The sequence below is a fragment of the Meridianimarinicoccus sp. MJW13 genome, from assembly GCF_014901205.1.
GTDB lineage: Bacteria > Pseudomonadota > Alphaproteobacteria > Rhodobacterales > Rhodobacteraceae > Meridianimarinicoccus.
Genome location: NZ_JACNMU010000001.1, coordinates 506,962 through 561,627, shown reverse-complemented (window position 1 = coordinate 561,627; position 54,666 = coordinate 506,962). Strand labels below are relative to the sequence as shown.

Below are 54,666 nucleotides of genomic sequence, written 5' to 3'. Positions count from 1 at the left end.
GCGGGCATGTACCACGAGGCGTCCAGAATCCGCAGGTCCGGGTCGCGCAGGTGGGATGCCAACCAGTCGGTCGAAACGAGGGTCTTGGGATCAGAATTCGGCATGAAAGGCTCTCGGTTACCGGTGTAAACTTATTGCTAGACGGCCCTTGTGCGGGGCGCAAGCCCGTGCCCGCGCCGTTGCGTCAACTGGCCCGTCGCGGCGGGCGGGTCAGGTGTCGTGGCGCAACAGGCGCTGTTTCTGGCGTTGCCAGTCGCGTTTGGCCTCGGTGGCCCGTTTGTCGTGTGTTTTCTTGCCCTTGGCGATGCCGATCTTCAGCTTCACGAAGCCCTTGTGATTGAAGTACAGCACCAGCGGCACAAGGGTCATGCCCTCGCGCTGGGTGGCTGACCACAGCCGCGACATCTCGCGCTTGTTGACCAGCAGCTTGCGGCGGCGGCGTTCTTCATGGCCCCAGGTCTTGGCCTGCGCGTAGGGCGCGATATAGCCGTTGACCAGCCACAGTTCGCCGTTTTCGACGGCGGCATAGCTGTCGGCGATATTGGCGCCGCCCTGGCGCAGGGATTTCACCTCGGAGCCCTGCAGCACGATCCCGCATTCGAGGTCATCCTCGATGGCGTAATCATAACGGGCCCGCCGGTTCTCGGCGATCACCTTGTAGTTGGGGTTGGTTTTATCTTTGGCCATGGTCGTGGGGATATAGGCGCTTTGACGGCGCGCGCCAAGCGCCGATCAGCCCAGCTTGTCCTGAAGCGCGGGCGGCACGTCGATGGTGGGCAGCCAGGGGCGCAGATCGACCAGCGGGGTCCCGTCGAAACAATCGATGGCGTCAATGTCCAGCCGCCCGGTGGCGGGATCGATGCCGGTCAGCACCACGGTCGACAGCGCCAGCGTGTTGGGCCGGTTCGGCGAGCGGATGGCGAAGGTGCCGCGCGGACTGTCCACATGGCCGGGGTTTTGCAGGATCAGGTCGCGCCGGGCCCGGTCCATCCAGTAGATCAGGATCAGCGCGCGGCCCGGTTCCAGACCGGTCAGACCGTCCAGATAGGCCGGGTCCATCTCGATATGGGCCGGCTCGCCGCTGTCGCGCGCCATCCGGATGTTCTTGGGGCAATTGCCGCGCGACCACGGTGTGCGGATGCGCCCGATGAAGGTCAGGCCGGCTTCGACCCGGTCGCCCGGATCGAAGTCGAGGGTCTTTTCGCCGGGGCGGACCGGGTTTGCCATGCTCAGACCAGCCCGGCGTGGGCCAGGGCGGCATCAATGGCGTCGCGGACCGGCTGGGTGACCGGCAGCAGCGGCAGGCGCACCTCTTCCCCGCACAGGCCCAGTTTCGACAGGGCGTATTTCGCCCCCGACAGGCCGGGTTCAAGAAAGATCGCCTGATGCAGGGGCATCAGCCGATCCTGGATCGCCAGCGCGGCGGCGTAATCGCCGTTCAGCGTGGCCTCCTGGAACTGGGCGCACATGGCCGGGGCCACGTTGGCAGTGACCGAGATGCAGCCAACGCCGCCATGGGCATTGAAGCCTAGCGCCGTGGCATCTTCGCCCGACAGTTGCAGAAAGCCGGTGCCGCAGGTGGCGCGCTGCTGGCTGACGCGGGCCAGATCGCCGGTGGCATCCTTGACACCGACGATGCGCGGCAGTTTCGCCAGTTCGCCCATGGTGGCAGGTGACATGTCCACCACCGACCGGCCGGGAATATTGTAGATGACGATCGGCAGGGTGCTGGCATCATTCAGTGCGGTGAAATGCGCGATCAGCCCGGCCTGTGTCGGCTTGTTGTAGTAGGGCGTCACCACCAAAGCCGCCGCCGCGCCCGCCTTTTCGGCGTGCTGGACAAGGCTGATCGCCTCGGCGGTGGAGTTCGAGCCCGCGCCTGCCACAACCGGCACCCGCCCGGCGGCGGCTTCGATCACGGTTTCGACGATCAGGCGATGCTCTTCGTGGCTGACCGTGGGGCTTTCCCCGGTGGTGCCCACCGGCACCAGCCCGTGCGAGCCCTGCTCGATCTGCCAGTTCACCAGTTTCTTGAGCGTCTCCAGATCCACCGCACCGTCCTTGAACGGGGTTACCAGGGCTGGAAGGGACCCTTTGATCATGACACGCTCCTATGATTCAGGCCGGGGGCGATGTGTCCCCGGCGGATTGCGCGCGGACCCTAGCGGGGGTTTGGGCAATTGCCAAGATTTTGAGTTGCGCCCCGGTCGCCTGTGGCTACCGTGCCGCGGACAGGGATCGAAAGGATGTGTGATGGTCGATGGCGCCGTGCGAAACGGGATCTTGTCGGGAATGCTGGTGCTGATGCTGGGCATCGTGCCGGCGCAGGCGGATCTGACCGCGGCCATGGCCGAGGTGCGCGCCAGCGACTGGGCCGGCGCGCGGGCCGCGGTGCGCAATGACAGCCCCGCCGTGCAGGCGGTGGTCGAATGGTATCGGCTGCGCGGTCGCGACGGTGACTTCCGAGACTACCTTGCCTTCCGCGAGACCTATGGCGACTGGCCGGGCCTGCCGCTGTTGCTGCGGCGGGGCGAGACCACGATCCCCGCAAATGCCGACCCCGAAGCGGTGCTGCGCTATTTCGGCGATCAACTGCCGCAGACCGGCGTCGGTTCGCAGCGGCTGTCGGCGGCCCTGGATGCGCTGGGACGCGGCGATGTGGCCGGGGCCGAAGCGATTCGGGCGTGGCGGGTGCTGCGCCTGACGGCGGGTGAGGAAAGCACGATGCTGGCCCGCTATGGCCAGGTGCTGGCCGATCACCACGTCGCCCGTATGGACATGCTGTTGTGGAACGGCTGGCTGACCGAAGCCGCGCGGATGCGCCCGCGCGTGCCCGAGGGCTGGCGCCGTCTGCACGATGCCCGCGCCGGGTTGCGGCGGGACGCCGACGGGGTCAACAGCCTGATCGACCGGGTGCCGCTGGAATTGCAGGACGATCCGGGGCTGGCCTACGAGCGCGCCGAATGGCGGTTCCGCAACGGTCACGAAGAGCGGGCGCTGGAACTGGTGCTGCAACGGTCGGGCAGCGTCGAAAGCCTGGGCAAGCCCGAGAAATGGGCCAAGCGGCGGCGGGCTCTGGGGCGCCAGTTGATGCGCAACGGGCAGGCCCGCGAGGCCTATCTGCTGGTCTCGCAACATCACCTGACCGAAGGCTCGGACTTTGCTGATCTGGAATGGTTGTCGGGATTTCTGGCGTTGCGCAAACTGGACACTCCGGGCGCCGCGCTGGACCATTTCCAGCGTTTCCGGCTGGCGGTGCAAAGCCCGATCAGCCTGGGCCGCGCCGGATACTGGGAAGGCCGGGCTTTCGAGGCCATGGGAGACAAGGCCTCGGCGCAGGCGGCGTATGAGTTCGGCGGCGAGTTCCAGGGCACCTTCTATGGCCAGTTGGCCGCCGAAAAGGCCGGGCTGGCCATGGATCCGGGGCTTCTGGGGCAGACCAAGTACCCGGTGCGGCGAAACTCTCCGCTGCGTCAGAATTCGGTCTACCTTGCCGGGGTGGCGCTGGATCAGGCGGGCGAACTGGCGGTGTCGGGCCGGTTCTTTGCGCATCTGGCCGAAAGCCTGAACCGCGGCCAGATCGGCGAGCTGTTGTCGCTGACCGAGGAATTGGGCGAGCCCTATTACCAGTTGCGCATCGCCAAGCGGGCGGCGGCAGAGGGGCACACACTGAACCGGGCCTATTTCCCGATGTTTACGATCTCGGTCGCCGGGCGACCGGGGGTGGAGCCGGAACTGGCGCTGGCCATTGCCCGGCGTGAAAGCGAGTTCAACCCGGTGGTCATCAGTCCGGCCGGTGCGCGCGGGTTGATGCAGGTGATGCCCGGCACCGCCAAGGACACCGCCGCCGAGGTCGGGCTGCCCTATTCGCTGGGACGGCTGACGTCGGATCCGTCCTACAACGCGCGGTTGGGGACGGCCTATCTGTCGAAGCTGAAAGGCCGCTTCGGGGTCAATGATGCGCTGGTGGCAGTGGGGTACAACGCCGGTCCGGCGCGGCCGCCGCAATGGATCGAGCGCTATGGCGATCCCCGGTCATCGCAGGTGGATGCGGTGGATTGGGTCGAACACATCCCCTTCACCGAGACCCGGAACTACGTGATGCGGGTGACCGAATCGCTGCTGCCCTATCGCGCGCAACTGACGGGCCGGCCGCAGCAGTTGACCCTGTCGCAGGATCTCAAGCGGCGCTAGGGCGTATGGGGTGGGTGCCTCCGGCGGGAGTATTTTCGCCAAGAAGAATGGGCGGGATCAGCGCGTTTGCCGTTCCCGCCACAGGGTGAAGACGCCGGCGGTGACGATGATGGCCGCCCCGGTGGCGACGTTGGGGCGCAGGGCTTCGTTGAAGAGCACCATGCCCAGGATCGCCGCGAAGGGCAGTTGCATGTAGGCGAAGGGCTGGACCGCGCTGGCCTCGGCCACGGCATAACTGCGGATCAAAAGCCAGTGCCCCAGCAGACCCGAGAGACTGAGGGCGGCCATCCAGATCCAGTCGTCGGGAGCCATCGGTTCCCAGACCCACAGGCCGATGCCGGTCATGGCGACGGCACCCGACACCCCGGTCCAGAAAAAGCAGGTGCGGGCGCTGTCCTTGCGCGACGCGTAGCGGGTGAGCAGCGCGTAGGTGGCAAAGGTTGCGGCGGCGACGAGCGGGATCACGGCGGCCGGTTGCAGGGCGCCGCGCCCCGGTTGCAGGATGATGAGAATGCCGACAAAACCGGCGGCGATGGCCGACCAGCGGCGCCAGCCGACCTTTTCGCCCAGCACCGGGCCCGAGAGCGCGGCGACGATTAACGGGTAGGCGGTGAAAGCCGCATGGGTTTCCACCAGCCCGAGACGGACGAAGGCCAGCGCCATGATCACGATTTCGGCGGCCAGAAGCAGCCCGCGCAGGATCTGGAGTACCGGTTGCGAGGTGCGGGCGGCGCCGCGCAGCCCGCCGGGCGCGCGGGTGGCAAGGACGATCACGAACAGGCCGAACGCCCAGTAGCGGATCATCACCACCATCAGCGGGCTGTAGTTTTCCGCCAGATGCCGCGTCAGCACGTCCTGGATCGAGAACACCAGCGTGGTTGCAATCATCAGCAGGATGCCGAGGCGGTTGTCCTGTTGCGTGACCGAGGTTTCGACGTTGGGGATCATGGCATTTGCCCCTGGGTCATGTGGCGTTTGCGGCCATAGCCTGCCGTGCGGGTGACGGCAAAACCGGCCTCGACCAGATTGCGGCGCACGAAGCCCGCTGCCGTATAGGTGGCGCAGGTGCCGTGCGGTGCGGTGTGGCGGGCGACTTGTGCCATCAGGTCGGCCTCCCAAAGCTGTGGATTGCGGGCCGGGGCAAAACCGTCGAGGAACCAGGCGTCGGCCTGTCCGGACCAGTCCGGCAAGGTGGCGCGGGCGTCGCCGATGACGATCTCGGCCTGCAGGACCGGGGTCTGGACGCAGGTTTCGCCGCGCGACCAGGCGTCGAGCAGCGGAGCGGCCACGGCATGGGCCTCGGGGAATCGCCGCAGGGCGCGGTCGAGGTCCGGGGCGGTCATCGGGTAGGCCTCGAACCCGGTGTAGCGCAGCGGGCCGGGCGTGCCGCTGTCCTGCCAGGCAAGCAGTGCCGCCAGCAGGTTAAGCCCGGTGCCGAAACCCAGTTCGGCGATGTGAAAGCCGGGCCGGAAGCGGGCGGGCAGATCGTTGCCCGCCAGAAACACGTGGCGGGTTTCAGCCAGTCCGTTGTCCAGCGAGAAATACGGATCGTCGAAGTGCCGGGAGACCGGAACGCCATCGGGTTTCCATTCGAGATCGGCCGGCGGCGCCTTCATGCTGGTGTCCGTTCTTGGGTTGGAGTAACAGCCCGGTGCTGTCCCGTCCTCCATGGCCATTTTGCCGGCAATGTCAATTTCGCGGGACCGAAATCGTGAAGGGCGTGCCGATGACTTCTGCCAGTATCACCATTCACGGGGCCGGGATCTTCGGGCTTTCGGTGGCGTATTTCTGTCTGAAGAAGGGCGCGCGGGTGATCGTGGTCGATCCTGGCGGGGTCGGCGCCGGGGCCAGTGGCGGTGTGGTCGGCGCGCTGTCGCCGCATACGCCCGAGAACTGGAACCCCAAGAAGGCCTTTCAGTTCGAAAGTCTGATGATGGCGGCGCCGTTCTGGCAAGACGTGGCGCGGTTGAGCGGGCGCGATCCGGGCTATGGCCGTGTCGGGCGGTTGCAGCCCCTGGCCGATGACCGCGCGGTGTCTCTGGCCAGGGCGCGGCAGGAAACGGCAGACGCGTTGTGGCAGGGCAAGGCGGTCTGGGAAGTGATCGAGGCGGATCTGGTCGGCGATTGGGCACCGGTGTCCGAGACCGGGCTGTTGATCCGCGACACGCTGAGCGCGCGTCTGCATCCCCGTCAGGGCTGTGCGGCGCTGGCGGCGGCGATCGTGGCGCTGGGCGGTGAAATCACGGACTCGGCCCCGGCGGGGCAGGACGTGACGGTTCTGGCCACCGGTTACACTGGCCTGCTGGAGCTGGCCAAGGAACTGGGGGTCCCGGTAGGCAGCGGGGTGAAGGGGCAAGGGGCGCTGCTGGACCTGGATCGCGCCGGGGCGCCGCAGATTTTCGCTGAAGGCGTACATATCGTGCCGCATGGCGACGGGACGGTGGCAGTAGGTTCGACCAGCGAGCGTGCGTTCGACGCGGCCACCGCCACGGATGCGCAACTGGACGCGGTGCTGGAAACGGCTGTTCAGGTCTGTCCGGCGCTGGCGGACGCGCCGGTTCTGTCTCGCTGGGCCGGGGTCCGGCCACGGGCGCGCAGCCGGGCGCCGATGCTGGGCGCGCATCCGCGCCGCCCGGCGACCTTCATCGCCAACGGCGGCTTCAAGATCGGCTTCGGCGTGGCGCCGAAGGTCGGGCAGGTCATGGCCGATCTGATCCTGGACGGCGTGGATGCGATCCCCGAGGGGTTCCGGGTGTCGGACAACCTGTAGGACCGGGGGCTGGGGAAGCTCCCGCCCCCGCGGCGGCGGGCCATGCCCTTGCCCGGCGTTGGGCCGGGCAGTCGCGCCCCGGTTGGGGCCCGACTGCGGGTGCGCCTAGAAATGCCATTCCAGTCCGAGAGTGGGACCGAAGATGCGCAGTTCCGACAGTTCGGGGTCGTCGAACCCCACTTGCAGGTGGCGATAGCCTGCTGTTGCCCAGACCCCGCCGCGCAGTCGGTAGCGGGCGTCAACGCGCAGATCGAACTGGGTTTCGATCACGCCCGCGCTGTAGCCGCCGGCCGTGAGTGTACCGGCGAGTTGCCAGCGATCGGACAGCGCCGCTTCGCCGTAGACCCCGACAAAGGGCACCGTGTCGCGCTCTGAAGTCCGCACTTGCCCCGCCGACCCAAGTTCAATGTCGAAATTGACGTTCCAGTACCGGGCACCGGCAACAAGCTCGGCCCGCTTGGTCGGGCTGTCGTGAAACGCATAGCCGTAGGACAGCGCGGCCATGTTGCCATAGAGGCGCATGTCCGGATCCAGAATGCCGAAATAGGGACCGGCCTGGTCCGAGATGCTGACGCCGATGTATTCAGCCCAAAGGCTGTGACGGCCCTTGCGCAGCTCGCCCACCAGGGGCAGGGCGTACCAGCCGATTTCCGAGAACGGGCCTTCGTAGTCCTCGACCGGCGCGCCTTGCAGGGTGCTGTCCAGCGCCAAACCGGTCTTCCAGTAGTAGGTCGCGATACGGCCCGTCCAACGCTCTGCCGCAGCGGGGCAGGCGGCAAGGGCCAGCCCTGCCGCAAAGGCCGAGATGCGCCTCACCGGGAGGTGGGAACCATGAGAGGCAGGAAAACCTCGACCGCGACAGCCGCAACCTGAACGGTGCTGCCGGTGTCTGGATCGGTGCTGGTCAGCCCGCCTTCGGCCACGACGACCTGGGTGGATACCGGCGAGAACTGCGCAGCAACCGCCGTTGCATCGACTTGCGCAGAATCGCTGACACCCAGCGAAACCTTGATGCGCGCGCGGTGCCGCGCCTCGGGCAGCTTGTCCAGGAAATGCAGGGTGGAGTGGCTTTCGGCATCCAGAAGGCCGTGGGCCACGGCCGCGTCGATGCTTTCGCCGACGCCCATGCCCATCTTGATGATCACGCGCTGGTCGGTCATGCGTTGTCTGCCATGTCAAAGGAAACGGAAATGGCCGCATTGGCGATAACGGTGGGTTTGCCGCCATCGTTGCGCGGAATGTCCAGCCCGCCCAGCGTGACCGTCACGGTCGGCTGGCCATAGGGAAACACGGCCATCAGCGCGGTCTTGTCCACCGCCTCGGGCGCTTGCACGCCGATCTCCACGTCGATCAGCATGTCATCCTTGGGGCGGCCCAGAAGCTCGGCCAGGTTGATCGAATTGTGCCACAGCGCATTGCGCAGGGCGCGGACGGCGGCCTCGGTATAGTCCTGACGGCGCAGCGAGGTTCCCATGCCGTATTCGGTCAGCAAGCGTTGTCGGGGCATCAGTATTCCACTCCGATCTGCGCCTTGATCCCGGCGCGGAACGGGTGCTTGACCAGTTCCATCTCGGTGACCAGATCGGCGGCCTCGATCAGCGGCTCCTTGGCGTTGCGGCCGGTCAGGACCACATGGGTCATCTCGGGCTTTTCGGATTGCAGGAAGGTCACGACTTCCTCGACATTCAGATAGTCATAGCGCAGGGCGATGTTGATCTCGTCCAGCAGCACCATCTTGTTGGCCGGATCGCGGATCAGCTCCTTGGCCTTTTCCCAGGCGGCTTGCGCCATTTCCATGTCGCGGGCCTTGTCCTGGGTTTCCCAGGTGAAGCCCTCGCCCATGGTGTGGAACTGGCAGATGTCCTGGAACTTCGACAGGATCAGGTCCCGCTCGCCGGTGGACATGCCGCCCTTGATGAACTGCACCACGGCGCAGGGCATCTGGTGGGCGATGCAGCGGAAGATCATCCCGAAGGCGGCCGAGCTTTTGCCCTTGCCCTTGCCGGTGTGGACGATGATCAGCCCCTTCTGGTCCGACTTGGTGGCCATGATCTTGTCACGGGCAGCCTTCTTCTTGGCCATCTTGGCGGCGTGGCGGGCCAGATCGTCCTTCGGGGGCGTATCGGTCATGGGATCCTCGGGTCAGGGTGTTGGGCAAGCCGGGTGTCGCGGGGCAGAATACCCGCGCCTGCGGTGGCGTCCACCACCGTTGTTGCGCGGCGGGTCAGGCAAACAGCCAGCCGATGATATAGGGTGCGGCCAGCGCGGTGAACACGGCGTTCATGCCCATGCCGATCCCGGCGAAGGCCCCGGCGGTGGGGTGGACCTGCAGCGCCCGCGCGGTGCCGATGCCGCTGGCCGAGACGCCGGTGGCAAACCCGCGCGCGCGATAATCCTTCACCCCAAGCGCATTAAAAAGTGGCGTGACGATGACCGCGCCCAGAATGCCGGTCAGGATCACCAGTGCCGCGGTCAACGAGGGTGCGGCGCCGATTTTTTCGGCCACGCCGATGGCGATGGGGCTGGTGGCGGCCTTCGGTCCCAGCGACAGCAACGAGACCCCCTGCAGGCCCAGCAGCCAACCAACCCCAAGTGCCGTCAGCATCGATACCAGCGATCCCGCCAGAAGGGCGGCGACCATCGGCAGGGCGGTGCGCAGGATGAGATGGCGGTTCCAGTACAGCGGCAACGCCAGCGAGACCGTGGCCGGCCCGAGCAGGAAATGCACGAACTGCGCGCCTACGAAATAGGTGCCATAGGGCGTGTCCGTGGCCAGCAGCAGCCCCGACAGCAGGATGATTGCGATCAGCACCGGGTTGACGGTGGTCTTGCCGCCCGAGGCCTTGAACAATGCGTCGCCCACCAGATAGGCGAGGATGGTCAGGGTCAGCCAGACCAGCGGCCCTTCCAGCAGGTAGATCCAGATGTCAGTTACCGGCACGGGGCGCCTCGTCGGTGTTGCGCAGCAGTTTCAGCATGCCCGCAAAGGCTAGCGCCCCGGCGCTCAGCCCGGCCACGGTCGACACCACCAGCGCCGCCAGCAAGGCCGGGCCGTCCGGACCCAGGCGGTCCAGATGCGCGACGACCCCGACGCCGGCGGGCACGAACAGCAGCGACAGGTGGTTCAGCAGCCCCTGCGCCAGATCCTGCACGATCTTGCCAACCTGAGGGACGGTCAACAGCAGGATCGTCAGGAAGATCATTCCCAGGACCGGACCGGGCACCGGCAGGCCAAGCGCCCCCGCCGCGACTTCGCCGGCCAGTTGGCAGGACAGGAGGATGGCCAGGGCGTGTATCATCGGGAAACCTGTTGAAAGGGCGTCCCGCCAGACTAAGGACCGTGGCCCGGAACACAAGCCAAGGCCCGCAGCCGGGGAAGGCTGCGGGCCCACGGGGACCTGCGTGTCAGGGTTCTTTATTCGGCAGGTTGGGCCAGCGGTATCGGGCTGGCCCGGAAGTGACGGCGGTTCAGGTAGAAGACCAGCGCCACCATCGCCAGTTGCACGCCCACGGCAAGACCCGAGATCGCCCAGTAGGCCGTGCCGAACTTGGTCACCAGACCGGCGGCCACCAGCCCCTTGTTCAGCCAGAAGTGCATCATGACCGACAGGCCGACACCGGGGCAGACCAGCGCATAGGCGCCCGCCGAGGTCGCCCGACCGACGACGAACCGCGACCAGTAGCCGATGCGCGCCAGTACGAACAAGCCGAAGATGGCGAACAGAACCTGCACCGACAGGATGCGCGACAGCATCACCAGGGTTTCTCCGGCGCTGCCATGAACCTCGAAGGTGGTGTGCAGCCCGTGATCCTGCCGCAGCATCAGGATGCCCAGCACCGTCAGGATCGGAATGATGATCATCAGCGTGGGGGCGGCCTCGGGGGCGACGCCTTTCTCCATCATCGCGTGAATGCCCATGACCAGCGCGATCACCGCGATGACGCCGGCGGACACCAGGAAGAAGGTCGACAGGACGACACTGACACCCACGGTCAGCGGATTGGTCGACATGGCGGCAGGCGCGGACATGCCGACGCCGACCATCGCCAGTGCGAAGGCGGGCAGTTTCTGCGCGAACGAGTTGTTGGCGCCGTGTTCAAACCCGCCCTTGCCGATCACCCGGCCCAGGAAGGCCCCCAGATGCCGGAAGGCCATCCAGCCGATGGCCAGGAAGGCGATCATCGCCAGCGGGAACAGGTATTCGGTGATCGTCCACAATCCGGGCACGAAGACCAGCCCGGCGATGAAGGCACCGTTGACCGCCATGGCCAGCGCCAGCGGCATCGCCATCATCTGGGTTTCGGCGTTCGAGGCCCGGAAGGCCGCGAATCCCTCGGCCCGGACAAAGCCGCGCAGGTGGCTCAGGTTCCAGACCAGCGCCTTGATGTTGAGGAAGAAAAAGACGGCGATCCCGGCCATGGCGAGGATGATCATCCCCTGCATGGCCGTGCTGCCGGTGGCAAAGGCGGCCATGATGTCTTCGAAGACGGGCACCGGCTTGCCGGGATGCGGCACCCAGAACATCAGCCACATGAAGAAGGTGACGGTCAGGCCGCCGGCCCCCACGGAGGCAAGGAAGTAAAGCGGGGAATAGGCCTGTGCGGCGGCCGGAGCGATACGGGAGGTCATGAGTCGTTCCTTTCATATTCGTATTTAAGAATATGAATAGCGATTCCGGCATGGATTGCAAGCCCCCCTTCACCCGCACTTAACCCGCATCGGTCAAAGCTGTGCGCATGTACCGGGTTCTTCTTCTTGTCGTCAGCTATTTTGCCTATGGCTGCACCAGCGCCAGTCTTCCGATGATGGGGGCCGACACCACGCGGCTTGCGATTGGTGGTCATGACTTCGTGGTGCGCCACACCGACCAGCGTGCCGAAGTTGTCCGGGCCAACCCGGCGGTGGCTGCGCGATCCGACATGCTGGCCCTGTCGAAACTGGCGATGGAACAGGCCTCGGGCTGCAAGGTGCGCGATGGCACGCTTTATGGCGATGCGGTGCTGGCCGAAGCGATGCTGGCCTGTCCGGCGGCACCCTCGGCTCGATTGCTCCCGGTGTGGACCTTCGATGATCGGCAATAACCAGCCCCTCGCGGCGGGACCGTGCTAGACTCGCCCCTAAGCTGTTGCCACGGGGGAGAGGCCCATGCCGTCCTATCACGACCTGCGCCCGGACGCGGATTTCGTCGACCGCGACTATGAACGGGTGTTTCCGCGCATGACCGTTCCCGAACGGGCCCGCTGCATCGACGGGCTGCTGCGCCTGCGCGCGGTGTTGAATGCAACGGTGGCGCCGCGCAAGACCGAAGGCAACCTGCTGGTCGCCAGCTGGAACATCAAGGAATTCGGCCACACGACCCAACGCCTGCCGGAAGCCTATTTCTACATTGCCGAAATCCTCGGCGCCTTTGACCTGATCGCCGTGCAGGAGGTGAAGTCGACGCTGACCGACCTGCATCTGGTGATGCGCCTGCTGGGGCCGGGCTGGCGCTATCTGGTCAATGACATCACCGATGGCACCAGCGGCAACAGCGAGCGGTCGGCCTATATCTTCAACGCCGGACGGGTGCAGTTGTCCGGGCTGGCAGGCGAAATATCCCTGTGGGACGAGATCACCCGCGACAGTCCGCTGGGCCTGCGCCAGTTGAAACGCGCGCCCTATGTCACCGGGTTCCGCGCCGGCTGGAAGGAATTCGCCATGGTCAACCTGCATCTGCATCCCGGCGATGATGCCGACGACGTTGCCCTGCGCGGCGAGGAAATCCGGCTGCTGCTGAAAGCCCTGAAGGCCAAGCGGCGCGAGGTCTGGTCCGACAACCTGATCCTCGTGGGTGACTGGAACCTCTATGAAGACGACGATCAGGCCGCGCTGCAGGCGCTGGCCGACGCGGGCTATCGCGAGTGTTCGGGGTTGCAGGGCAAGCGGACCAACGTGTCGCGCTCGCAGGCATACGATCGCATGTTCTTCACCCATAACACCTACTTCCAGATGGAAGAGGCCAGCGACGGGCTGGAACGCGGCGACGTGCTGGACCCGTTCGATGCCGTCTACCGCGAGGGCGACCTGCGCGCCTATCGCCCGACGATGCTCGCGCAATACGGCGGGTCGCGCGATCTGGCCGGGGATGACGCGGCACTGGCGCGCTATTTCCGCCATCCGTGGCGCAAGAATCAGTTGTCCGATCACTTTCCGATCTGGGTGTCGCTGGTCACCGATCAGGCCGACAGGTTCCTGAAGGACAAGCGTGACGCGCTGGCGGGCTAGCCCGCCGCGCCGCCGCGCAACGCCTCGATCCGTGCGCGCGCCGAGTTTGACCGCGGCACCCAGAGGCCCCGGTCGATGGCCTCCTGCAAGCGGTCGGCAATCTCGCGCAGGGCCGGGGCGTTGTGATCCCCGATGAAACTGCGGGTGGCGTCATCTTCCAGGAAGGCGGCCTCGACAGCGTCAAAGTGATGGCCCTTCACCGCGCCGGTGGTGGCGGCAAAGGCGAACATGTAGTCCACCGTCGCGGCAATCTCGAAGGCCCCCTTGTAGCCGTGCCGCTTCACCCCCTCGATCCACTTGGGATTGACCACGCGTGAGCGCACGACGCGGGCGATTTCCTCGTCCAGCGTGCGGATGACGGGGCGTTCGGGGCGGGAATGATCGTTGTGATAGATCGGCCTTTGCACCCCTTGCAGATGCGCCACCGCCGCCGCCGCGCCACCTTCGAACTGGTAGTAGTCGTCGCTGTCCAGCAAGTCGTGTTCGCGGTTGTCCTGGTTCTGCACGATGGCCTCGGTCTGGCCGAGGCGGGTTTCAAGCGCGGCGCGGGCGGGGGTGCCCTCGGCACCCTTGCCATAGGCGTAGGATCCCCAGGTCAGATAGGCTTCGGCCAGATCGCCAGGATCCTTCCACAGCCGTTCGTCGATCATCGCCTGCAGCCCGGCCCCATAGGCCCCGGGCTTGGCGCCGAAGACCCGGAACTCGGACCCGGGGCCTTCCGTGCGGGCGCGGACAGCGGCGGGGTTGATGTCGTCAGGTTCGTCCAGCGCCATGACCGCGCGGGCGGCGCTGTCCACAAGGTCGATCTGCTGCGGGAAGGCATCCCGGAAAAAGCCCGACACCCGCAGGGTCACATCCACGCGCGGCCGCCCCAGCGCGGTGTGCGGGATGATCTCGAAGCCGGTGACGCGGCGGTTGGCACTGTCCCAGCGCGGCTTGACGCCCATCAGGGCCAGCGCCTGGGCGATGTCATCGCCCCCGGTGCGCATGTTGGCGGTGCCCCAGGCGGTCAGCAGCAGGCTGCGCGGCCAGTCGCCGTGATCCTGTAAATGACTTTCGATCAACAGGTTGGCCGATTTCCACCCCAGCGCCCAGGCAGTGGGGGTGGGGACCGCGCGGCTGTCCACAGAGAAGAAATTCCGCCCCGTGGGCAACACGTCCAGCCGCCCGCGCGTCGGCGCGCCCGACGCGCCCGGGGCGACGAAGTGCCCATCCAGGGCGGTGAGGAGCCCCGTCCCCTCCGCCGGGCCGCAGGCTGACACCATGGGCGCGACCTGTTCATGCGCTTCGGCCAGAACCGCAGCGCTGGCGGGGCCGGGGGCTTGGGCTGTTCCGTTCAGCAAGGCCGCCGAGAACAACTCCAGCCGTTCCACCGTGTCGCCATGGCTGCGCCAGCGTGCGCCGTCCAGGTCGGCCAGCGCGGCGGGGCGCGGCCCGTCCCAGGGCGCGGCCATGTCGCAATCCAGCGGATCGAAATCCATGCCGAAATCCCCCGCCAGCGCGCGCGGCAGAGATGCGTTCTTCCCGGCACCATCGCCGCGCGGCAGGCGCAGCAAGGCCTGCACCAGGTCGCGGTGCAGCCGTCCCTCCGGGGCCTTTCCAAAGATGTGCAGCCCGTCGCGAATCTGCGCCTCTTTCAACTCGCACAGCCAGGCGTCCAGCTTGGCCAGATCGCGATCTTCATCCTCGCCGGTCATACCCGCGTCCTGTCCAAGCCCGGTGGCGGAACACAACGAGACGATCTCGCGGCGCAGGTGGTCGATGCGGCGCGGATCGACACCTGCCGCTTCGTAGTATTCGTCCACCAGCGCTTCCAGATCGCGCAGGGGGCCATAGCTTTCGGCGCGCGTCAGCGGGGGTGTCAGGTGATCGATGATCACCGCTTGCGCGCGCCGCTTGGCTTGCGTGCCCTCGCCGGGATCGTTGACGATGAATGGGTAGATATGCGGCATCGGTCCCAGCACCGCCTCGGGCAGACAGTCCTCGGACAGGGCCAGAGCCTTGCCCGGCAGCCACTCTAGGTTGCCATGCTTGCCCATATGGACGATGGCCTGCGCACCCTGGTGCTGCCGCAGCCAGAAGTAGAACGCCAGGTAGTTGTGCGGCGGCACAAGGTCGGGACTGTGATAGGTCTCTTCCGGGTCGATGTTATATCCGCGCGCGGGTTGGATGCCGACGGTCACCTTGCCGAACCGCAGAATCGACAGGGCAAAGCCGTCGGGGCCCATAAACGGATCGGTCTCGGGGGCGCCCCAACGCTCCTCGATCCGTTGCCGCACGGCCAGCGGCAGGACGTCATAGGCGGTACGATAGGCGTCCAGCGACAGCCGTTCGCCACCGTGCCGTGCAGCGCGGTCGGCCAGCCAATTGGTCGGCCCCTTCAGGATGGCCTGCATCAGGGCGTTGGAATCGCCGGGTTCGTCCTGCACGTCATAGCCCGCCTTGGCGAGCAGGCGCAGGGCGTGCACCGTGGCCGCAGGGGTGTCCAGCCCGACGCCATTGGCCAGCCGTCCGTCCTTGTTGGGATAGTTGGCGAGCACCAGCGCCACCTGCCGGTCGGCGGGGGGCGTGTTGCGCAGCCGCGCCCAGTTGGCGGCCAGATCGGCCACGAATTCCACCCGGTCGCCGCGCGCGCGATAGGTGGCGATGGGGCATTCGGTGGCGTCGTCGAAAAACGCTTCGCCCTTGAAGCTGATGGCGCGCGTCAGCACCCGCCCGTCCACTTCCGGCAGGGCCACGTTCATGGCGATGTCGCGCGCTCCCAGCCCGGCAAGCCCCTGTTCCCAGCTGTCCTCGCTGGCGCTGGACAGCACCACCTGGAACACCGGCGCGCCCTGCGCGGCGGGGCCGGCGAGGGGGCTCGATCCCCCCGAGGCGGCCTCTCCCGTGTGCGGGCTGCCCACAGCGAAGGCCGTGCCGTTCAGGATCACGTCGGGCGGGGCGGCGTGGAACAATTGCTCCAGCGTCGCGACGCTGACCGGATCCTTCAGCGAGGCGACGAAGATCGGTAGCGGGTTCAGTCCACGTCGCGCCAGCGACCGGATCAGCCGGTTGATCGGATGCAGCCCGGCCCCCTGTACCAGCGCCCGATAGAAGATCACCGGCACCACCGGCGCGCCCTCGGTCCAGGTATTGCGGGCTGTGTCCAGGTCCGAGATGCCGGCGCCGGGCCAATAGACCCCGGCGCGCAGCAGGGGTTTCGCCGCTTCGGGGCGATCCGCGCGGTCTTCGATCATGGCCTGGGCGTAGTCCAGGAAATGGGTCGCGTTCGCGGGCCCGCCTTCGACCAGATAGGACCAGAGCGCCTCCCAATCGGCGCGGGGCACCGTGGACAGGCGCCACAGATCATCGTCGGGCTTGTCGTCGCCGGGCAGGGCGGCGAAGGCGACGCCGGCCTCGTGCAGATGGGCGGCGTATTGCTCCAGCCCATAGCGCCAGTAGCCCAGCCCCCCCAGCACCCGCGCCACCACCAGTTTCGACCGACGGGCGCAGGTCTGGATGTGCAAATCCACCGACATTGGGTGGCGCAGGTGCATCAGGTTGGCCAGCCGCAGGGAGGGGGCATCGGCGCTTTCCGCCCGCGCGGCGCTGAGGGCTGCCAGTTCGGTGTCGGCGGCGCTGAGCACCACCAGATCGGCGGGGGTCTGGCCCAGATCGACGGGTTCGACCCCGTCATCCAGATTTCCGGGTGTGGCGGCAAGCAGATGCATCGGCTGGGACTTTCAGATCGGGAGGCGGCACCCGTGGCGGGGGCGGGTGCCTCCGGCGGGAGTATTTGGGCCAAGAAGAAGGCTCAAGCCAGGCGCTTTTCGAAGAACAGGTTGTAAGGGCCGTCGGTATAGGCGCCAAATGGCGGACAGGGGCGGAAGCCCGCGCGGGCATAGAGGCGGTGGGCGGCAGGGAGTTTCGAGCCGGTCTCCAGCCGCAGGAGCGGCAGGCCAAGGTCGCGGGCGCGGGTCTCGACCGCGTCCAGCAGGGCTGCGCCGATGCCGGTGCCGCGGGCGGTTTCGGCCACGAACATGGATATTACCTCGCCGTAGCCGGGGTAGTGCGCGAGGGCGGCGCAGCCGACCGGGGTGTCGGTTTCGCCTTGGGCCAGGAAAAAATGGATGCCGGGCGCGCGCAGGGCGTCCAGCGACAGGTAGTGGTTGGCCTCTGCTGGAAACAGCGATTGCATCAGCGCGTGGCTGGCTTGCAGCAACGGACGGGCCGCCTCCGGCGTGCCGGGGACGACCCGCAGGGTCATGCCCGCAGCGCCGCGTCGATGGCGGCGCGGTCAAGGCCGCTTTGGCCGATGACCACCAGGCGGGTTTCACGCGGCTCTTCACCACCGAAAGGGCGGTCGAAATAGCTGTCCACGCGCGGTCCCACCGCTTGCAGGGTCAGGCGCAGCGGTTTGCCGCTCACGGCGGCAAAGCCTTTCAGCCGCAGGATGTCATGGCTGCGGATGACCTGCGCCACCTGTTCGGCGAACGCCTTGGCATCGGAGATTTCCGGGCGCGTGACGGTGAAGCTTTCGAAGTCGTCGTGGTCGTGGTGATGGTGGTGATCGTCGTGATCATCCTCGTCATCATGATCGTGGTGGTGATGATGCGGCGCGCTGCGCGCGTCCAGATCATCCTCGGCGCTCGCACCCTGGCCCAGCAGCACGTCGACGGGCAGCGCCCCCATGGCGGCGCGGATCACCTGCACCCCGGCGCGGGCCTCGGCTTTCAGCTTGCCGGTCAGGGCTGCGGCCTCGGCCTCGTCCAGCAGGTCGGATTTGTTCACCACGATCATGTCGGCGCAGGCGATCTGGTCTTCGAACAGGTCTGACAGCGGGGTTTCGTGGTCGAGGTTCTCGTCCAGCTTGCGTTGGGCATCCACGGCCGCCACCGAATGGGCGAACCGGCCTTCCGAGACCGCCTTGCCATCGACCACGGTGACCACCCCGTCAACGGTGACGCGGGTGCGGATCTCGGGCCAGTTGAAGGCCTGCACCAACGGTTGCGGCAGCGCCAGGCCCGAGGTTTCGATGACGATGTGGTCGGGGGCGTCTTCGCGGGCCAGCAGCTTTTCCATGGTCGGGATGAAATCATCGGCCACGGTGCAGCAGATGCAGCCGTTCGACAGTTCCATGATGTCATCCTCGCGGCAGGTCTCGTCGCCGCAGCCTTTCAGGATGTCGCCATCGACACCCAGGTCGCCGAATTCATTGATGATCAGGGCGATGCGCTTGCCTTCGGCATGGGCCAGCATGTGGCGGATGAGCGTGGTCTTTCCGGCACCGAGAAAGCCGGTGACGACGGTTGCGGGGATCTTGGCGGGCATGGGGGAATTCCTTGGTGCGGAAGGCAGAAGGCCGGAGCTGTCGCCCCGGCCCGGTCTGTCACCGATGGTGCCTGTTTCAGGCGGCGTTGTAGAGGCGCGGGGTCACCAGGCCGGTCCGGTCCAGACCGCGCAGCGATTTCGCGCCGGCCAGAATGGCCAGATCGACCAGCGGCTCGATTGCCACGACCAGCATGTAGGCCGCGCCGAAGCTGGCCACCGAAGCGAAGGCACCGAAGCCCTGACCGTAGAAGGCCCAGAACGCCACCCAGGCCACGACGCCGCCCTGGTAGGCAGTCGAAAGCGCCAGCGCCTGGCTGTACTTCAGGTCCACATAGGCGGTGCCGGGGGCGATGATGCGCGCGGCCAAGGCTTTCAGGGCAAACAGCGGCACCAGCAGCGTGGTCACGTTGATGAAGTATTGCGGCAGGTCGAGCGGGGCAAAGAACAGCCCCTGCAGCAGCAGCCCCAGAGCCAGTCCGAGCGCGGCAGGTGCAGCCCCCAGCAGCAGGAACAGGGTCGAACCCAGAATGAAGTGCACTTCCGACACGCCGACCGGGAAATGCGGCAGCAGCTGGAAGAACGAGAAAACAGCCGCCGTGGCCATGGTCGAGCGTGCCACCAGCGAGGCCAGGCCACCGCTGCGCAGGGCGTCCCAGCCCAGTTTCACGGTGACGCCCGCGGCGCCGGCGGCGGTTGCGTAGCTGAGCGCGATCTTCGCGCCGTTCACGATTCCGGGTTCGATATGCATATGTCTTGTCCCTCTTCACCGTCCACCCGACGGCTTGGTTGTTGTTGCGTGCGGCAGGTCTCCTGGCTCGCGGGTCGATGGGCGGCGCCGCCTTCCCGGGTTGCCCCAGTGGCCCTTGGCGCGCCCTCACCGCTGACAGTCGCGGGGGCGGCTGTGGCAGCCGGCCCCAATTGGGTCGCCGGTTCCACATTCCCATTTGATCCCCTGGCGCTTTGCGCCGTCAGGGAACCACACCCGGCGTTTGTCCGGCATGGCGGGATGCGGGTCAAGTCCGTTCGCGACACCAGCACGTGCGGTTGCGCCGGGGCGGGGGTGGTTTTTCGCTGTGCCGTCAACAATATGTGGGTGTTTTACGCGAATTGGAAACCAGATCGTGGGTTGAGCGTTGACAGAAGGCCGCACAGGCCGAACAATCGGGGGCAATCAAGAATCAGGCTTCAGGCGGACCTTCGTGCAGTTTACCCGGCTCCGACTCAACGGCTTCAAGAGCTTTGTCGACCCGACCGATCTGGTGATCGCCGCCGGGTTGACCGGCGTTGTCGGCCCGAACGGGTGCGGCAAGTCGAACCTGCTGGAAGCCCTGCGCTGGGTCATGGGCGAAACCCGACCCTCTGCCATGCGCGGCGGCGGCATGGAGGACGTGATCTTCGCCGGGGCCGCCACGCGACCGGCCCGCAACTTTGCCGAGGTCAGCCTGTCGATCGACAACGGCGAACGGCTGGCGCCCGCCGCCTTCAATGACACCGACATGATCGACATCGCCCGCCGCATCACGCGCGACGCGGGCTCGGCCTATAAATGCAATTCCAAGGACGTGCGGGCGCGGGATGTGCAGATGCTGTTCGCCGATGCCTCCACCGGGTCCCATTCGCCCTCGCTGGTGCGGCAGGGGCAGATCTCGGAACTGATCAATGCCAAGCCCAAGGCACGGCGGCGGATCCTGGAAGAGGCGGCGGGGATCTCGGGCCTGTACCAGCGGCGGCATGAGGCTGAACTGAAGCTGCGCGCCACCGAGACCAACCTCGAACGGATCGAGGATGTGGTCGAACAACTGGCCGGACAGTTGGCGCAACTGGCGCGGCAGGCCCGGCAGGCGGCGCGGTATCGGGCGCTGGGACTGGAACTGCGCACCGCCGAGGGGCTGCTTCTGTACCGGCGCTGGCGCGAGGCCGATCAGGCACTGCAAGCGGCGCGTGACGCCCTGCGCGGGCAGATGGTGGATGCCTCCCGCGCCGAGGCGGCCAGCCGCGAGGCGGTGGCGCGACGCGAGACCGCCGAGGAAACCCTGCCACCCCTGCGCGACGAAGCCGCCATCGCGTCTGCCGTCTTGCAGCGGCTAGAGGTCGAGCGCGACACGCTGAAGGCGCAGGAATCCCGGGTGCGGGATGAGATCCAGACGCTGGACAACCGCCTGACCCAGCTGACCCGCGACCGGGAGCGCGAGGCGGAGTTGAACGGCGATGCCACCCAGACCCTGGCGCGGCTGGCCGAGGAGCGCGAGGCACTGGCCGAAGCCGGCGACGGTCATGACGACGCCATGGAGGCTGCGAGCGAGGCCGCCGAGGAAGCCGCCGATGTTCTGGCTGAGCGCGAATCCGCCCTGACCGCCCTGACCGAGGATGTCGCCCGACTGGCGGCCCGGCATCAGGCCGTGGATCGCCTGCTGGCCGACAGCCGCACCACCCTGTCGCGCAGCGAGGCCGAGACCGAGAAGGCCCGCGCTGCCGTGCAGGAGGCCCGCGCCGCCGTCGAGGCTGGAGAGCTGGCCGAGGTGAAGGCCCGCGCCGATCAGGATGCCGCCGAAGAAGCGCTGTCGGAGGCCGAGGAGGCCCTGTCCGATGCCGATGCCGAACGCGCCCGCCTGCAAGCCGCCGAAGCCGAAGCCCGCGCCGCGCGCAGCGAGGCCGAGGGCGAGGCCAAGGCGTTGCAGGCCGAGGTCGCCGCGCTGCGCCGCCTGGTGGCCCGCGAGTCCGGCTCCGGCGCGCAGGTGCTGGACGTGGTGCGCGTCGAGACCGGCTATGAAAAGGCCTTTGGCGCAGCCCTTGGCGACGATCTGAAAGCACCGATCCTGGGGCAGGGGGGCAGCAGCGGCTGGGCCGATCTGCCGGGTTATTCCGCGCCGCAGGATTTGCCCGCCGGGGTCACGGCGCTTGGTGCGCATGTGACGGTTCCGGGCGTCTTGCAGCGCCGGATGGGCCAGATCGGCGTGGTGACGGCCGAGGCCGCCCCCGCGATCCTGCCCAAGCTTCTGCCGGGGCAGCGGCTGGTGTCGCTGGACGGCGATCTGTGGCGCTGGGACGGCTATTGCGCGCGGGCCGAAGATGCGCCCTCGGCCGCGGCGCTGCAATTGGAACAGCAGAACCGTCTGGATGCGTTGGAAGCAGCGTTGGAGACGGCCGAGGACAAGGCCGAAACCGCCGCCGATCTGCACGCCGATCTGGCGCAGGCGCTGACCGATGCCTCGCTTGCCGACAAGGCCGCCCGCGAAGCCCGCCGCGCGGCAGACAGCCGGTTGGCCGACGCCAGCCGCGCCCAAAGCCGCGCCGAGGCCGATCGCAACCTGGCACGCGGCAAGGTCGACAGCCTGTCGCTGGCCGTGACCCGGCACGAGGAAGCCGCCGAAGCCGCCCGCCGCCAGTTGCGCGATGCCGAGCGTCAGGCCGGGGATCTGGAAGACCTCTCCGCCGCCCGCGCGCGGGTCGAAGACGTGCGCACCACGGTCGAGGCCGCACGCATCACCATGATGTCGCGCCGTACCGCGCTGGACGAATTGCGCCGCGACACCGTGGCCCGCAAGAACCGGCTGGCCGCGATCGCGCGGGAGATGGCCACCTGGCAAACCCGGCTGGCCAATGCCGAAACCCGGATCGCCGAATTTGCCCAGCGGATCGAAGAGACCGAGGACGCGCTGGAAATTGCCCGCGCCGCGCCCGAGGAACTGGAAGCCCGCGCCGAGGATCTGGCCGAAGGCATCGCCAAGGCCAGCGCGCGCAAGTCCACCGCGCAGGCGCAACTGGCCGCCGCCGAAACCGCCCTGCGCGAGGCCGCCGAGCTGGAACGCAGCACAGAACGCGCCGCGGGTGAGGCGCGCGAGACCCGCGCCCGTGCCGAAGCCCGTGTCGAAGCGGCCACCGAAGCCGCCGAAGCCGCCGTGGCCCGCATCCGCGAAGAGGCGGACCTGGCCCCGGCAGAACTGCTGGACACCCTGGAAGCCGACCCCGAGCGGATGCCGCCGTCCGAGGAAATCGAGGCCAGCATCGCCCGACTGCGCCGGTCCCGCGACGCCCTTGGCGCGGTCAACCTGCGCGCCGAGGAAGATGCCCGCGACGTGCAGCAGGAGCATGACACCCTGCTGGCCGAACGCATCGACCTGCAAACCGCCATCGGCAAGCTGCGCAACGGTATCGCGGGGCTGAACCGGGAAGGTCGCGAACGTCTGCTGACGGCGTTTGAACAGGTGAACACCTCGTTCGCGACGCTGTTCACCCATCTGTTTGGCGGCGGCGAGGCCAAGCTGGCCCTGGTGGAAAGCGACGATCCGCTGGACGCGGGGCTTGAGATCCTGTGCCAGCCGCCGGGCAAGAAGCTGTCCACCCTGTCGCTGCTGTCGGGCGGCGAGCAGACCCTGACCGCGCTGGCCCTGATCTTCGCGGTGTTCCTGGCCAACCCGGCGCCGATCTGCGTGCTGGACGAGGTCGACGCGCCGCTGGACGATGCCAATGTCACCCGCTTCTGCGACATGCTGGACGAGATGGCCCGGCGCACCCAGACCCGCTTCCTGATCATCACCCACCACGCGGTGACCATGAGCCGGATGGACCGTCTGTTTGGTGTGACCATGGCCGAGCAAGGGGTCAGCCAATTGGTCTCGGTCGACCTGAAGAAGGCCGAGACCCTGGTGGCCTGACAGGGTTAACATACTGAATTACATATATTTGTTTGCGTTCTTTGTTTGAAGCGCGCGCGCGTTTGGGTCACTTTCCGCAAAGGAAAGGGGTTCGGTATGCGCAAGGTTCATGTTCGACGGTTGGCGCTGTTTGTTGCGGCGATGGTCTTTGGGTTCACGGCAGCAGTGATGGTGCAGTCGCAGGGCGTCACCGGGCAGAAGCCCACCGACGTATTCTTTACCGAGGATGGGCTAGAAAGCCAGATCACCGGCGTTCGGCTGCGGTTCCAGGACGGCGGCGAGGCGCGGTTCTTCGCGGATCATCGCTATACGTACCTGCCGGGCGACGGGCGCGACGAGCGTCGCGGCACCTGGGAGGTCTATGATCGCGGGCAGGTCTGCGTGCGCTTCGAGAGCGGTGCGGCGCGCTGCGACACGCTGGTGCGCAGCGCCGACCGGATGGTGCTGATCGCCGCCTCTGGCGACCGCTTCCCGGTGCGATCGCTGTTGTCGCTGCGGTAAGGGCGGGACGTCTCCGGCGGGAGTATTTCTGCCAAGAAGAACTCAGAGCCGCGCCAGAAGATCCGACGTTGGCCAGGCATCGGCGGGCAGGCCGAGGCGTCGTTGTTCCTGTTGCACGGCGGCGCGGGTCTTGGCGCCGAGAATGCCGTCGATACCGCCCACGTCATGGCCGCGTCGGGTCAGCTTCTGTTGCAACTGCTTGACCTGGCCCGCGGACAGCGCGGGGCTGGGGTTGCCTGGGTTGAAGACCGGGGCGCCTTCCAGCCGCGTCGCGAAATAGGCAGCGGTGGTGACATAGACGAAGCTCTTGTTCCATTCGAACAGCACGTGGAAGTTCGGGTAGGCAAGGAAGGCCGGGCCATTGCGGCCCTGGGGCAGCAGCAGGTCGGCTTTCATGTTGCCCGAGGGCAGTTTGCCCCAGCGCGGCGTGACCCCGGCGCGGGACCAGTCGCGCACCGTCTGGCCCTTGCCCAGACCGCTGTCGGACCAGTCGAGGCTGGCGGGCACCGTGACTTCCTGCAGCCAGGGCTCGTTCTTGCGCCAGCCAAGGCCGCGCAGCATCTTGGCGCCGGAGGCCAGTGCATCGGCGCTGGAGGTTTTCAGCCGCACATGCCCGTCGCCATCCGCATCGACGCCGTTGGTCAGGATGTCTTCGGGCAGCATCTGCACCTGGCCAATTTCACCGGCCCAGGCGCCGGTGGTGGTGGCCGGGTTGAAATCGCCGCGCGCGGTCAGCTCGATGGCGGCGAAGACTTGCGGTCGGAACAGTTGCGGGCGGCGGCAATCATGGGAAAGCGTGAGCAGCGCGTTGCGGGTGTTGAAATTGCCCTGCACCGCGCCGTAGTCGGTCTCCAGCGCCCAGAAGGCCAGCAGGATGCCGCGCGAGACGCCCGGGTTGCGTTCGATCAGATCAAACAGGGCATCGTAGCGTGCAGTGTTCTTCGCGCCGTTCTGGATGCGGTTGGGGCTGATGACGCGCCGGGCGAAATCGGTGAAGGGCAACTGGAAGATGCCTTGCGCGCGGTCGGCTTTCAGCACTGCAGAACTTTGCTGGGCGCCGGACAGAAAGGCTTCGGTGGCGCGGCGGTCCAGCCCCTTGCGCGCGGCCTCTTGCCGGATGCCGTCGAGAAAACCCGAGAAGCTGCCGCCGCAGGGGGTGGCGGCCTGCGCGGGCAGGGCAAGCCCGAGGGTGATAACGAGGGCGGGGATCAAGCGCATGGGAGACTCCGGGCTGTTTCGGCCGAGCCTAGCAGAGTTGGCGGCTCAGACCAGTGACAGGATCGCGACCGAGGCCAACAGCAGCGCCCAGACCTGCCACAGCACGCGGACCGCAGCGTCGATCTGGACCGGGCCGGGGGTGCGGGTGCCCTCGGGCCAGACCCAGGGGAAGGGGCGCAGAGTGCCGTCATAGCTGCGCGGGCCCGACAGGGCCACGTTCAGGGCAATGGCCATGGCGGCTTCGGGCCAGCCGGCGTTTGGGGATCGGTGCAGGCGGGCGTCGCGCCGGATGGCCTGCCATTGACCCCGGCGCGGTTTGCGCAGGGCGATGAGCACGGCGGTCAGCCGGGCGGGGATCAGGTTCAGCAGATCGTCGAAACGGGCGGCGGCCCAGCCGAAGTCCTGATGCCGGGGGGTGCGATAGCCGATCATGCTGTCGGCGGTGTTGGTCACCTTATAAAGCAGCAGCCCCGGCAGACCACCCAGCAGGAACCAGACGGCCGGGGCGACGACCCCGTCGCTGAAGTTCTCGGCCGCACTTTCGATGGCGGCGCGGCTGATACCGGGGCTGTCCAGCGTTGCGGTGTCGCGCCCCACGATCCGGGCCACGGCGCGGCGTCCGTCCTTCACAGAGGTCCGCAGGGCGCGCGCCACATCCGCCACGTGATCAGCCAGGCTGCGTTGGGCCAGCAGGATGGCGGCCAGCAGAATCTCGATCACCGGGCCACCAGGCAGGGCAGCCAGCATGGTGCCCAATGCGAGGCCGCCCACCGCCAGGGCGGCCATCAGGACGCTGCCTTTCAGCCGCTTTCGTGTGCCAGTGTTGAAGCGCCGGTCGGCCCAGCCGATCAGCCGCCCCATCAACACCGCCGGATGCGGAAGGCGATCCCACAGCCAGCGCGGCTCTCCCAGTGCTGCATCCAGCAGCAGGGCCAGGGTCAGCGTCAGCGCTTGGCTCACAGGGCGGACTCCAGCCGGGTCCAGTCGGCCTTGGTGCCGGGCAGGCCCAGCCGCACCCAGCGGCGGGAATAGGGGAAGATGCGGGTCCAGATCCGGTGGCGCGCCAGCCGGTCCTGAAAGCGGGCGGCGTCTGCAACCTCGTAGAGCCGGAACAACGGCGTGCCGCCCACGATGGCGCCGTGATTGTGCATCAGCCGGTCCAGATGTGCGGATTCTTCTTCCAGCCGGGTGCGCGTGGCCGTGGCCCAGGCGGAATCCTCCAGCGCCTTCTGCCCGATGTGCAGGGCCGGACCGGACACCGGCCAGGGCCCCAGCATCCGCGCCAGTCGATCTACCAGCGCCGGATCGCCGATGGCAAAGCCCAGCCGCAGCCCGGCCAGCCCCCAGAACTTGCCGAAACTTTTCAGCACAAGAGTATCAGGGCGGGAGGTTTCTGCGATCAGGCTGCGATCGGGCGCGATATCGCAGAAGCTTTCGTCGATGATGCGCAGGGCGGCACCGTCCAGATCAGCAGGGCGCCAAATGCGGCCATCGGGGTTGTTGGGGTGCACCAGGACCCGTGCTGCCGGGTCGGTTTCGGACAACTCCCATCCGTCATGCACGAAGGCAGCGGCATGTTCATTGTAGGTGGGGGTGGGGATATGCACGCGGGCCGCGGGGGCAAGTTGTGGAATGCGTGCGATCAGGGCCGAGGCGCCGGGCGCGGCCAGGACCGCCGCGCGCGCGGGCACCGACCAGAAGCGCCGGGCGGCATTTACCAATGCCTCTTGCGCGGATGTGTCGGGCAGGGCGGTCCAGGCCTCGGGCGGGATCCGGGTTGTCGGGTAGGGGCAAGGATTGATGCCCGTGGACAGATCCAGCCAGTCGCGCCGCTGCCCGCCATACCGGTTGGCGGCGGCATCGACGCCGCCACCGTGATCGCGCCCGCTTGTTTGGGTCATGTCTGTGGCAGGGGCGGGTGGCGGGTGGTGAAGTGCCCCTTCACCTCGGCAGGCCAGGAACGATAGGGCACCTGGCCGGTGTCGCTTTGGGCGTGCAGGGTCGCATAGGTCACCAGGGCGCGGGCAGTGCCCGCTTCGGGCACGAAAGCGCCCAGCGTGTAGTTCAGCTTGCCCTCGGCCTGGATCGTCACGTTGCAGGCGCGGCTGCACCCCATCAGGCAACTGTGACGGCGCACCGCAACCTCGGGCTGGTCGGCGGCGGCGGCCTCGACCAGATCGGCCAGCCGTTCGCCGTCTGTGACCGGATCCCCCTCCTGCCAGGTGTCGGTCTTGCAGGTGTCACACACCGTGATCCAGGTGGTCATAAGCGTCCTTCCGGCGGGCCGCGGGCAGGTCAGATAAATAAAATGTTATCTTTCCTTAACGGGCAGGCCATCATCCTTAACCAAGTGTTAATAATTTGGGCGCCATGTCGGAAAGATCGCTGCAAAGCGGAAACCGCTTTTGGTCCTTTTTCCTGCGCTGGACGCCTGAATGACCGTACTGATTGTCGAAAGCAACCCGCATCTTGCCGGGGTCTGGAGCCGCCATATCGAAAGATGCGGCCGCCGGGTGATGGTTGCGCACAGCCAGGAGCAGGCCATCAATGTGCTACAGCGCACGCCTGTCTCCATCATCCTGCTGAACGTCATGCTGGACGAGGGCAGCGCCATCGCCGTTGCCGATTACACCTCGTACCGGTTTCCCAAGGTCAAGGTGCTGTTCGTCACGGCCGCGAACTTCTTCTCGGACGGGTCGATCTTCAACCACGTGGCCAATGCCTGCGCCTTCATGCCGGTCAGCACGCCGCCAGATGATCTGGCGGCGATGGTCGAGCACTACGCCGCGCGCGACTGATCCCGCCCATGCGGTTCGGTCCAGTCGATCTCCGGGTTGATCGGCAGGATGCGGTTCGGATTGATGGTGTCGTGGCTGTAATGGTAATGGCGCACGAAGTGATCGGGCCGGACCGTCTCGGCCACACCCGGCCACTGGTACAACTCCCGCGTATAGGCCCAGAGGTTTGGATAGTCGATGAGCCGCTTGCGGTTGCACTTGAAGTGCAGGTGATAGACCGGGTCAAAGCGCACCAGGGTCGGGAACAGGCGCCAGTCGGCCTCGGTGATCCGGTCGCCCATCAGGTAACGGTTTGACGACAGGTGATCCTCCAGCCAGTCCAGCGTGTCGAACAGCGGATGCACGGCGGCGTCATAGGCCTCCTGCGAGGTGGCAAAGCCGGACTTGTAAACGCCGTTGTTCAGGGTGCTGTAGATGCGGGTGTTGACCGCCTCGATATCCTCGCGCAGGTCGTCGGGCCAGTAGTCCTGGGTGTTGCCGGTCAGCCCGTCGAAGGCGCTGTTGAACATGCGAATGATTTCGGCGCTTTCATTCGACACGATGGTGTCGCGCTGGGTATCGTACAGAACCGGCACGGTGACCCGGCCACTGATCTTCGGATCGACATGGGTATAGACGTCGCGCAGGAAGTCGCGCCCGCCAAGGCTGTCGCCGGTGGCACCGGGAAAATCGGTGGAAAACGTCCAGCCATCGCCCAGCATGTCGGGATGAACCACCGAAACACCGATGTGATCGGTCAGGTCCTTCACAGCCCGGAAGATCAGGGTGCGGTGGGCCCAGGGGCAGGCGTAGGACACATACAGGTGATAGCGGCCACTCTGCGCCGGAAAGCCGCCCTCGCCCGAGGGGCCGGCGCTGCCGTCCGGGGTGATCCAGTTGCGGAAGGCCGCGGTGCTGCGCTTGAACGCCCCGCCGGTTTTCTTGGTGTCATACCAGGTGTCTTCCCAGACACCGTCCACGAGTTGTCCCATGACTTATCTCCATTTGCTGATCCATAGATAGGATATCGGGGGTGCCTGTCTCCCCCCGTGCAGGCGCAGCCTCCCTGCGTGGGCGCACATCTGCCTGCGTCGCTCGCGCGCGCCAGCTCGCCGCGAAAGCGATTGCGCGGCTGCGGGCAGCCACCTATACCGCCCCCAGACGACGCCACCGGGCCAGAGAGGTTGGCGAAGGACGGTCGACCCAATCAGGGGGCCTGAACTCGCATCGTCATGCATGTGCCGCACGCCGGACATGTCAGGCCCGCATTGAACCGGAGCCGACGCCATGCGCACTGTCCTTCTGTCCTGCCTTTCCCTGTTGGCCGCGGCCTCGATGGCCCAGGCCCATCCCGGCCATCTGGCGGACCTCGCCGGCCACGATCATTGGGTTGCGGGTGCGGCCATCGGGGCTGCCATCGCCCTTGGTGCATGGGCCGCCCTGAAAGGCCGCCGCAAGGATCAGCCCTCCCAGGGCGACGCCGATGACAACCCCGCCGCTGACCCGCAGGAGGCCTGAGCCATGACCAAGACAGGCGTGATGATCTGCGGGCACGGCTCGCGCAGCCAGTCGGCAGTGGATGAATTTGCCACGCTGGCGCAACAGCTTCCCGACTATCTGCCCAAGGACTGGCTGACCGACTACGGCTACCTCGAATTCGCCAACCCGGTGATCCGCGACGGGCTGGATCGGCTGCGCGAGGCCGGTTGCGACCGTATCCTCGCGGTGCCGGGCATGCTGTTCGCGGCGATGCATTCCAAGAACGACATTCCCACGGTGCTGAACACCTATGCCGCGACCCATGGGATCGAGGTTTCCTATGGCCGCGAGCTGGGCGTCGACCCCAAGATGATCGCCGCCGCCGCCGCCCGTATCGAAGCGGCCGAAGCGCAGGCCAACGCCGATCACGGCCCCGTCGCACGCCATGACACCTGCCTCGTGGTCATCGGGCGTGGTGCCTCGGACCCGGATGCCAACGGCAATGTGGCCAAGGTCGCCCGGATGCTCTGGGAGGGCCTGGGCTTCGGTTGGTGCGAGGTGGGCTATTCCGGCGTCACCTTCCCGCTGGTGGAACCCTGCCTGACCCATGTGGCCCGGCTGGGCTACAAGCGCGTCATTGTCTTTCCGTATTTCCTGTTCTCCGGCATTCTGATCGACCGCATCTACGGCTTCACCGACCAGACCGCCGCCGCGCACCCCGAGATCACCTTCGTCAAGGCCGGCTACCTGGGCGATCATCCGAAAGTTCTGGAAACCTTCGCCGAACGCATCACCGAACAGGTGGGCGAACAGCCCCCGGAAAACTGCGCCATGTGCAAGTACCGCACCCAGGTGCTGGGATTCGAGGGCGAGGTCGGCGCGGTGCAGGAAAGCCACCACCACCACGTGGAAGGGCAGGGCGCCTCCGCCCCCGGCTCCAACGTGGCCGATTGCGCGCTGTGCGACAGCTTCTGCACCGGCGAATGCCGCCTCGACGCGGACCCCCACCACCATCATCACGACCACGACCACGACCACGCTCACGGTCATGACCATCACCACCACCATCACGCCCCCTATCCCCACGCCGACCACCCGCTGGGGCCGGAAAGCGCCCGCAAGACCCGCGCCTGATTTCTTCTTGGCCCAAATACTCTCGCCGAAGGCGGCCCCCCGGCTGCCATTGGCGCAACCCTTCGGATCCGCATGCGCCCCTACGAAAAAGACCCCAAGGCCATCTACGCCCAAAGTTTCGCCACCGTGCGGGCCGAGGCGCGGCTGGACCGCTTTCCGGCCGAGATGGAATCGGTGGCCGTGCGCCTGATCCATGCCTGTGGCATGATCGAGATCGCTGATCGTCTGGCCTTCTCGCCCGACGCGGTAACCGCCGGGCGCGCCGCCCTTGCCGCAGGGGCACCGGTGATCTGCGATTGCGAAATGGCCGGGGCCGGCATCATCCGCCGCTACCTGCCGCCTCTTGCCGAGATCCTCGTCACCCTCAACGACCCGCGCGTGCCGCAGATGGCGCAAGACCTGGGCACCACCCGCTCGGCGGCGGCGGTGGAGCTGTGGCGCGACCGGCTTGAAGGTGCTGTAGTGGCCATCGGCAATGCCCCCACGGCCCTGTTCCACCTGCTGGAGATGATCGACCGGGGCGGCCCCAAGCCTGCCTTGATCCTCGGTTTTCCGGTGGGTTTCGTCGGGGCTGCGGAATCCAAGGCCGAACTGGCGGCGAACCCGCGCGGCGTCCCCTTCATCGCCCTGAGGGGGCGTCGCGGCGGCTCGGCGCTGGCCTCCGCCGCCGTCAACGCGGTGGCCGCCGGTCTGCCGGAACTGGAGGGCGGGTGATGGTCGGAAAATGGCTGGATATCATCGGCATCGGCGATGACGGCATGGCCAGCCTGCTGCCCGGCGCGAAGGACCGCCTGCAATCTGCGGAACATGTCTTTGCCAGCGACCGCCTGCATGCGCTTACCCCGGGTCTGAGCGCCCAACGCCATTCCTGGCCCAGCCCGTTCTCGGCGCTGATCGACGATCTGACCGCCCTGCGCGGCAAGAAGGTCGCGGTGCTGGCCACTGGCGATCCGCTGTGGTTCTCGGTGGGCGCGCGCATCGGGCGCGACATCGACCCGGCCGAGATTCGCTACCATCCGCAGTTGTCGGCCTTCCAGCTGGCCTGTGCCCGGCTTGGCTGGTCGCTGGCGGATGTGGAAACCCTCACCGCCCATGGTCGCCCGCCCGAACAGATCCTGCCCTTCGTCGGTCCCGGCCAGCGCCTGCTGGTGCTCACCGCCGATGGCCAGACCCCCGCCCGCATTGCCCGCCTGCTCAGCGAACGCGGCTATGGCGCTTCGGTGCTGACAGTGCTGGCGCACATGGGCGGCGACAACGAGCAGCGGGTCGAGGGGCTGGCGTCGGGCTGGACCCAGCGCGTGCCCGATTTCCACACGCTGGCCATCGAGTGCATCGCCGATGAAAATGCCCAGATGCTGGCCCGCACGCCGGGTCTGCCCGATGATGTCTTCGACCATGACGGCAAGATGACCAAGCGCGAGGTGCGTGCCCTGACGCTGGCCAAGCTGATGCCCAAACGGGGGGCGCTGCTGTGGGACATCGGCTGTGGTTGCGGCTCGGTCGCCATCGAATGGATGCGCGCGGCCCGCGATGCCCGCGCCATCGGGCTGGACCCGAACCCCGACCGCCGCGCCATGGCCGCCGCCAACGCGCTGGCGCTGGGGGTGCCGAAGCTGGACCTGATCGACGCCGCCGCCCCCGACGGGCTGGCCGAATTGCCGGTCCCGGACGCTGTGTTTATCGGCGGCGGCCTGTCCGAGGACACCGCCGAGGTGGCCCTGATGGCGCTGAAGCCGCTGGGCCGGCTGGTGGCCAATGCCGTCACGCTGGAAAGCGAAGTGCTGCTGATCCGCCTGCACGCCCGTTTCGGCGGCGAGCTGACCCGCCTGTCCGTGGCCCGCGCCCGCCCGGTGGGCCGCCTGACCGGCTGGGACAGCTTCATGCCGGTCACCCAGTGGAGCCTGCTGAAACGATGACCGCACCCGGCACGCTCTATGGCGTCGGGCTGGGCCCCGGCGATCCCGACCTGATCACCCGCCGCGCCGCGCGTCTGATTGAAGGCGCGCGCGTGGTGGCCTATCCGGCCCTGGCGGGCGGTGACAGTTTCGCCCGCGCCATCGCCGCCGACCTGATCCCCGCCACCGCGCGCGAGATCGTCATGGAAGTGCCCATGACCCCGGCCCGCGCCCCCGCGCAGGCAGCCTATGATGCTGGGGCGGCCCGGATCGGCGAAGCGCTTCAGGCTGGTGATGATGTGGTGGTTCTCTGCGAGGGCGATCCGTTTTTCTATGGCTCCTTCATGTATCTGCACGCCCGCCTCGCGCCGCGTTTCGCGGTAGAGGTCGTGCCCGGCGTCACCTCGGTCACCGCCTGCGCCGCCCGCGCCGGTCTGCCGCTGGCGGCCCGCAACGAGACCCTGACGGTGCTGCCCGGCCCGCTGCCCGATGCCGAGCTGCGCGCCCGCATCCGCGACGCCGATACGCTGGTGCTGATGAAGGTGGGCCGTCACCTGTCGCGCCTGCGTGCACTGCTGGCGGACGAGGGCTTGCTGGGCCGCGCCGTCTATGTCGAACGCGCCACCCTGCCGATCGAGCGCCGCCTGCCGCTGGCCGAGGCGCCCGACCCCGCCCCCTATTTCTCGATGATCCTCGTGACGAAAGGCGCCGACCCGTGGCTGTAACCCCCGCCGTTCTCTGCATCAACCGCTCTGGCGAATCCGTGGCGCGCCGCATCGCCGATCATCTGGGCGTGCCCCTGCATGGCCGCGCCGGACGCGTCGATGCCCCGGATGTGACCTTTGACAATGCGCTCGACCACGTGCGCACCCTGTTTGCCGCCGGAACTCCGGTGATCGGGGTCTGCGCCTCGGGCATCCTGATCCGGGCCGTGGCGCCGCTGCTGGTCGACAAGCGCCGTGAACCGCCGGTGCTGAGCGTGTCCGACAATGGCGCGGTCGTGGTGCCCCTGCTGGGGGGGCATCATGGGGCCAACCGCCTTGCGCGCGACCTGTCCGACCTGCTGGGCGGCGTAGCGGCTGTGACCACCGCTGGCGACGTGGCCATGGGCGTGGCGCTGGATTGCCCGCCGCCGGGCTACCGGCTGGCCAACCCCGAGGATGCCAAGCCGGCCATGGCCAGCCTTCTGGCCGGTGGCGGTGCCCGCCTGACTGGAGAGCATCTGTTCGATCTGTCCGATGCCCCGCAAGGCACGGTCGAGATCGCCGTGACCGAAGCCCCCACCACCCCCGGTCCCGACCGGCTGGTCTATCATCCGCAACGCCACGTGCTGGGCGTCGGTTGCGCGCGCGGCGCCGATCCCGCCGAGCTTTGGCGCCTCGTGCAGAACATGCTGAAACAGGCCGGGGTCGCCCCCGGCGCCATCGCCGCCGTCGCCAGCCTTGACCTGAAAGCGGATGAGCCGGCAATGCTGGATCTGGCCGCGCGGCTTGGTGTGCCCTTCCGGCTGTTCACCGCCGCCGAACTGGAAGCACAGACCCCGCGTCTGGTTACCCCGTCGGAGGTGGTTTTTGCCGAGGTCGGTTGTCACGGCGTCAGCGAAGGCGCGGCGCTGGCCTGTGCGGGCCCGGACGCGGAATTGCGGCGCGCCAAGATGAAAACCGCCAACACCACCTGTGCATTGGTCCGCGCGCCCGAGGTGCTGACCGATCTGCCGGGCCGGGCCCGCGGCAAGGTGGCGCTGGTGGGCATCGGTCCGGGGCAGGCCGACTGGCGCACGCCGGAAGCCAGCCGCCTTGTGGCCGAGGCCGAGGAACTGGTGGGCTATGGCCTGTACATCGACCTGCTGGGACCGATCGCCCATGGCAAGCCGCGCAGCGATTTCCCCCTTGGCGGCGAAGAGGCCCGCTGTCGTTATGCGCTGGAAGAAGCCGCCAAGGGCCGCAACGTGGCCCTGATCTGCTCAGGCGATGCCGGGATCTACGCCATGGGCGCGCTGGTGTTCGAGCTTCTGGATCGCGGTCCCGACGCCGGCGGCGTCAGCGATGCCGCGCGCCGGGTCGAGGTCGTCTCGGCCCCCGGTGTCTCGGCCCTGCAGGCCGCCGCCGCACGGGCCGGTGCGCCGCTGGGCCATGATTTCTGCGCGATCTCGCTGTCAGACCTGCTGACCCCGCGCGACGACATCGTAACCCGGCTGAAAGCGGCCGCCGAGGGTGATTTCGTCATCGCCTTCTACAACCCGGTGTCGAAACGCCGCCGGACGCTGCTGGCCGAGGCGCGCGAGATCCTGTTGCAGCATCGTCCCGCCGATACGCCGGTCCTGCTGGCCAGTTCGCTGGGACGGCCAGAGGAAACCCTGCGCTATCGCAAGCTGTCCGAACTGGATGTGGATGAGGTGGATATGCTGACGGTTGTTCTGGTGGGATCGTCGCAATCGCGGCTGGCCCAGCTTGGAACCGGTGCCCGCATGTTCACCCCGCGCGGCTATGCGCGGCGGATCGACGGCGATTTGCGCGCGGGGTAGGGGGCGCTGCCCCCGCCGCCCTGCGGGCGACTCCCCCGGAGTATTGTGGCCAAGAAGAAATGAACCAGGCTCTTCTTCTTGGCCCAAATACTCGCGCCGCAGGCATGAAATCTCAGCCGTGCGCCTTGTGGCTGATCTCGAAGGCGGCCTGCTGCTCGGGGCTGGCTTCGGTCTGGAATTTCTCTTTCCATTCGGCATAGGGCATGCCGTAGAAGGCCGTTCGCGCCGCTTCCTTGTCCATCTCGATGCCGCGCTCGCTGGCCGCGTCCTGATACCAGCGGCTCAGGCAGTTGCGGCAGAATCCCGCAAGATTCATCATGTCGATGTTCTGCACGTCCGTGCGCGTCGCCAGATGGTCGCGCAACCTGCGAAAGGCTGCGGCTTCAAGTTCGATACGGGTCTGGTCATCCATCTGCTGTCCTCCTGTGGGTGATTGAGATATAGGCACAGGGACGCGTGGTTGACAGGCGAAAGCTTGCCGCCTGTGACCCGGCCGCGACTGTTTGCGCGGCAAATGCGGGCAGATCGCGACTCCTGCGTTGTTTCCCGAACGGAAATGGGGCATGCAGGCGCCAGTTTGATAACGCTAACAGTCTGGGAGAGACCGGATGCGGCGCAGCCGAAATGTTAAAATCGTGGCCACCCTTGGTCCGGCCTCGAATGACTACGAGATGATCAGTGCCCTGTTCGAGGCCGGAGCCGATGTGTTCCGCCTGAACATGAGCCATGGGGAACACTCGGAAATCGCAGAACGTCACGCGATCATCCGGAAGGTCGAGCAGGACTATGGTCGTCCCATCGCGATCCTTGCCGACCTGCAGGGGCCGAAACTCCGCTGCGGAGTGTTCGCCAATGACAAGGAAATGCTGGAAGTCGGGCAGAGCTTCCGCTTCGACCTGGAAGACAAGAAGGGCGACGCCAACCGCGTGACCCTGCCGCACCCCGAAATCTTTGCTGCGCTGAAGCCGGGCAAGACGCTATTGGTCAACGATGGCAAGATCCGGGCCGTGGTCGAGTCCTGCGGTGCGGATTTTGCCGATTGCAAGATCATTGCGGGCGGCGAGATTTCCAACCGCAAGGGCGTGAACGTGCCCGACGTGGTGCTGCCGTTGGCGGCCCTGTCGGAAAAGGACCGCCGCGATCTGGAATTCGTCTGCGAGTTGGGGGTCGACTGGCTGGCCCTGTCCTTTGTCCAGCGCCCCGAGGATGTGACCGAGGCGCGGATGCTGACCAAGGGTCGCGCCGCGATCCTGTCCAAAATCGAAAAGCCCGCGGCGGTCGAATCCTTCGACGAGATCCTCGAAGCTTCCGACGGCATCATGGTGGCGCGCGGGGATCTGGGGGTCGAACTGCCGGTTCAGGCCGTGCCGCCGATCCAGAAGCGTCTGATCCGCAAATGCCGTTCGGTCGCCAAGCCGGTGATCGTCGCGACCCAGATGCTGGAATCGATGATCGAAAGCCCGATGCCGACGCGGGCCGAGGTGTCCGATGTTGCCACCGCCATCTATGAAGGCGCGGATGCGGTCATGCTGTCGGCCGAATCCGCTGCGGGCAATTTCCCGGTCGAGGCGGTTCAGACCATGAACAATGTCGCCATCGAAGTGGAAAGCGATCCAAACTATCGCGAAGTGATGGAAGCCAGCCGCATCTTTACCCGGCACAGCGTTGCCGACGGCATCGTGCATGCGGCGCGGGAACTGGCCGAAACCTCGGGCGTCAAGGCGATCTGCTCGTTCACCCATTCGGGCACCACCACGGCACTGGTGTCGCGGGAGCGGCCGCGGGTGCCCATCGTTGGGCTGACACCGTTCCGCAAGACCGCGCGTCGCCTGTGCCTGCACTGGGGCGTGAACTGCGCTGTCACCGGCGAGGTCGATCGCTTCAAGATGGCCGTTGTCAGCGCCGCCCGCACCGTGCGCGAGATGGATCTGGCCACCCACGATGACCAGATCGTGGTCACCGCAGGTGTGCCATTCAATCAGCCGGGCACCACCAACATCCTGCGCGTGGCCCCCTGTGAAGAGCGTTTGATCTTCGACAACGAACCGGGCTGATCCGGCGGGCTCAGTCGAGCCCGTCGATCAACACCTCGAAGCCGCCGAAGATCATCCGCTTCCCGTCAAAGGGCATGCCGTCCGCAAAGGCGGCCTGCCATCTTTCGTCCGTTTCCATCGCCTTGAAGGCGGCATCGGCGACGGCCTTGTCGGTCCATTCGATATAGGCGATGGCCACGGTCTCGCCGGCTTCTGCCTTCACCGCCATCGGGAAGGAGGTCAGCTTGCCGTCGGGAACATCCACGCCCCAGCACTCCTTGTAGCCGATGGCCCCGGCTTCCTTCCACAATGGAAGCATCTTGCGTGCCGTGTCGAAATAAGCGTCCTTGTTGGCATCCGGCACCGCTGCCAGCATTGCACTGATATAGGCCATGAGTTGTTCCCCCTGTTCAAACCATGGTCCAGCCTGCGGGCAGACCGGGCTTCAAGGCAAGGGAACTATAGCCGGATTTCCTTGTTTTGGGCTTGCCTCCCCACCGCACCGGGGCTATACGCGCGCTTCGACCACGCGTCCGGCCATGTGGCATGCCGAGTCGCGTGACAACCGCCCCAATGAAGAGGATCCGGAAATGCCCAAGATGAAGACGAAATCAAGCGCCAAGAAGCGCTTCAAGGTGACGGCAAACGGCCGCGTCGTGGCTGGCCAGGCCGGCAAGCGCCACGGCATGATCAAGCGGTCGACCAAGTTCATCCGCACGGCCCGCGGCACCACAATCCTTTCCAAGCCCGACGAGAAGACCGTCAAGGGCTACATGCCCTACGCGCGCTAAGGAGGTCGGAATATGTCTCGAGTCAAAGGCGGAACCGTCACCCACGCGCGTCACAAGAAGGTCATCAAGGCGGCAAAAGGCTATTACGGCCGTCGCAAGAACACCTTCAAGACCGCAGCCCAGGCCGTCGACAAGGCGAATCAATACGCCACGCGCGACCGTCATAACCGCAAGCGCAACTTCCGCGCCCTGTGGATCCAGCGCATCAACGCCGGCGTGCGCCTGCACGACGCCGACCTGACCTATTCGAAGTTCATCAACGGCCTGTCGAAAGCGGGTATCGAGGTGGACCGCAAGGTTCTGGCCGATCTGGCCGTGCATGAGCCCGACGCGTTCAACGCGATCGTGGACCAGGCCAAGGCCGCCCTGGCCTGATCCCGCTGCACAGCGATGCCTTTCAAAGCCGCCGGTTTTCCGGCGGCTTTTTCGTGTTGTCGGAGGTCGGCGCCGACCTGTGCTAGACTGATAAGACACTGTCACAAAGGAGGTGCCGCATGATCATCCGTATCTTCCGCGCCGGCATTGCCCCCGACCGGGCGGCCGAGTTCGAGACCTTCCTCAGGGAGACCGCCTTGCCACTGGTGCGCGACCAGGACGGCTGCCTGTCGGTCCACGGCGGCGTGCCGCTTGAGGGCGCCGAGACCACCGAGTTCTGCGTCGTCATGGTCTGGCGCGATGAAGACGCCCTGCGCGCCTTTGCCGGCGATGACTGGCATCAGCCGCATATCCTGCCCGAAGAAGAAGGTCTCGTCCTCACCCGGGCCCTGCATCACTATCGCAGCACCGACAGCGTCCTGCTCTAGGTCTTTCTTCTTGGCAAAAATACTCCCGCCGGAGGCGCCCGCCCTAGGGGTGAGAACAAAACGGGAATATACTGCGGTGTCCCTGGGGATTCGGAGCCGCCTTCATGTCCGTGGAACTCTGCATCACATCGAATTTCACCTTCCTGACCGGTGCCGCGCATCCCGAGGAATACGCCGCAAAGGCGGCGGAACTGGGGTTCGAAGCCTTTGCCATCGCCGATGAGAACTCGGTGGCGGGGATCGTGCGGGCCCATGTGGAGTTGCGCGAAATCGCCCGCCATGTGCGGGACCGGGCGACGGCGCTGGCCGAAGACGGGCCCATCGGTCCGCCGCTGCCTGCGGGCCACCCGCACCGCCCGGCGCCGATCCTGACCTGCGTGCCGCGCCTGCTGCCGGCGGTGACGCTGGCCCTGCGCTGCGGCAGCCGGGTGCTGGCCCTGCCACGGGATCGCGCGGCCTGGGGGCGGTTGTCGCGGCTGTTGTCGCGCGGGCGGCTGCGGGTGGACAAGGGGTCTTGCGATCTTGGGCTCGAGGATCTGCTGGAGCTGGGCGCGGGGTTGGAGCTGCTGCTGCACCCGCCACGGGATCTGCCGGTGCCGGGCGGCGCGGGCGGGGGCTGGCCACAGGCGGAACGACTGGCGCGCCGCTTCCCGCAGGCCTGCGCGGTGCTGCTGACCCCGCAGTACGACGGGCAGGACCGGCCCCGCTTTGCCGCCATTGCTGCGCTGGCCGCGCATCTGGGCCTGCCCACCGTGGCCGCCTGCGCGCCGGTGTTGCACGACGCCCGCCGCCGCAAGCTGGCCGATGTGCTGACCGCCATTCGCACCGGCTGCAAGGTGGCCGATCTGGGCCGCGCCGCACAGGTTCATGCCGAACAGCGCCTTCGCAGCCCGGCCGAGATGGCACGGATCTTTGCCGGCCATGAAGACGCGCTGGCCCATGCCCGGACCATCGCCGGGCGCATCGGCTTCTCGCTCGACCAGTTGCGCTATGACTATCCTTCGGAAACCCGCGATGGCGAAACTGCGCTGGAACGCCTGACGCAACTGGCGCAGGCCGGTCTGTCCTGGCGCTATCCGGGCGGTGCGCCCGACAAGGTGCACGCCCAGATGGCGCATGAGCTGCGCCTGATCGGCAAGCTGAACTTCGCCCCCTATTTCCTGACCGTCCATGACATCGTCGATTTCGCCCGCTCGCGCGGCATCCTGTGTCAGGGCCGCGGCTCGGCGGCCAATTCGGTGGTCTGCTACCTGCTGGGGGTGACCTCGGTATCGCCCGAGATCGGCACCATGGTGTTCGAACGTTTCGTCTCCGAGGCGCGCAACGAGCCGCCCGACATTGATGTCGATTTCGAACACGAGCGGCGCGAGGAGGTGATCCAGCACATCTATCAGCGCTATGGCCGCCACCGCGCCGGGCTGACCGCCACGGTCATCCACTATCGCGGCAAGCGCGCGGTGCGCGAGGTGGGCCGCGCCATGGGCCTTTCCGAGGACACGCTGGGCGCCATGTCCAGCCAGATCTGGGGCTGGGGCGGCGGGGCGGGCTCGGCGATCAGCCGGATGCGCGAGATCGGGTTGGATCCCGACGATCCGCGCCTGATGCAGACCATGGCGCTGGTGCAGGACATTCAGGGCTTCCCCCGGCACCTGAGCCAGCACGTCGGCGGTTTCGTCATCACCCAGGACCGCCTGGACGAACTGGTGCCCATCGAGAACGCCACCATGGAAGACCGCACGGTCATCTGCTGGGACAAGGACGACATCGACGCGCTGGGGATCCTGAAGGTCGATGTGCTGGGGCTGGGCATGCTCAGTTGTATCCGCAAGGGCTTTGACCTGGTGGCCCTGCATCACCGGCGCGACCTGACGCTGGCCAGCCTGCCGCCCGAGGATCCGGCGGTCTACGACATGCTGTGCCGGGCCGATGCCATCGGCGTCTTCCAGGTGGAAAGCCGGGCGCAGATGAACTTCCTGCCCCGGATGAAGCCGCGCTGCTTCTATGACCTGGTGATCGAGGTCGCCATCATCCGCCCCGGCCCGATCCAGGGCGATATGGTGCATCCCTACATCCGCCGCCGCAACGGCGAGGAGGAGGTGCGCTTCCCTTCGGACGACCTTGGCCAGGTGCTGGGCAAGACCCTGGGCGTGCCGCTGTTCCAGGAACAGGCGATGCAGATCGCCATCGTCGGCGCCGGGTTTTCCCCTGAAGAGGCTGACCGCCTGCGCCGGTCCCTTGCCACGTTCAAGAAGCACGGCAATGTGTCCGAGTTCCGCACCCGGTTCCTGAAAGGCATGGCAAAGAACGGCTATGACCGCGACTTCGCCGAACGCTGTTTCGGGCAGATCGAGGGTTTCGGATCCTACGGGTTTCCCGAAAGCCACGCGGCCAGCTTCGCGCTGCTGGTCTATGCCTCGGCCTGGCTGAAATGCCATCATCCGGGGATCTTTGCCTGCGCGCTGCTGAACTCGCAGCCGATGGGCTTCTATGCCCCGGCACAGATCGTGCGCGATGTGCGCGCCCATGGGGTCGAGGTGCGCCCGGTGGATGTGAACGCCAGCTTCTGGGACAGTGTGATGGAACCCGACGGGCGCGGTGGGCTGGCCCTGCGGCTGGGGTTTCGCCAGATCAAGGCGCTGAAGGAAGAGGACATCACCTGGCTGACCGCCGCGCGCGGCAACGGCTATCGCAGCCTGGCTGACGTCTGGCGCCGCGCCGGGGTGCCGCCACGCCAGATCGCCCGGCTGGCCGAGGCGGATGTCTTTGCCAGCCTCGGGCTGAACCGCCGCGAGGCGCTGTGGGAAGCCCGCGCCATCACCGCCGAGAAGCCCTTGCCGCTGTTCGAGGGCGATCTGGACGGCGAGGGGATCTTGGAGCGCGCCGCCGATCTGCCGCAGATGACGTTGGGCGAAGAGATGGTCGAGGATTACGTCGCCCTGCGCCTGTCGTTGCGCGCCCATCCCATGGGATTGCTGCGCGAAACGCTGACGCCGGGATGGCGGGTGGCGGCGATGCTCGGGTCTCACCAATGAACAGGCCCGCCTGTGCGCCAGAGCCGCCATCGCGCTGTGTGGCCTGACCGAACCGCCCCGGCCCCGCAAGAGCAAGCGGGCGCGCGCGCCCGGGCTGCGCCCCCTTGCAGGCCCGCGCCGGTCCGGCCCTGTCGGCCCCACGCGACGGCGGCTCCGGCGAACAGGCTGAGGGCTGTGCCCCTGTCAGAGCCGGGCCAGAAGTTCCGTCTTCTTTGTTTCGAATTCGGCATCGGTCAGGATGCCCTTGTCGTGCAGGCTGGCCAGTTGTTCGATCAGCGCGAAGATCTCGCTGCTGTCGGCGCCAGCGCCCGTGCGGGCCGGTGGGGTGGTCTCGGCTGGCTTGGGCGCAGGTTCGGGTGTCGGCTTGTCTGCGGCCGGGGCCGGGGTCGGGTCTGCGGCCGGCGGTTGCGGCGCGGGCGCGCTGCCCTGGGCCGGAATAACCGGCAAGTCGGCCACGCGCACCAGACCGTATTGGCTGGTGAAGGTGATCGACTGGTCGCCGCCCTGCTGCTGGGAAAAGCCGCTGATCTGGTGATCGCCGATGTCATAGACGGTGATCTGGCCATTCAGGTCGATGGCCAGCCGCCGGGTGTTGGGAAAGACCGCATAGCGCAGGTTGTTCTGGCTGCCGACCGAGGAGGGCGCGCCAAGGTCCTGTGGCCAGCCCGCGCCGCCGCCATAACCGCCCTGCACCGAGAAACTGCTGCCATTGCCCTGGCTTTGCGACTGGCTGGACATGGGCGTCGGGCGCGGCGCGGGTTTGAACAGTTGCGCCCCGGCCAGCGCGTTGGACAGTTCGGTGCAGACCTGGTCGACAGTGAATTTCAGCGAATTGTTGAACATGTCGCCGACCATCACCATGCCGCCCATGGACCATTGGCCCATGCCCCCCAGTTCGGGGTGCGAGAATTGTGCCTGCGTGCCGCCGCCGTTGTTGATCGCCACCAGCAAGGTCAGCACCGCATCCGGGGACAGCCCGTAGCGGCTTGCGATGTCATTGACGGTGCTGGTGCCGTCGGGGGTGAGAAGTGCCATTTGGCGTGCCTTTCCGGCCGGGGTGGGGGCGAGTCGCCCCCTGTTTCCCCTGCGCTAGCACGCGGACCGTACTCGGGCCATGGTTTTCGCTAGCCGGACGCCGATGCCTGCAGATGCGGCGGTTCCCGGCCACGAATGCCCCGGGTCTGGGCAGAAAAGACGCCTATTTCAGCCGTACCGAGTCGCTGATGGTGCGCTCGGCCGCGGAAAACCCTGCGCGCTGCAGGATCTGGTCTGCCGCAATGGCGATGACGATGACGGCGGCAAACGCCAGGAACATGGTTTTCATGTCACTCTCCGGTCGGTGAGGTGGCGCGGCGCAGGAATGCGATGAGATCGGCACGATCCTGCGGGGCGGTGATCCGTTGCATGGGCATCTTGGTGCCCGGAATGAAGTGGTCGGGGCCGAGATCGAACAGCTTGTCGATGGTGGTTTCATTCCAGGCGAAACCGGCCTCGATCAATGTCCTGGAATAGCTGTAGTCGGGCAGGGCGCCGGCCGGGCGTCCGAACACCCCGTGCAGGCTGGGCCCGGCGCGCCGCGCGCTGTCGGGGGTCAGGCTGTGGCAAATCGAGCATTTGCGGGCGAACTGACGTTCGCCATTGGTCATCTCGGCGGGGTCGCGCAGATAGGGACGGTCGGGGGCGGCCATGGGATCCTGATCGTCCAGTGTGTCCAGCGGCCAGGAATACACCGTCGGATCCAGTCCGGCGGCATGGATGTTCTGCCCGTCGGGCGAGAACGCCAGCGCCCAGATCGGTCCGGTCAGCGAGGCCCGGAAATCGCCCGCAATGCGCCAGGTCTGGGTATCAAGTACCATGATGTAACCTTCGCCGTCGCCCACGGCCAGCCGCTGCGCGGCAGGGCTGTAAGCCATGGCCAGGATCGGGCGGCGGTCCAGGGTGAAATCGGCCAGGGCTGCACCGGTGTCGGGATCGACGATGCGCGTCACCCCGTCCACCGCGCCATAGGCCAGCCAGTCGGGCGTGGCGATCAGGGTGTTGACCCCGAACCCATTGGTCAGAAGCTGCCGGGTCTCGGCGCCCGTGCTGGTATCCCAGTAGCGCACGGTGCCATCGACCCCGGCCGAGATCAGGCGGCGACCCGCTTCGGCAAAGCTCACCGCGTTGACGCCGCTGGCGTGGCCGCGCAGCAGGGTCGGGGGCGTGTCTGAGGTCAGGTCGAGCAGGGCGATGGTGCCATCCCAACTGGCGCTGGCGGCGCGGGTGCCATCGGTGCTGACCGCCAGTCCCATCACCTTGCCCTTATGCTGGAAAAGCTCGGTGGCGGTGCCGCCGGGCAGCGACCACAGCACCACCCGGAAATCGTCGCCGGCCGAGATCAGCCGGTCGCGGCCCGCGAAGGCCACGGTGTTCACGGCGGCACGATGATCGTCCAGCCAGTGCGGGGCCGTGCCCTGCCACAGGCCCACGGCATTGTCGAAACTGGCGCTGGCGATGGTGCCGTCCGGGGCCACGGCCAGCCCCTTGACGGGGCCGCCATGGCCTTTCAGCGTGAAGAACTCCGACGCTTGCGCCAGCCCCGGCAGGGCCAGCGCCAGAAGCAGGGCCGCGGCACGGGGCATCACTCGGCGGGGCTGTGCTGTCCGCCGGAGGCGGTGGCGGTCTTGCCCTTCTCCTCCAGCTCCTTGACCCAGAGGCCGTGGTGTTCCCGCGCCCATTGTTCCTCGACCTCGCCCGAGCCCATGGCGTCGAACGCGCCCTCCATGCCGACCGAGCCCAGGTAGATATGGGCGATGATGATGGCCATGAACAGGAAGGCAACGATGGCGTGCCAGGCCTGGCTCAACTGCATTTCCTGATGCGGCGGCATCTGTTCGGGCAGGGTGCCAAGGCCCAACCAGCCGGGGATCGGCGTGTCGTTCAGCACAACGAAGGTCTTGGCGAACATCGGCAGTTCGAAGGGAAACAGCAGCGACAGGCCGGAAATCGAGATCGACACGCCAAGTACCACGCAGGACCAGAAGATGATCTTCTGGCCGCCGTTGAACTTGCGGGCGGGCGGATGGACGTTTTTCGAAAACAACCCGCCGGCGACGGCGAACCACTTCAGGTCATGGCGGTTGGGAATGTTGTGGACCAGCCACATGACGGTGATCATCACCAGCCCCAGCATGAAGGCCCAGGCCACGTTGTTGTGAATCCATTTCGAGATCAGCGCCAGTTGCGCATAGGCATCCTTGCCCAGAAGCGGGATCAGCCCCTTGCGCCCGAAAAATACGATCAGCCCGGTGAAGGCCAGCAGCAGGAAAGAGCCCGCGAACAACCAGTGGCCGAAGCGTTCGATGCTGGAAAACCGCAAGATCTTGCGGCCGGTTTTCTCGCCATCGATGCGGATCTTGCCGCGCAGCAGGTAGAACAGCAGCAACAGGACGATCATGCCCAGCAAGGCGTAGCCGCCATAGGTGGCCAGCGGACCCTGGCGGAACTCCAGCCATCTCATGCCGCTGTCTTGGATCAACACGTTCGAGGCCGGGCCGTCGTTGGACACCGTCACATCGGCACTGCCATAGCGCAGGGCGCGGTAGACTTCCGAATCCGAGGCCCCGCCCAGGGTGCCCAGTTGCGCGGCAATGGCCGCTGCGGCATCGGGATCGCCGGTGGCGTTGCGGCGGAAGCTGTCGTCGATCTTTTCGCCGCGCTGGCGGGCAAGGATGTCTTCCAGCGTCTGGGCGCCGCCGGTGCCACTTCGGTCCGGCGCGGCGGTGGTTTCGGGGGTGGCCTCCTGCGCAGCGGCGGCCGTCAGGCTGCCCAGGCAAAGGAACAGGGCCAGAACTGCGTGTTTGAGCATGGTCACTCTCTCCATGACATCGGTGTGCCGCATGGGGCGCGGTGGGATCGGGTCGGACCCGGCCTTTCCCTGGCGTAGCAACCGCGGGGCGCTTGCCCAGCGGGGTCAATTCGGGGCGTGGTCGCTGCTGTCAGGATCAGGATCCGGGGCAGGGCCGCGCGAAAAACGATGGGTCAAAGGGTCGGGCGGCGGCCCTTGCAGGAAGGGCCGCCGCCGTGTTTCAGCCTTGGAAGAAAGCCGGCTCAGCCGCCTTTCTGGTCATAGGCGGTGCCCCAGCCCCAGGCGCCGGAGCCGAAGCCACGGGCCACCACGCGTTCGCGGTAGATGGCCGAGACCACGTCACCATCGCCGGCCAGAAGTGCCTTGGTCGAACACATCTCGGCGCAGAGCGGCAGTTTGCCCTCGGCGATCCGGTTGCGTCCGTACTTCTGGAATTCGGCGGTGGAGTGGGTCTCTTCCGGGCCACCGGCGCAGAAGGTGCATTTGTCCATCTTGCCACGGGATCCGAAATTGCCCGCCTGCGGATATTGCGGCGCGCCGAAGGGGCACGCGTAGAAGCAATAGCCGCAGCCGATGCACAGATCCTTGGAATGGAGCACCACGCCTTCTTCGTTCTGGTAGAAGCAATCCACCGGGCAGACCGCCATGCAGGGCGCGTCCGAACAGTGCATGCAGGCGACCGAGATAGATCGCTCGCCCGGATTGCCGTCGTTGATGGTAACGACCCGTCGCCGGTTGATGCCCCAGGGCACCTCGTGCTCGTTCTTACAGGCCGTGACGCAGGCGTTGCATTCGATGCAGCGCTCGGCGTCGCAAAGGAACTTTGCTCGTGCCATTGGTGTCCTCCTTATGCCGACCAGATTTTGCAGAGAGTGGTCTTGCTCTCCTGCATCTGGGTCACGCTGTCATAACCATAGGTCTGGGCGGTGTTGGTGGATTCCCCCAACACGTAGGGATCGGCGCCCGCGGGGTATTTCGACCGCTGGTCCTCGCCCTGGAAGTGGCCGCCGAAGTGGAAGGGCATGAAGGCAACGCCTTCGCCCACCCGGTTGGTGACCATGGCCATGACCTTGACCTTGCCGCCCTCCGGACCTTCGACCCAGACCTGTGCGCCGTCCCGCACGCCAAGATTGTTGGCGTCGCGCGGGTTGATCTCGACGAACATGTTCTGCTGAAGCTCGGCCAACCAGGGGTTGGACCGGGTTTCATCACCGCCGCCTTCGTATTCGACCAGCCGCCCCGAGGTGAGGATCATCGGATATTCCTGGCTGAAGTCGTTCTTCTGGATCGACGCATAGAGCGTCGGCAGACGATAGAACTTCCGATCCTCATAGGTGGGATAGTCGGCCACCAGATCGCGCCGCGGCGTGTACAGAGGCTCGCGGTGGATCGGCACCGGGTCGGGGAAGGTCCACACGACCGCACGCGCCTTGGCATTGCCGAAGGGCGCGCATTCATGGGCGATGGCGACCCGCTGGATGCCGCCCGACAGGTCGGTCTTCCAGTTGGTCTTGGCACCGGCCACGGCGTCGATGGCGGCCCGTTCCTCGTCGGTCAGATCGCCATCCCATCCCAGGTCCATCAGCATCTGCATGGTGAACTCGGGATAGCCGTCCTGGATTTCCGATCCTGCCGAATAGACACCTTCTGCCAGAAGGTTGTCGCCGTCGCGTTCCACGCCGAACCGGGCGCGGAAGGTCAGGCCGCCTTCGGAGACCGGCTTGGACATGTCATACAGGTTTGGCGTGCCCGGATGCCCCATGTCGGCCGTGCCCCAGCAGGGCCATGGCAGGCCATAGTAGTCGCCGTCGGCCGGGCCACCGATCGCCTGCAACGTGGTGCGGTCGAAGGTGTGCTGGTTCGCCATGTGCAGCTTGATCCGCTCTGGCGACTGGCCGGTATAGCCCACCGTCCACATGCCGCGATTGAACTCGCGGGTGATGCTTTCGACGTTGGGTGTTTCGGGATCTTCCATCTCGATGTTGCGGAAGAACCGGTCGCCCCAGCCGAACTTGTTGGCGAATTTGGCGATGATGACGTGATCGGGCTTGGACTCGAACAGCGGTGCCATCACCTGGTCACGCCATTGCAGCGAGCGGTTCGAGGCGGTCACCGATCCGCGGGTCTCGAACTGGGTCGTGGCCGGCAGCAGGTAGACGCCATCGGTACGATCGTGCAGCACGGCCGAGACGGTCGGGAAGGGATCGACCACGACCAGCATGTCCAGCTGCTCCATCGCCGTCTTCATTTCCGTCATCCGGGTCTGCGAGTTGGGCGCGTGGCCCCACAGAACCATGGCGCGCACCGCATTGGGCTGATCGGTGTTGGCCGGATCTTCCAGAACCCCGTCGATCCAGCGCGACACCGGGATGCCGGTCAGGTTCATCAGGTTCTTGTCCTTGCCATCGGCGCCCTGCACCGTGGCAAACTGGCCTTTCAGCCATTCGGGATCTTCTTCCCAGACACGGGCCCAATGCGCCCAGGCCCCGGCTGTCAGACCGTAGTAGCCCGGCAGCGTATGGCTGAGAACACCCAGGTCGGTTGCGCCCTGCACGTTGTCATGGCCGCGGAAGATGTTTGTGCCGCCGCCCGAGGTGCCCATGTTGCCAAGGGCAAGCTGAAGGATGCAATAGGCACGGGTGTTGTTGTTGCCGTTGGTGTGCTGGGTGCCCCCCATGCACCAGATCACGGTGCCGGGGCGGTTGTTGGCCAGCGTCCGCGCCACCCGGCGCAACTGGCTTCCGGGCACGCCGGTCACACGTTCCACCTCTTCAGGGTTCCACGCGGCTACTTCTTCGCGGATCTGGTCCATGCCCCAGACACGGGTGCGGATGAACTCGCGGTCCTCCCAGCTGTTCTCGAAGATGTGCCACAGGATGCCCCAGATCAGCGCCACGTCGGTGCCGGGACGGAACCGCACGTATTCGTCGGCATGGGCTGCGGTGCGGGTGAACCGCGGGTCGCAGACGATGACGGGTGCGTTGTTCTGTTCCTTGGCGCGCAGGATGTGCACCAGCGAAACCGGGTGGGCTTCGGCCGGGTTGCCGCCGATCACGAAGATCGCCTTGGAGTTGTGGATGTCGTTGTACGAGTTCGTCATCGCCCCGTAGCCCCAGGTGTTCGCAACACCTGCAACCGTGGTCGAGTGACAGATCCGGGCCTGGTGATCCACGTTGTTCGTGCCCCAGTAGGCGGCGAACTTGCGGAACAGGTAGGCCTGTTCGTTGTTGTGCTTGGCCGAGCCGAGCCAATAGACGCTGTCAGGGCCGCTTTCTTCGCGGATCTGCATCATCTGGTCGCCGATCTCGTCGATCGCCTGTTCCCAGGAAATCCGGACCCATTCGCCGTTTTCCTTTTTCATCGGGTACTTCAGGCGACGTTCGCCATGGGCATGTTCGCGGACCGCAGCACCCTTGGCGCAATGGGCACCCAGGTTGAACGGGCTGTCCCAGCCGGGCTCTTGCCCGATCCAGACCCCATCGCTGACCTCGGCAATCACGGTACAGCCGACCGAGCAGTGGGTGCAGACCGATTTGATGGTCTCCACTGCGCTGCTGATGGCGGCCTGGGCCGATGCGCGGGTCACGGTTCCGCCGGTGGCGCCAATGGCCGCCAGCCCGCCGATGGCCAGTCCCGATCCGCGCAGGAAGGCGCGGCGGTCGACGGATGTCTCGGCGATGTTATTCAGGATACTTGTCCGCTGGGAGCGTCGCGCAACCCCGTTGGTCTTTTTCCTCAGCATGTTTCTCTCTCCTCGCTGGCGCAGGCACGGGGCCGTTGCGGGCTTGGTGTTGCAAATCCTTCAGGCGGTCGGGCGTCACGCAACCAGTTGCCTCAAGGTCGGGGGTGTCAGCGTCCGGTCGGGCCGGGCGGCAACGGATCGGGCAGGCCGGTCAGAACCGGGCGCTGTCCAGATAGGCGCGGGTATGCGCGGTGTCCTGCATCCGGGTTTCACCGGTGGGCGCCTCGTCAGCCTGGGCGGCCGTGCCGCCCACTGCCGCAGCAGCAATCGCCGCCGGGGCCGAAACCGAAGCAAGCTTGAGGAAGTCGCGCCGGCTGGCACCGTCCTCTGTCTTGTCGCTCATCGCGTTTCTCCTTTGGTTGCACCGCGCTTGTCGGCACGGCAGGAATGGCAGGGCGTCACGCCTCTGCCGTCATTCGGAAGGCTTCGCGCTCGATCTCCATGAACACCCGGCCGATGGTGCCGACCGAGGCATAGAGAACCGAATGTTGCGCCGCTTCCAAATCTGAAAAGAAATGCCCGGCCCAGGGGCCGATATGCTTGTTCCAGAACGTCTTTTGCACATTCAGGGCTGCCGGCGCCCCGAAGCGGCCCAGGATCAGCCCGGACATCATCTCCATCAACGAGGCGATGTTGTCTTCGGGTTCATAGACGTTTTCGGCCCGCGTGATCTGTTGCGCGGCCATGTCCTGACGCAGTTGCGCCAGCGGTTTCTCGTTCAGGAAACCGGTCAGGTAATAGCTGGCATAGGGCAGCAGCTCGCCCCGGCCCAGCCCGATGAACAGTGCGTTGAACTCGGTCTCGACGGCCTTGGGCTTGGAGACCCTGGCTACCCGTGCCAGCGTGCCGATGGCTTGTCCCAGATCGCTGTCATCGCCCGAAAGCCCGGCGCATTTCTTCAGCATGTCCACCGAGGCCGGCGCCGCCAGAAGCGCCCCCAGAAAATCGTAAAGATCGGCGCGTAGCCGGTCTTCTTCAGCAATCTCAAGGGCCGTGGCCATGGTCATCGGGTCTCCTTCCGGTCAGTCGGCAAAGGCAAAACGCATCCGCCGCCGCGTCGGGGCGGCCAGCGGATCGGGATCAACGGGGTCGGGTCGTGCTTCGGGTGCGTCCTGCGCCAGCGCGACGGTGTGCTGTTCTGGGTTGGTGGGCTGTTGCGATGTATCGGCAAGGTCTGTTGCTTCGACCTCGTCCTCCTCCTCGGTGGCCTCGGCCGCGACGTCTTCGGCGACCGCGTCTTCCGGTGCGGCCTCCTCGTCCTCGCCGGTCAGCATCCGAACCATGCCCTTGCCGACCTGATAGACGGTTTGCATGTTTTCGACGATGGTGGCGGCATCGGTGTAATCCTCGCCATAGTCCACAAGCTCGTCGAGGTTGGCCAGAACGGGGTTGCTCAGCCACAGCTTGCGCAGGGCGCGGCGGCGAATGCGTTCGGGCACGCGGCGGGCGAGAAAGGCGGTGAAGTCGTCGCCTTTGGACAGGCTGTCGGGGTCGGGCAGATCCAGTTCGGCCAGAATCTCGGCGTCGGTCTTGTCGTCCAGCGCGGCCTGTTCATCGGACTGTTGTGCGGCGTCCACGGCCTGCAATTCAGCCGCCTGTTCGGCTTCAACGGCAGCTTTGCGACGGGACCAGAAATCGCTGCGCGCGGTCATTGCAGACCCGCCTTCCGACGCGGCGCACGGTAAACGTCGGTCAGTTGTTCGATGCGCGAGTCGCCGATGCCATCCTCGACCAGATCCACCCGCTTCTTGTCGCGGCGGCGCTTGATGAACACCTCGTCCTCGTGGTGGGCAGTGATGAAGTCCTGCACCCAGGCGATCAGACCGGCGCTCATCGGCACTTTCTCGACGATCTCTTCGCCGCTGTCGGCATAATCCTGCGCCTCGTAGGGCGAAGCGGTCACCAGATGCACCTCATAGGGCATCCGGGCGTCCGTCGCGGTGGCTTCGCGCAGGACCACGTAGATGCACGGCGGGCTGTCGGCCAGGGCTACGAGATAGGCCTCGGTGTCCGTGGCCCAAAGGGTCAGGGGCACCGTATCTGCATGGTATTCCACGGCGTCGCCGTCGCGGCGCAATTCGCGCCAGTCGACCGCCTGCGCGCCGGGCAGGATGCCGGACGCGGTCCAATGCCACTTTGCCCACCGGGTGACCCCGGGGGTGCGGCGCATGACGACACCCAATGGCATCGCCTTCGATGGCGTTGCAGAATGCAAGCCGGACCTCCCTGACGCGCATTTGGTGCGCTGTCTGAAAACTATGGCGCGTTCGCCCCGCTTCCGGCAAGAAAATTGTGCCAAATCCTAACCATTTGTGACGAATGGACCCGCGATTTCACCGCTCGAGATGGAAAGTTCCGGACAGGGGCGACGAAGGTCCTGTCCGGCCGGGGTGGCGCCGGTCGGCGCTTTACCCTGCCTCGGGAATGTGCCTACCTGCGGCAACGACGCGGCGGGTAACGCTGCGAGGGGGGAAAGACACATGACGAAATCGGTCCTGCTGTGTACCTGTCTGGGCAGCCAGACACTGGACGCCAAGGCATTGTCAGAGGCCACCGGCCTGCCCTGCGCGCGTCCCGTCGAAGCGCTGTGCACCCGCAATCTGGAACAGGCCGCGCAGGCGCTGGAGGCGGGCGAGGTTGTACTGGCATGTCAGCAAGAGCATGCTTTGTTTGAGGAATTGGCCGAAGAGCTTGGCGCCCCCGAACCGGTTTTCGTTGATCTGCGCGACCGCGCCGGTTGGTCGGACGAGGGGGCGAAAGCCGGCCCGAAGCAGGCCGCGCTGCTGGCCGAGGCGCTGCTGCCGCGCGCCGCCCGCAAGACCCTTGATGTGACCTCGGAAGGGCTGTGCCTGATCGTCGGCGCGGGCGAGGGGGCGGTGCAGGCCGCCGAACAACTGGCCGCTGCCCTGAGCGTGACCCTGTGTCTGACCGACGCCACCGATCCGCCGGAAACCCGCGATTTCGACGTGGTGCGCGGGCAGATCAAATCCGTTTCCGGGGCGCTTGGCGGCTTCGATGTGCGCCTGGATGCTCTGCAACAGATGGAGCCGGGCGGTCGCGGGGCGCGCCGATTCGGCCCGCCGCAGGATGGCGGGCGCTCCCGATGCGACCTGCTGATCGACCTGACCGGCGGCCCGGCCTTCGTTCCGGCACCGCAGAAACGCGAAGGTTACCTGAGGGCCGATCCGCGCGATCCGCTCGCCGTGGCCCGTTTGTTGACCGAAGCCGTTCAAATGTCGGGGATTTTCGAGAAACCGCTTTACCTGCATCTGGAACCGTCTTTATGTGCGCATACCCGCGCCGGGCAGGTTGGCTGTTCCAAATGCCTGAATGCCTGTCCGGCCGGAGCTCTCACCCCCGATGGCGATCATGTCAGCGTCGACCCGATGGTCTGCGCCGGCTGCGGCATGTGCACGGCCCTGTGCCCGTCGGGTGCGATCAGTTTCGAGGATCCGTCGTTTGAAGATCTGACCCGCCGGATCGAAGTTCTCTCCCGCGCGTATCGCAGCGCCGGCGGCACAGCCCCCCGGTTGCTGGTCCATGACGCGGACCACGGCGCCGAGATGATCCGTCTGGCCGCGCGGCATGGCCGTGGGTTGCCCGCCGATGTGCTGCCGCTGGAACTGGATCGGATTTCCGGGTTTGGTCATGCAGAACAGCTGGCGGCGCTGGCCTGCGGCTTTGTTGCCGTCGACCTTCTACTGGCCCCCACAACCGAACGCGAGGCGCTGGAAAGCGAAACCCACCTGGCCGCGGCCATCGCCGGGCCGGGCAAGCTGCGGCTGCTGGACCCGGCCGAGCCCGACGCCCTGTGCGATCTGCTGTACGGTGTCGCCCCGGCGGCCCCGGCGCCCGCGCCGGTTCTGCCCATGGGCAGCCGGCGGCAGGTGGCGCGTCTGGCCGCCCAGGCGCTGAACCCCGGCATCGAAGCACCGCTGCCACTGCCCGACACCGCGCCCTATGGCGCAGTCCTGGTGGACACCGATGCCTGCACCCTGTGCCTGTCCTGCGTGTCGCTGTGCCCCTCGGGCGCGCTGCTGGACAATCCCGACCGGCCGGAACTGCGGTTCCAGGAGGACGCCTGCCTGCAATGCGGCATCTGCCGCACGGTCTGCCCCGAGGATGCCATTACCCTCAAGCCGCAGCTGGACCTGTCCGACGCAGCCCTGTCACAGCAGGTGCTGAACGAGGAAGAACCCTTTGCCTGCGTGGAATGCGGCAAGCTGTTCGGCGTGAAATCCACGATCGAGAAAGTCACCGAGAAACTGGCCGGCCAGCATGCCATGTTCGCCCGGCCCGACGCGCTGCGGATGATCCAGATGTGCGACGACTGCCGCGTCAACGCCCAGTTCAAGGCCACCGACAATCCCTTCGCCATGGGCGAGCCGCGCCGCCCGCGCACCACCGACGACTACCTCTCGGACCGCAAGGATCACTGATGCTGCAAGGGCGCGCCCAGATCGGCCGGTGCCAGCACGGACACGAAGGCCAGGATGGCTTCCAGATCGTCGAGGCTCATCTCGACCGGCGCGATCGGCGACGGCAGGGTCTCGGGGAAGGGCGGGGTGACCCCGGCAATCTGGGTGAAGGCGCCATGCGGGTTCAGGGCATAGAAGGCTTCGAACCGCCGCGACCAGTCGTCCATCGACCGCAGCACGCCGAAAGACGGGGTCGAGCCCAGCCCGTTCATCCGGTTGCGCGCGCCGACCACGTGGCAACGCCCGCAATGGGAATAGGACAGAACCTCGCCCCGCGCCGCGTCGCCGTCGAACACCGGTACGGCGTCATCCACGGCCCCGGCTTCGGGGGCGCTGAAGGCGATATCGCCGTCCTCGGGTGTGAAACTGGCAATGGTGCGGCGACCCACGTCCGAGCGCAGCCAGTCGGCAAAACGTGCCGCGTGCGGGCCTTCGACGCGGGCCACGGCATAGCGCGCCTGCGGCGATTGCAGCACCGCCGCCCCGCCCGGCGCGGCGGTCAGTTCCATCTCGCCATCCGCGCCCAGCGTCACCCGTACCCCGGTCTTCAGGGCGAAACGCGGCAGGATGTACCGCCACAGCCCGCTGTCGGCGATCTCGGACGGGACCGTCAGCAACAGGGTCTTGTCCTGCGCCAAGGCGGGATGGAAAAAGGTCAGGCTCAGCCCGAGAGCGAGCATTTTCAGCAACATGCGCAACAGGCTTCTCCCTTAGACAGCCTGCGCATCAGGCTAGGCGCGAACAGCCGCGTCCGTCAATTGGCACGTAGAACCGGAGAGACCCGATGAACGACGACTTCAACATGAGCATGCGCAAATTCCTCAAGCAGGTGGGCGTGACCTCGCAGCAGGCCATCGAAGGGGCCCTGCGCGACAAGGGGGCCGCACCGGGCCAGTCCTATGAGGCCAAGGTGGTCCTGACCGTCGAAGGGCTGGATCTTGAACACGTGGTGACCGGCAAGATCGGGTCCGGGTCCTGAGATGGCCGCGACGCGGGACGCTGTTCTTGAGGCGCTGAAATCCATCCATGTGCCCGGTGGCGGCACCGACATCGTGGCCGCAGGCGTGGTGCGCGCGCTGGATGTTTCCGACGGGGTGGTGCGCTTCGTGCTGGAGGTGGCCGCGCAGGAAGCCGCGGCCTATGGCACGATCAAGGAGGCCGCCGAAGGCGCGGTGAAGCGGGTCGAAGGCGTCACGGCGGTGTCCATCGTGATGACCG

At 66.7% G+C, this 54,666-nt stretch carries 56 protein-coding genes and 1 riboswitch (2 of these 57 cut by a window edge); of the genes, 21 read left to right on the top strand and 35 right to left on the bottom strand.

All coding sequences use genetic code 11. The features are described from left to right. From sseA to dapA, 4 genes are all read right to left on the bottom strand, one after another. A protein-coding gene (sseA, locus tag H8B03_RS02725) for a 3-mercaptopyruvate sulfurtransferase (protein ID WP_193140013.1) crosses the window boundary here: on the bottom strand, positions 1-104 show its start. 748 nt of this gene lie to the left of the window's left edge; only the first 104 of its 852 coding nucleotides appear in the window; it begins with the start codon at positions 102-104; its stop codon lies off the left edge, out of view. A 106-nt stretch (positions 105-210) separates the two neighbouring features. Further along, positions 211-687, bottom strand: a complete 477-nt coding sequence (gene smpB / locus H8B03_RS02720) for an SsrA-binding protein SmpB (protein ID WP_193140012.1) — start codon at positions 685-687, stop codon at positions 211-213. A 45-nt stretch (positions 688-732) separates the two neighbouring features. After that, a complete protein-coding gene (locus tag H8B03_RS02715; RefSeq protein WP_193140011.1) occupies positions 733-1,227 on the bottom strand; it encodes a TrmO family methyltransferase in 495 nt (164 codons plus the stop codon). A 2-nt stretch (positions 1,228-1,229) separates the two neighbouring features. Further along, on the bottom strand, positions 1,230-2,102 hold the full coding sequence (gene dapA / locus H8B03_RS02710) for a 4-hydroxy-tetrahydrodipicolinate synthase (RefSeq protein ID WP_193140010.1): 873 nt from the start codon (positions 2,100-2,102) through the stop codon (positions 1,230-1,232). A gap of 151 nt (positions 2,103-2,253) precedes the next feature. Here dapA and H8B03_RS02705 point away from each other — a divergent pair, with 151 nt between their 5' ends. Further along, positions 2,254-4,194, top strand: coding sequence for a lytic transglycosylase domain-containing protein (locus tag H8B03_RS02705; RefSeq protein WP_226925636.1), 1,941 nt, complete (start codon positions 2,254-2,256; stop codon positions 4,192-4,194). Positions 4,195-4,251: 57 nt separating this feature from the next. On the opposite strand, the gene H8B03_RS02700 is transcribed toward H8B03_RS02705, so the two are convergent. Both H8B03_RS02700 and mnmD read right to left on the bottom strand, forming a co-directional pair. Next, positions 4,252-5,142 (bottom strand): DMT family transporter, encoded by an 891-nt coding sequence (locus H8B03_RS02700; protein ID WP_193140008.1) that lies wholly within the window; start codon positions 5,140-5,142, stop codon positions 4,252-4,254. After that, positions 5,139-5,810 carry a tRNA (5-methylaminomethyl-2-thiouridine)(34)-methyltransferase MnmD gene (gene mnmD, locus H8B03_RS02695; protein ID WP_193140006.1) on the bottom strand — a complete coding sequence of 224 codons (672 nt, stop codon included), beginning with the start codon at positions 5,808-5,810 and terminating at the stop codon, positions 5,139-5,141. Before mnmD ends, H8B03_RS02700 begins: the two co-directional genes overlap by 4 nt. A gap of 110 nt (positions 5,811-5,920) precedes the next feature. Between mnmD and H8B03_RS02690 the strand changes: the two genes are divergently transcribed. Beyond that, a complete protein-coding gene (locus H8B03_RS02690) occupies positions 5,921-6,964 on the top strand; it encodes an FAD-binding oxidoreductase (RefSeq protein WP_193140004.1) in 1,044 nt (347 codons plus the stop codon). 105 nt (positions 6,965-7,069) lie between these two features. Here H8B03_RS02690 and H8B03_RS02685 read toward each other — a convergent pair whose 3' ends face one another. From H8B03_RS02685 to H8B03_RS02655, 7 genes are all read right to left on the bottom strand, one after another. After that, positions 7,070-7,780, bottom strand: coding sequence for a hypothetical protein (locus H8B03_RS02685; protein ID WP_193140002.1), 711 nt, complete (start codon positions 7,778-7,780; stop codon positions 7,070-7,072). Next, the gene (locus tag H8B03_RS02680; protein ID WP_193140000.1) at positions 7,777-8,124 is read right to left on the bottom strand and encodes a Lin0512 family protein; all 348 of its coding nucleotides are present in this window, start codon (positions 8,122-8,124) and stop codon (positions 7,777-7,779) included. Before H8B03_RS02680 ends, H8B03_RS02685 begins: the two co-directional genes overlap by 4 nt. Continuing rightward, positions 8,121-8,471, bottom strand: coding sequence for a Lin0512 family protein (locus H8B03_RS02675; protein WP_193139997.1), 351 nt, complete (start codon positions 8,469-8,471; stop codon positions 8,121-8,123). Before H8B03_RS02675 ends, H8B03_RS02680 begins: the two co-directional genes overlap by 4 nt. Then, positions 8,471-9,094 (bottom strand): cob(I)yrinic acid a,c-diamide adenosyltransferase, encoded by a 624-nt coding sequence (gene cobO, locus H8B03_RS02670; protein WP_193139995.1) that lies wholly within the window; start codon positions 9,092-9,094, stop codon positions 8,471-8,473. Before cobO ends, H8B03_RS02675 begins: the two co-directional genes overlap by 1 nt. A gap of 94 nt (positions 9,095-9,188) precedes the next feature. Continuing rightward, a complete protein-coding gene (locus tag H8B03_RS02665) occupies positions 9,189-9,905 on the bottom strand; it encodes an LrgB family protein (RefSeq protein ID WP_193139993.1) in 717 nt (238 codons plus the stop codon). Beyond that, on the bottom strand, positions 9,892-10,263 hold the full coding sequence (locus tag H8B03_RS02660) for a CidA/LrgA family protein (protein WP_193139991.1): 372 nt from the start codon (positions 10,261-10,263) through the stop codon (positions 9,892-9,894). The genes H8B03_RS02665 and H8B03_RS02660 overlap by 14 nt, the downstream gene beginning before the upstream one ends. A gap of 116 nt (positions 10,264-10,379) precedes the next feature. Further along, the gene (locus H8B03_RS02655) at positions 10,380-11,594 is read right to left on the bottom strand and encodes a TsoY family (seleno)protein (RefSeq protein WP_193139989.1); all 1,215 of its coding nucleotides are present in this window, start codon (positions 11,592-11,594) and stop codon (positions 10,380-10,382) included. 107 nt (positions 11,595-11,701) lie between these two features. Between H8B03_RS02655 and H8B03_RS02650 the strand changes: the two genes are divergently transcribed. Both H8B03_RS02650 and H8B03_RS02645 read left to right on the top strand, forming a co-directional pair. Further along, positions 11,702-12,046 carry a hypothetical protein gene (locus H8B03_RS02650; RefSeq protein WP_193139986.1) on the top strand — a complete coding sequence of 115 codons (345 nt, stop codon included), beginning with the start codon at positions 11,702-11,704 and terminating at the stop codon, positions 12,044-12,046. Between the two features lie 64 nt (positions 12,047-12,110). Further along, positions 12,111-13,229 (top strand): endonuclease/exonuclease/phosphatase family protein, encoded by a 1,119-nt coding sequence (locus tag H8B03_RS02645; protein WP_193139984.1) that lies wholly within the window; start codon positions 12,111-12,113, stop codon positions 13,227-13,229. Here the strand turns inward: H8B03_RS02645 and cobN are convergent. The 4 genes from cobN to H8B03_RS02625 all read right to left on the bottom strand — a co-directional run bounded on the left by cobN (position 13,226) and on the right by H8B03_RS02625 (position 19,287). Then, positions 13,226-16,939 (bottom strand): cobaltochelatase subunit CobN, encoded by a 3,714-nt coding sequence (cobN, locus tag H8B03_RS02640; RefSeq protein WP_193139982.1) that lies wholly within the window; start codon positions 16,937-16,939, stop codon positions 13,226-13,228. The genes H8B03_RS02645 and cobN overlap by 4 nt on opposite strands. Before the next feature lie 83 nt (positions 16,940-17,022). After that, entirely contained in the window at positions 17,023-17,475 is a 453-nt protein-coding gene (locus H8B03_RS02635; protein ID WP_193139980.1) for a GNAT family N-acetyltransferase, read from the bottom strand. Then, on the bottom strand, positions 17,472-18,539 hold the full coding sequence (gene cobW, locus H8B03_RS02630; protein WP_193139978.1) for a cobalamin biosynthesis protein CobW: 1,068 nt from the start codon (positions 18,537-18,539) through the stop codon (positions 17,472-17,474). The genes H8B03_RS02635 and cobW overlap by 4 nt, the downstream gene beginning before the upstream one ends. Before the next feature lie 76 nt (positions 18,540-18,615). Next, positions 18,616-19,287 (bottom strand): energy-coupling factor ABC transporter permease, encoded by a 672-nt coding sequence (locus H8B03_RS02625; protein ID WP_193139976.1) that lies wholly within the window; start codon positions 19,285-19,287, stop codon positions 18,616-18,618. Positions 19,288-19,321: 34 nt separating this feature from the next. Continuing rightward, a riboswitch (cobalamin riboswitch) is annotated at positions 19,322-19,535 on the bottom strand. Positions 19,536-19,738: 203 nt separating this feature from the next. On the opposite strand from H8B03_RS02625, the gene H8B03_RS02620 reads away from it, so the two are divergent. Both H8B03_RS02620 and H8B03_RS02615 read left to right on the top strand, forming a co-directional pair. Next, the gene (locus tag H8B03_RS02620) at positions 19,739-23,194 is read left to right on the top strand and encodes a chromosome segregation SMC family protein (protein WP_193139974.1); all 3,456 of its coding nucleotides are present in this window, start codon (positions 19,739-19,741) and stop codon (positions 23,192-23,194) included. Positions 23,195-23,290: 96 nt separating this feature from the next. Continuing rightward, on the top strand, positions 23,291-23,695 hold the full coding sequence (locus H8B03_RS02615; protein WP_193139972.1) for a hypothetical protein: 405 nt from the start codon (positions 23,291-23,293) through the stop codon (positions 23,693-23,695). A 42-nt stretch (positions 23,696-23,737) separates the two neighbouring features. Here the strand turns inward: H8B03_RS02615 and H8B03_RS02610 are convergent, their stop codons facing one another. Genes H8B03_RS02610 through H8B03_RS02595 form a run of 4 tightly spaced genes read right to left on the bottom strand, consistent with a single transcriptional unit; the run spans position 23,738 to position 27,179 of the window. Further along, positions 23,738-24,913, bottom strand: a complete 1,176-nt coding sequence (locus H8B03_RS02610) for a lytic murein transglycosylase (protein WP_193139969.1) — start codon at positions 24,911-24,913, stop codon at positions 23,738-23,740. A gap of 45 nt (positions 24,914-24,958) precedes the next feature. After that, on the bottom strand, positions 24,959-25,873 hold the full coding sequence (gene cbiB, locus H8B03_RS02605) for an adenosylcobinamide-phosphate synthase CbiB (protein WP_193139967.1): 915 nt from the start codon (positions 25,871-25,873) through the stop codon (positions 24,959-24,961). Next, on the bottom strand, positions 25,870-26,814 hold the full coding sequence (gene cobD, locus H8B03_RS02600; protein ID WP_193139965.1) for a threonine-phosphate decarboxylase CobD: 945 nt from the start codon (positions 26,812-26,814) through the stop codon (positions 25,870-25,872). The genes cbiB and cobD overlap by 4 nt, the downstream gene beginning before the upstream one ends. Then, positions 26,811-27,179 (bottom strand): DUF1636 domain-containing protein, encoded by a 369-nt coding sequence (locus H8B03_RS02595; RefSeq protein ID WP_193139963.1) that lies wholly within the window; start codon positions 27,177-27,179, stop codon positions 26,811-26,813. Before H8B03_RS02595 ends, cobD begins: the two co-directional genes overlap by 4 nt. Before the next feature lie 169 nt (positions 27,180-27,348). On the opposite strand from H8B03_RS02595, the gene H8B03_RS02590 reads away from it, so the two are divergent. Then, complete coding sequence (locus H8B03_RS02590; RefSeq protein WP_193139960.1) at positions 27,349-27,711, top strand: response regulator; 363 nt, start codon at positions 27,349-27,351, stop codon at positions 27,709-27,711. Here H8B03_RS02590 and H8B03_RS02585 read toward each other — a convergent pair. Further along, positions 27,693-28,682: a glutathione S-transferase family protein gene (locus H8B03_RS02585; RefSeq protein WP_193139958.1), complete on the bottom strand. Its 990-nt coding sequence runs from the start codon at positions 28,680-28,682 to the stop codon at positions 27,693-27,695. The genes H8B03_RS02590 and H8B03_RS02585 overlap by 19 nt on opposite strands. A 295-nt stretch (positions 28,683-28,977) precedes the next feature. Here H8B03_RS02585 and H8B03_RS02580 point away from each other — a divergent pair, with 295 nt between their 5' ends. From H8B03_RS02580 to cobJ, 6 genes are all read left to right on the top strand, one after another. Next, entirely contained in the window at positions 28,978-29,208 is a 231-nt protein-coding gene (locus H8B03_RS02580) for a DUF6732 family protein (protein ID WP_193139956.1), read from the top strand. Between the two features lie 3 nt (positions 29,209-29,211). Then, positions 29,212-30,303 (top strand): sirohydrochlorin chelatase, encoded by a 1,092-nt coding sequence (locus H8B03_RS02575; protein WP_193139953.1) that lies wholly within the window; start codon positions 29,212-29,214, stop codon positions 30,301-30,303. Positions 30,304-30,375: 72 nt separating this feature from the next. Next, positions 30,376-31,017: a precorrin-8X methylmutase gene (locus tag H8B03_RS02570; RefSeq protein WP_193139952.1), complete on the top strand. Its 642-nt coding sequence runs from the start codon at positions 30,376-30,378 to the stop codon at positions 31,015-31,017. Further along, entirely contained in the window at positions 31,017-32,219 is a 1,203-nt protein-coding gene (cbiE, locus tag H8B03_RS02565; RefSeq protein WP_193139950.1) for a precorrin-6y C5,15-methyltransferase (decarboxylating) subunit CbiE, read from the top strand. Before H8B03_RS02570 ends, cbiE begins: the two co-directional genes overlap by 1 nt. Next, positions 32,216-32,923 (top strand): precorrin-2 C(20)-methyltransferase, encoded by a 708-nt coding sequence (gene cobI / locus H8B03_RS02560; protein WP_193139949.1) that lies wholly within the window; start codon positions 32,216-32,218, stop codon positions 32,921-32,923. Before cbiE ends, cobI begins: the two co-directional genes overlap by 4 nt. Continuing rightward, complete coding sequence (cobJ, locus tag H8B03_RS02555; RefSeq protein ID WP_193139947.1) at positions 32,914-34,722, top strand: precorrin-3B C(17)-methyltransferase; 1,809 nt, start codon at positions 32,914-32,916, stop codon at positions 34,720-34,722. Before cobI ends, cobJ begins: the two co-directional genes overlap by 10 nt. A gap of 112 nt (positions 34,723-34,834) precedes the next feature. Here cobJ and H8B03_RS02550 read toward each other — a convergent pair whose 3' ends face one another. Next, complete coding sequence (locus tag H8B03_RS02550; protein WP_193139945.1) at positions 34,835-35,134, bottom strand: DUF1244 domain-containing protein; 300 nt, start codon at positions 35,132-35,134, stop codon at positions 34,835-34,837. Positions 35,135-35,330: 196 nt separating this feature from the next. Between H8B03_RS02550 and pyk the strand changes: the two genes are divergently transcribed. After that, a complete protein-coding gene (pyk, locus tag H8B03_RS02545; RefSeq protein WP_193139943.1) occupies positions 35,331-36,776 on the top strand; it encodes a pyruvate kinase in 1,446 nt (481 codons plus the stop codon). Between the two features lie 10 nt (positions 36,777-36,786). On the opposite strand, the gene H8B03_RS02540 is transcribed toward pyk, so the two are convergent. Then, positions 36,787-37,149, bottom strand: coding sequence for a DUF1428 domain-containing protein (locus tag H8B03_RS02540; protein ID WP_193139941.1), 363 nt, complete (start codon positions 37,147-37,149; stop codon positions 36,787-36,789). Positions 37,150-37,345: 196 nt separating this feature from the next. On the opposite strand from H8B03_RS02540, the gene rpmI reads away from it, so the two are divergent. The 4 genes from rpmI (at position 37,346) to H8B03_RS02520 (ending at position 41,381) form a co-directional block, all read left to right on the top strand. Next, on the top strand, positions 37,346-37,546 hold the full coding sequence (gene rpmI / locus H8B03_RS02535) for a 50S ribosomal protein L35 (RefSeq protein WP_193139939.1): 201 nt from the start codon (positions 37,346-37,348) through the stop codon (positions 37,544-37,546). Between the two features lie 12 nt (positions 37,547-37,558). Next, the gene (gene rplT / locus H8B03_RS02530) at positions 37,559-37,921 is read left to right on the top strand and encodes a 50S ribosomal protein L20 (protein WP_193139937.1); all 363 of its coding nucleotides are present in this window, start codon (positions 37,559-37,561) and stop codon (positions 37,919-37,921) included. Between the two features lie 119 nt (positions 37,922-38,040). Then, a complete protein-coding gene (locus H8B03_RS02525) occupies positions 38,041-38,349 on the top strand; it encodes an antibiotic biosynthesis monooxygenase (protein WP_193139935.1) in 309 nt (102 codons plus the stop codon). A 104-nt stretch (positions 38,350-38,453) separates the two neighbouring features. Then, positions 38,454-41,381: an error-prone DNA polymerase gene (locus H8B03_RS02520; RefSeq protein WP_193139933.1), complete on the top strand. Its 2,928-nt coding sequence runs from the start codon at positions 38,454-38,456 to the stop codon at positions 41,379-41,381. 183 nt (positions 41,382-41,564) lie between these two features. On the opposite strand, the gene H8B03_RS02515 is transcribed toward H8B03_RS02520, so the two are convergent. From H8B03_RS02515 to H8B03_RS02475, 10 genes are all read right to left on the bottom strand, one after another. Next, entirely contained in the window at positions 41,565-42,416 is an 852-nt protein-coding gene (locus H8B03_RS02515; RefSeq protein WP_193139930.1) for an SHOCT domain-containing protein, read from the bottom strand. 163 nt (positions 42,417-42,579) lie between these two features. Then, the gene (locus H8B03_RS19075) at positions 42,580-42,705 is read right to left on the bottom strand and encodes a hypothetical protein (protein WP_264299169.1); all 126 of its coding nucleotides are present in this window, start codon (positions 42,703-42,705) and stop codon (positions 42,580-42,582) included. Position 42,706: 1 nt separating this feature from the next. Further along, positions 42,707-44,002, bottom strand: coding sequence for a c-type cytochrome (locus tag H8B03_RS02510; protein WP_226925674.1), 1,296 nt, complete (start codon positions 44,000-44,002; stop codon positions 42,707-42,709). Further along, the gene (locus H8B03_RS02505; protein ID WP_193139927.1) at positions 44,002-45,228 is read right to left on the bottom strand and encodes a formate dehydrogenase subunit gamma; all 1,227 of its coding nucleotides are present in this window, start codon (positions 45,226-45,228) and stop codon (positions 44,002-44,004) included. The genes H8B03_RS02510 and H8B03_RS02505 overlap by 1 nt, the downstream gene beginning before the upstream one ends. 242 nt (positions 45,229-45,470) lie before the next feature. Next, positions 45,471-46,064, bottom strand: coding sequence for a formate dehydrogenase FDH3 subunit beta (fdh3B, locus tag H8B03_RS02500; protein WP_193139925.1), 594 nt, complete (start codon positions 46,062-46,064; stop codon positions 45,471-45,473). Positions 46,065-46,075: 11 nt separating this feature from the next. Further along, the gene (locus H8B03_RS02495) at positions 46,076-48,970 is read right to left on the bottom strand and encodes a formate dehydrogenase subunit alpha (RefSeq protein ID WP_193139923.1); all 2,895 of its coding nucleotides are present in this window, start codon (positions 48,968-48,970) and stop codon (positions 46,076-46,078) included. Positions 48,971-49,121: 151 nt separating this feature from the next. Beyond that, complete coding sequence (locus H8B03_RS02490) at positions 49,122-49,313, bottom strand: twin-arginine translocation pathway signal protein (protein WP_193139921.1); 192 nt, start codon at positions 49,311-49,313, stop codon at positions 49,122-49,124. Positions 49,314-49,368: 55 nt separating this feature from the next. Beyond that, positions 49,369-49,977, bottom strand: coding sequence for a molecular chaperone (locus H8B03_RS02485; RefSeq protein ID WP_193139919.1), 609 nt, complete (start codon positions 49,975-49,977; stop codon positions 49,369-49,371). A 15-nt stretch (positions 49,978-49,992) separates the two neighbouring features. Next, positions 49,993-50,622, bottom strand: coding sequence for a DUF3306 domain-containing protein (locus H8B03_RS02480; protein WP_193139917.1), 630 nt, complete (start codon positions 50,620-50,622; stop codon positions 49,993-49,995). Further along, a complete protein-coding gene (locus tag H8B03_RS02475; RefSeq protein WP_193140139.1) occupies positions 50,619-51,158 on the bottom strand; it encodes a DUF3305 domain-containing protein in 540 nt (179 codons plus the stop codon). Before H8B03_RS02475 ends, H8B03_RS02480 begins: the two co-directional genes overlap by 4 nt. 292 nt (positions 51,159-51,450) lie before the next feature. On the opposite strand from H8B03_RS02475, the gene H8B03_RS02470 reads away from it, so the two are divergent. Continuing rightward, positions 51,451-53,409, top strand: a complete 1,959-nt coding sequence (locus H8B03_RS02470; protein ID WP_193139915.1) for a 4Fe-4S binding protein — start codon at positions 51,451-51,453, stop codon at positions 53,407-53,409. Here H8B03_RS02470 and H8B03_RS02465 read toward each other — a convergent pair. Next, positions 53,403-54,140, bottom strand: a complete 738-nt coding sequence (locus H8B03_RS02465; protein ID WP_193139913.1) for a hypothetical protein — start codon at positions 54,138-54,140, stop codon at positions 53,403-53,405. The two genes, H8B03_RS02470 and H8B03_RS02465, sit on opposite strands and share 7 nt — an antisense overlap. A gap of 92 nt (positions 54,141-54,232) precedes the next feature. Here H8B03_RS02465 and H8B03_RS02460 point away from each other — a divergent pair, with 92 nt between their 5' ends. Both H8B03_RS02460 and H8B03_RS02455 read left to right on the top strand, forming a co-directional pair. Continuing rightward, positions 54,233-54,427, top strand: coding sequence for a DUF6494 family protein (locus H8B03_RS02460; RefSeq protein ID WP_193139911.1), 195 nt, complete (start codon positions 54,233-54,235; stop codon positions 54,425-54,427). A 1-nt stretch (position 54,428) separates the two neighbouring features. After that, on the top strand, positions 54,429-54,666 hold the start of the coding sequence (locus H8B03_RS02455) for an Mrp/NBP35 family ATP-binding protein (protein WP_193139909.1). It continues 830 nt past the right edge of the window; the window shows 238 of its 1,068 coding nt (coding positions 1-238); the start codon lies at positions 54,429-54,431; its stop codon lies off the right edge, out of view.

What these genes read in the sequence shown, in the direction of transcription:
- smpB (WP_193140012.1), bottom strand. Translation starts at nt 687, where the DNA reads ATGGCCAAAGATAAAACCAACCCCAACTACAAGGTGATCGCCGAGAAC.
- H8B03_RS02715 (WP_193140011.1), bottom strand. Translation starts at nt 1,227, where the DNA reads ATGGCAAACCCGGTCCGCCCCGGCGAAAAGACCCTCGACTTCGATCCG.
- dapA (WP_193140010.1), bottom strand. Translation starts at nt 2,102, where the DNA reads ATGATCAAAGGGTCCCTTCCAGCCCTGGTAACCCCGTTCAAGGACGGT.
- H8B03_RS02705 (WP_226925636.1), top strand. Translation starts at nt 2,254, where the DNA reads ATGGTCGATGGCGCCGTGCGAAACGGGATCTTGTCGGGAATGCTGGTG.
- H8B03_RS02700 (WP_193140008.1), bottom strand. Translation starts at nt 5,142, where the DNA reads ATGATCCCCAACGTCGAAACCTCGGTCACGCAACAGGACAACCGCCTC.
- mnmD (WP_193140006.1), bottom strand. Translation starts at nt 5,810, where the DNA reads ATGAAGGCGCCGCCGGCCGATCTCGAATGGAAACCCGATGGCGTTCCG.
- H8B03_RS02690 (WP_193140004.1), top strand. Translation starts at nt 5,921, where the DNA reads ATGACTTCTGCCAGTATCACCATTCACGGGGCCGGGATCTTCGGGCTT.
- H8B03_RS02680 (WP_193140000.1), bottom strand. Translation starts at nt 8,124, where the DNA reads ATGACCGACCAGCGCGTGATCATCAAGATGGGCATGGGCGTCGGCGAA.
- H8B03_RS02675 (WP_193139997.1), bottom strand. Translation starts at nt 8,471, where the DNA reads ATGCCCCGACAACGCTTGCTGACCGAATACGGCATGGGAACCTCGCTG.
- cobO (WP_193139995.1), bottom strand. Translation starts at nt 9,094, where the DNA reads ATGACCGATACGCCCCCGAAGGACGATCTGGCCCGCCACGCCGCCAAG.
- H8B03_RS02660 (WP_193139991.1), bottom strand. Translation starts at nt 10,263, where the DNA reads ATGATACACGCCCTGGCCATCCTCCTGTCCTGCCAACTGGCCGGCGAA.
- H8B03_RS02655 (WP_193139989.1), bottom strand. Translation starts at nt 11,594, where the DNA reads ATGACCTCCCGTATCGCTCCGGCCGCCGCACAGGCCTATTCCCCGCTT.
- H8B03_RS02650 (WP_193139986.1), top strand. Translation starts at nt 11,702, where the DNA reads ATGTACCGGGTTCTTCTTCTTGTCGTCAGCTATTTTGCCTATGGCTGC.
- H8B03_RS02645 (WP_193139984.1), top strand. Translation starts at nt 12,111, where the DNA reads ATGCCGTCCTATCACGACCTGCGCCCGGACGCGGATTTCGTCGACCGC.
- cobN (WP_193139982.1), bottom strand. Translation starts at nt 16,939, where the DNA reads ATGCATCTGCTTGCCGCCACACCCGGAAATCTGGATGACGGGGTCGAA.
- H8B03_RS02635 (WP_193139980.1), bottom strand. Translation starts at nt 17,475, where the DNA reads ATGACCCTGCGGGTCGTCCCCGGCACGCCGGAGGCGGCCCGTCCGTTG.
- cobW (WP_193139978.1), bottom strand. Translation starts at nt 18,539, where the DNA reads ATGCCCGCCAAGATCCCCGCAACCGTCGTCACCGGCTTTCTCGGTGCC.
- H8B03_RS02625 (WP_193139976.1), bottom strand. Translation starts at nt 19,287, where the DNA reads ATGCATATCGAACCCGGAATCGTGAACGGCGCGAAGATCGCGCTCAGC.
- H8B03_RS02615 (WP_193139972.1), top strand. Translation starts at nt 23,291, where the DNA reads ATGCGCAAGGTTCATGTTCGACGGTTGGCGCTGTTTGTTGCGGCGATG.
- H8B03_RS02610 (WP_193139969.1), bottom strand. Translation starts at nt 24,913, where the DNA reads ATGCGCTTGATCCCCGCCCTCGTTATCACCCTCGGGCTTGCCCTGCCC.
- cobD (WP_193139965.1), bottom strand. Translation starts at nt 26,814, where the DNA reads ATGACCCAAACAAGCGGGCGCGATCACGGTGGCGGCGTCGATGCCGCC.
- H8B03_RS02595 (WP_193139963.1), bottom strand. Translation starts at nt 27,179, where the DNA reads ATGACCACCTGGATCACGGTGTGTGACACCTGCAAGACCGACACCTGG.
- H8B03_RS02590 (WP_193139960.1), top strand. Translation starts at nt 27,349, where the DNA reads ATGACCGTACTGATTGTCGAAAGCAACCCGCATCTTGCCGGGGTCTGG.
- H8B03_RS02585 (WP_193139958.1), bottom strand. Translation starts at nt 28,682, where the DNA reads ATGGGACAACTCGTGGACGGTGTCTGGGAAGACACCTGGTATGACACC.
- H8B03_RS02580 (WP_193139956.1), top strand. Translation starts at nt 28,978, where the DNA reads ATGCGCACTGTCCTTCTGTCCTGCCTTTCCCTGTTGGCCGCGGCCTCG.
- H8B03_RS02575 (WP_193139953.1), top strand. Translation starts at nt 29,212, where the DNA reads ATGACCAAGACAGGCGTGATGATCTGCGGGCACGGCTCGCGCAGCCAG.
- H8B03_RS02570 (WP_193139952.1), top strand. Translation starts at nt 30,376, where the DNA reads ATGCGCCCCTACGAAAAAGACCCCAAGGCCATCTACGCCCAAAGTTTC.
- cbiE (WP_193139950.1), top strand. Translation starts at nt 31,017, where the DNA reads ATGGTCGGAAAATGGCTGGATATCATCGGCATCGGCGATGACGGCATG.
- cobI (WP_193139949.1), top strand. Translation starts at nt 32,216, where the DNA reads ATGACCGCACCCGGCACGCTCTATGGCGTCGGGCTGGGCCCCGGCGAT.
- H8B03_RS02550 (WP_193139945.1), bottom strand. Translation starts at nt 35,134, where the DNA reads ATGGATGACCAGACCCGTATCGAACTTGAAGCCGCAGCCTTTCGCAGG.
- pyk (WP_193139943.1), top strand. Translation starts at nt 35,331, where the DNA reads ATGCGGCGCAGCCGAAATGTTAAAATCGTGGCCACCCTTGGTCCGGCC.
- H8B03_RS02540 (WP_193139941.1), bottom strand. Translation starts at nt 37,149, where the DNA reads ATGGCCTATATCAGTGCAATGCTGGCAGCGGTGCCGGATGCCAACAAG.
- rpmI (WP_193139939.1), top strand. Translation starts at nt 37,346, where the DNA reads ATGCCCAAGATGAAGACGAAATCAAGCGCCAAGAAGCGCTTCAAGGTG.
- rplT (WP_193139937.1), top strand. Translation starts at nt 37,559, where the DNA reads ATGTCTCGAGTCAAAGGCGGAACCGTCACCCACGCGCGTCACAAGAAG.
- H8B03_RS02525 (WP_193139935.1), top strand. Translation starts at nt 38,041, where the DNA reads ATGATCATCCGTATCTTCCGCGCCGGCATTGCCCCCGACCGGGCGGCC.
- H8B03_RS02520 (WP_193139933.1), top strand. Translation starts at nt 38,454, where the DNA reads ATGTCCGTGGAACTCTGCATCACATCGAATTTCACCTTCCTGACCGGT.
- H8B03_RS02515 (WP_193139930.1), bottom strand. Translation starts at nt 42,416, where the DNA reads ATGGCACTTCTCACCCCCGACGGCACCAGCACCGTCAATGACATCGCA.
- H8B03_RS19075 (WP_264299169.1), bottom strand. Translation starts at nt 42,705, where the DNA reads ATGAAAACCATGTTCCTGGCGTTTGCCGCCGTCATCGTCATCGCCATT.
- H8B03_RS02510 (WP_226925674.1), bottom strand. Translation starts at nt 44,002, where the DNA reads ATGCCCCGTGCCGCGGCCCTGCTTCTGGCGCTGGCCCTGCCGGGGCTG.
- H8B03_RS02505 (WP_193139927.1), bottom strand. Translation starts at nt 45,228, where the DNA reads ATGCTCAAACACGCAGTTCTGGCCCTGTTCCTTTGCCTGGGCAGCCTG.
- fdh3B (WP_193139925.1), bottom strand. Translation starts at nt 46,064, where the DNA reads ATGGCACGAGCAAAGTTCCTTTGCGACGCCGAGCGCTGCATCGAATGC.
- H8B03_RS02495 (WP_193139923.1), bottom strand. Translation starts at nt 48,970, where the DNA reads ATGCTGAGGAAAAAGACCAACGGGGTTGCGCGACGCTCCCAGCGGACA.
- H8B03_RS02490 (WP_193139921.1), bottom strand. Translation starts at nt 49,313, where the DNA reads ATGAGCGACAAGACAGAGGACGGTGCCAGCCGGCGCGACTTCCTCAAG.
- H8B03_RS02485 (WP_193139919.1), bottom strand. Translation starts at nt 49,977, where the DNA reads ATGACCATGGCCACGGCCCTTGAGATTGCTGAAGAAGACCGGCTACGC.
- H8B03_RS02480 (WP_193139917.1), bottom strand. Translation starts at nt 50,622, where the DNA reads ATGACCGCGCGCAGCGATTTCTGGTCCCGTCGCAAAGCTGCCGTTGAA.
- H8B03_RS02475 (WP_193140139.1), bottom strand. Translation starts at nt 51,158, where the DNA reads ATGCCATTGGGTGTCGTCATGCGCCGCACCCCCGGGGTCACCCGGTGG.
- H8B03_RS02470 (WP_193139915.1), top strand. Translation starts at nt 51,451, where the DNA reads ATGACGAAATCGGTCCTGCTGTGTACCTGTCTGGGCAGCCAGACACTG.
- H8B03_RS02465 (WP_193139913.1), bottom strand. Translation starts at nt 54,140, where the DNA reads ATGTTGCTGAAAATGCTCGCTCTCGGGCTGAGCCTGACCTTTTTCCAT.
- H8B03_RS02460 (WP_193139911.1), top strand. Translation starts at nt 54,233, where the DNA reads ATGAACGACGACTTCAACATGAGCATGCGCAAATTCCTCAAGCAGGTG.